Source organism: Saccharopolyspora sp. NPDC000995 (genome assembly GCF_053599315.1).
The window spans coordinates 1-57,287 of sequence record NZ_JBSFLZ010000010.1 but is presented as its reverse complement, the minus strand read 5'-3'; the positions used below and the strand labels follow the sequence as shown (position 1 = coordinate 57,287).

Annotated in this window: 51 protein-coding genes, 1 tRNA gene and 2 pseudogenes (1 of these 54 running past the window's edge); 17 read left to right on the top strand and 37 right to left on the bottom strand. The window is 67.2% G+C overall.

What is annotated here, in order from left to right; genetic code table 11:
• The 4 genes from ACWDKQ_RS05945 to ACWDKQ_RS05930 form a co-directional block, all read right to left on the bottom strand.
• Positions 1–540 carry the 5' portion of a Rossmann-like and DUF2520 domain-containing protein gene (locus ACWDKQ_RS05945; RefSeq protein WP_450137622.1) on the bottom strand. Its footprint begins 360 nt before the window's first position, so only the first 540 of its 900 coding nucleotides appear in the window; it begins with the start codon at positions 538–540; its stop codon lies beyond the left edge, outside the window.
• Between the two features lie 191 nt (positions 541–731).
• The gene (locus ACWDKQ_RS05940; protein ID WP_450137621.1) at positions 732–2,009 is read right to left on the bottom strand and encodes a PrsW family intramembrane metalloprotease; all 1,278 of its coding nucleotides are present in this window, start codon (positions 2,007–2,009) and stop codon (positions 732–734) included.
• A 50-nt stretch (positions 2,010–2,059) separates the two neighbouring features.
• The gene (locus tag ACWDKQ_RS05935; protein ID WP_450137620.1) at positions 2,060–2,938 is read right to left on the bottom strand and encodes a DUF6779 domain-containing protein; all 879 of its coding nucleotides are present in this window, start codon (positions 2,936–2,938) and stop codon (positions 2,060–2,062) included.
• A 113-nt stretch (positions 2,939–3,051) separates the two neighbouring features.
• Positions 3,052–3,540 (bottom strand): DUF3180 domain-containing protein, encoded by a 489-nt coding sequence (locus ACWDKQ_RS05930; protein ID WP_450137619.1) that lies wholly within the window; start codon positions 3,538–3,540, stop codon positions 3,052–3,054.
• Between the two features lie 91 nt (positions 3,541–3,631).
• Between ACWDKQ_RS05930 and ACWDKQ_RS05925 the strand changes: the two genes are divergently transcribed.
• A complete protein-coding gene (locus tag ACWDKQ_RS05925; protein ID WP_450137618.1) occupies positions 3,632–4,564 on the top strand; it encodes a MerR family transcriptional regulator in 933 nt (310 codons plus the stop codon).
• Positions 4,565–4,723: 159 nt separating this feature from the next.
• On the opposite strand, the gene folK is transcribed toward ACWDKQ_RS05925, so the two are convergent.
• The 10 genes and pseudogenes from folK to dacB all read right to left on the bottom strand — a co-directional run bounded on the left by folK (position 4,724) and on the right by dacB (position 18,106).
• Entirely contained in the window at positions 4,724–5,218 is a 495-nt protein-coding gene (folK, locus tag ACWDKQ_RS05920) for a 2-amino-4-hydroxy-6-hydroxymethyldihydropteridine diphosphokinase (protein WP_450137617.1), read from the bottom strand.
• A 105-nt stretch (positions 5,219–5,323) separates the two neighbouring features.
• A complete protein-coding gene (gene folB / locus ACWDKQ_RS05915; protein ID WP_450137616.1) occupies positions 5,324–5,713 on the bottom strand; it encodes a dihydroneopterin aldolase in 390 nt (129 codons plus the stop codon).
• Positions 5,706–6,557 (bottom strand): dihydropteroate synthase, encoded by an 852-nt coding sequence (folP, locus tag ACWDKQ_RS05910; RefSeq protein ID WP_450137615.1) that lies wholly within the window; start codon positions 6,555–6,557, stop codon positions 5,706–5,708. The genes folB and folP overlap by 8 nt, the downstream gene beginning before the upstream one ends.
• A complete protein-coding gene (folE, locus tag ACWDKQ_RS05905) occupies positions 6,554–7,111 on the bottom strand; it encodes a GTP cyclohydrolase I FolE (protein ID WP_450137663.1) in 558 nt (185 codons plus the stop codon). Before folE ends, folP begins: the two co-directional genes overlap by 4 nt.
• 753 nt (positions 7,112–7,864) lie before the next feature.
• Positions 7,865–8,140 (bottom strand): annotated as a pseudogene (locus ACWDKQ_RS05900) (GTP cyclohydrolase I); the annotation flags it as partial.
• Positions 8,141–8,219: 79 nt separating this feature from the next.
• Entirely contained in the window at positions 8,220–10,574 is a 2,355-nt protein-coding gene (gene ftsH, locus ACWDKQ_RS05895) for an ATP-dependent zinc metalloprotease FtsH (RefSeq protein ID WP_450137614.1), read from the bottom strand.
• 226 nt (positions 10,575–10,800) lie between these two features.
• Complete coding sequence (hpt, locus tag ACWDKQ_RS05890; protein ID WP_450137613.1) at positions 10,801–11,355, bottom strand: hypoxanthine phosphoribosyltransferase; 555 nt, start codon at positions 11,353–11,355, stop codon at positions 10,801–10,803.
• A gap of 102 nt (positions 11,356–11,457) precedes the next feature.
• Positions 11,458–12,447, bottom strand: coding sequence for a tRNA lysidine(34) synthetase TilS (gene tilS / locus ACWDKQ_RS05885; protein ID WP_450137612.1), 990 nt, complete (start codon positions 12,445–12,447; stop codon positions 11,458–11,460).
• An 83-nt stretch (positions 12,448–12,530) separates the two neighbouring features.
• Positions 12,531–13,634 carry a zinc-dependent metalloprotease gene (locus ACWDKQ_RS05880; RefSeq protein WP_450137662.1) on the bottom strand — a complete coding sequence of 368 codons (1,104 nt, stop codon included), beginning with the start codon at positions 13,632–13,634 and terminating at the stop codon, positions 12,531–12,533.
• Between the two features lie 242 nt (positions 13,635–13,876).
• On the bottom strand, positions 13,877–18,106 hold the full coding sequence (dacB, locus tag ACWDKQ_RS05875; protein WP_450137611.1) for a D-alanyl-D-alanine carboxypeptidase/D-alanyl-D-alanine endopeptidase: 4,230 nt from the start codon (positions 18,104–18,106) through the stop codon (positions 13,877–13,879).
• Between the two features lie 146 nt (positions 18,107–18,252).
• Between dacB and ACWDKQ_RS05870 the strand changes: the two genes are divergently transcribed.
• The gene (locus ACWDKQ_RS05870) at positions 18,253–18,741 is read left to right on the top strand and encodes an inorganic diphosphatase (protein ID WP_168586214.1); all 489 of its coding nucleotides are present in this window, start codon (positions 18,253–18,255) and stop codon (positions 18,739–18,741) included.
• 788 nt (positions 18,742–19,529) lie between these two features.
• Here the strand turns inward: ACWDKQ_RS05870 and ACWDKQ_RS05865 are convergent.
• The 4 genes from ACWDKQ_RS05865 to ku all read right to left on the bottom strand — a co-directional run bounded on the left by ACWDKQ_RS05865 (position 19,530) and on the right by ku (position 23,667).
• Positions 19,530–20,270 carry a hypothetical protein gene (locus ACWDKQ_RS05865; RefSeq protein ID WP_450137610.1) on the bottom strand — a complete coding sequence of 247 codons (741 nt, stop codon included), beginning with the start codon at positions 20,268–20,270 and terminating at the stop codon, positions 19,530–19,532.
• A 164-nt stretch (positions 20,271–20,434) separates the two neighbouring features.
• A complete protein-coding gene (locus tag ACWDKQ_RS05860) occupies positions 20,435–21,247 on the bottom strand; it encodes an SLATT domain-containing protein (RefSeq protein ID WP_450137609.1) in 813 nt (270 codons plus the stop codon).
• 301 nt (positions 21,248–21,548) lie between these two features.
• Positions 21,549–22,136 carry a M23 family metallopeptidase gene (locus ACWDKQ_RS05855; protein ID WP_450137608.1) on the bottom strand — a complete coding sequence of 196 codons (588 nt, stop codon included), beginning with the start codon at positions 22,134–22,136 and terminating at the stop codon, positions 21,549–21,551.
• 727 nt (positions 22,137–22,863) lie between these two features.
• Complete coding sequence (gene ku / locus ACWDKQ_RS05850) at positions 22,864–23,667, bottom strand: non-homologous end joining protein Ku (RefSeq protein WP_450137607.1); 804 nt, start codon at positions 23,665–23,667, stop codon at positions 22,864–22,866.
• A gap of 732 nt (positions 23,668–24,399) precedes the next feature.
• Here ku and ACWDKQ_RS05845 point away from each other — a divergent pair.
• From ACWDKQ_RS05845 to ACWDKQ_RS05835, 3 genes are all read left to right on the top strand, one after another.
• Positions 24,400–24,699: a hypothetical protein gene (locus ACWDKQ_RS05845; RefSeq protein ID WP_450137606.1), complete on the top strand. Its 300-nt coding sequence runs from the start codon at positions 24,400–24,402 to the stop codon at positions 24,697–24,699.
• 1,050 nt (positions 24,700–25,749) lie between these two features.
• Positions 25,750–26,307: a hypothetical protein gene (locus ACWDKQ_RS05840; protein WP_450137605.1), complete on the top strand. Its 558-nt coding sequence runs from the start codon at positions 25,750–25,752 to the stop codon at positions 26,305–26,307.
• A 618-nt stretch (positions 26,308–26,925) separates the two neighbouring features.
• Positions 26,926–27,291 carry a GNAT family N-acetyltransferase gene (locus tag ACWDKQ_RS05835; RefSeq protein ID WP_450137604.1) on the top strand — a complete coding sequence of 122 codons (366 nt, stop codon included), beginning with the start codon at positions 26,926–26,928 and terminating at the stop codon, positions 27,289–27,291.
• Between the two features lie 154 nt (positions 27,292–27,445).
• Here ACWDKQ_RS05835 and ACWDKQ_RS05830 read toward each other — a convergent pair.
• The 7 genes from ACWDKQ_RS05830 to ACWDKQ_RS05800 all read right to left on the bottom strand — a co-directional run bounded on the left by ACWDKQ_RS05830 (position 27,446) and on the right by ACWDKQ_RS05800 (position 36,896).
• Positions 27,446–27,522 (bottom strand) — tRNA-Thr (locus tag ACWDKQ_RS05830).
• Between the two features lie 541 nt (positions 27,523–28,063).
• Positions 28,064–28,273 carry a hypothetical protein gene (locus tag ACWDKQ_RS05825; RefSeq protein WP_450137603.1) on the bottom strand — a complete coding sequence of 70 codons (210 nt, stop codon included), beginning with the start codon at positions 28,271–28,273 and terminating at the stop codon, positions 28,064–28,066.
• A 303-nt stretch (positions 28,274–28,576) separates the two neighbouring features.
• Positions 28,577–29,800, bottom strand: a complete 1,224-nt coding sequence (locus ACWDKQ_RS05820) for a DNA polymerase III subunit delta' (RefSeq protein ID WP_450137602.1) — start codon at positions 29,798–29,800, stop codon at positions 28,577–28,579.
• Positions 29,801–29,951: 151 nt separating this feature from the next.
• On the bottom strand, positions 29,952–32,762 hold the full coding sequence (gene topA, locus ACWDKQ_RS05815; protein WP_450137601.1) for a type I DNA topoisomerase: 2,811 nt from the start codon (positions 32,760–32,762) through the stop codon (positions 29,952–29,954).
• A 212-nt stretch (positions 32,763–32,974) separates the two neighbouring features.
• A complete protein-coding gene (locus ACWDKQ_RS05810; protein WP_450137600.1) occupies positions 32,975–33,559 on the bottom strand; it encodes a hypothetical protein in 585 nt (194 codons plus the stop codon).
• A gap of 246 nt (positions 33,560–33,805) precedes the next feature.
• Complete coding sequence (locus ACWDKQ_RS05805) at positions 33,806–34,408, bottom strand: hypothetical protein (protein WP_450137599.1); 603 nt, start codon at positions 34,406–34,408, stop codon at positions 33,806–33,808.
• A gap of 181 nt (positions 34,409–34,589) precedes the next feature.
• A complete protein-coding gene (locus ACWDKQ_RS05800) occupies positions 34,590–36,896 on the bottom strand; it encodes a sodium-translocating pyrophosphatase (RefSeq protein WP_450137661.1) in 2,307 nt (768 codons plus the stop codon).
• A gap of 511 nt (positions 36,897–37,407) precedes the next feature.
• Between ACWDKQ_RS05800 and ACWDKQ_RS05795 the strand changes: the two genes are divergently transcribed.
• The gene (locus ACWDKQ_RS05795; protein ID WP_450137598.1) at positions 37,408–39,789 is read left to right on the top strand and encodes a DEAD/DEAH box helicase; all 2,382 of its coding nucleotides are present in this window, start codon (positions 37,408–37,410) and stop codon (positions 39,787–39,789) included.
• A 108-nt stretch (positions 39,790–39,897) separates the two neighbouring features.
• On the opposite strand, the gene ACWDKQ_RS05790 is transcribed toward ACWDKQ_RS05795, so the two are convergent.
• From ACWDKQ_RS05790 to ACWDKQ_RS05760, 7 genes and pseudogenes are all read right to left on the bottom strand, one after another.
• The gene (locus ACWDKQ_RS05790) at positions 39,898–40,692 is read right to left on the bottom strand and encodes a bifunctional DNA primase/polymerase (RefSeq protein WP_450137597.1); all 795 of its coding nucleotides are present in this window, start codon (positions 40,690–40,692) and stop codon (positions 39,898–39,900) included.
• 194 nt (positions 40,693–40,886) lie between these two features.
• Positions 40,887–41,234 carry an Rv3654c family TadE-like protein gene (locus ACWDKQ_RS05785; RefSeq protein ID WP_450137596.1) on the bottom strand — a complete coding sequence of 116 codons (348 nt, stop codon included), beginning with the start codon at positions 41,232–41,234 and terminating at the stop codon, positions 40,887–40,889.
• Complete coding sequence (locus ACWDKQ_RS05780) at positions 41,231–41,632, bottom strand: TadE family type IV pilus minor pilin (protein ID WP_450137595.1); 402 nt, start codon at positions 41,630–41,632, stop codon at positions 41,231–41,233. The genes ACWDKQ_RS05785 and ACWDKQ_RS05780 overlap by 4 nt, the downstream gene beginning before the upstream one ends.
• Entirely contained in the window at positions 41,632–41,841 is a 210-nt protein-coding gene (locus ACWDKQ_RS05775) for a DUF4244 domain-containing protein (RefSeq protein WP_450137594.1), read from the bottom strand. Before ACWDKQ_RS05775 ends, ACWDKQ_RS05780 begins: the two co-directional genes overlap by 1 nt.
• 36 nt (positions 41,842–41,877) lie before the next feature.
• Positions 41,878–42,579 (bottom strand): type II secretion system F family protein, encoded by a 702-nt coding sequence (locus ACWDKQ_RS05770; protein ID WP_450137593.1) that lies wholly within the window; start codon positions 42,577–42,579, stop codon positions 41,878–41,880.
• A complete protein-coding gene (locus ACWDKQ_RS05765; RefSeq protein ID WP_450137592.1) occupies positions 42,576–43,175 on the bottom strand; it encodes a type II secretion system F family protein in 600 nt (199 codons plus the stop codon). Before ACWDKQ_RS05765 ends, ACWDKQ_RS05770 begins: the two co-directional genes overlap by 4 nt.
• Before the next feature lie 194 nt (positions 43,176–43,369).
• Positions 43,370–43,909: pseudogene (locus tag ACWDKQ_RS05760) on the bottom strand (ATPase, T2SS/T4P/T4SS family); the annotation flags it as partial.
• A 41-nt stretch (positions 43,910–43,950) separates the two neighbouring features.
• Between ACWDKQ_RS05760 and ACWDKQ_RS05755 the strand changes: the two are divergent.
• On the top strand, positions 43,951–44,175 hold the full coding sequence (locus tag ACWDKQ_RS05755) for a hypothetical protein (RefSeq protein ID WP_450137591.1): 225 nt from the start codon (positions 43,951–43,953) through the stop codon (positions 44,173–44,175).
• A complete protein-coding gene (locus ACWDKQ_RS05750; RefSeq protein ID WP_450137590.1) occupies positions 44,172–45,767 on the top strand; it encodes a recombinase family protein in 1,596 nt (531 codons plus the stop codon). Before ACWDKQ_RS05755 ends, ACWDKQ_RS05750 begins: the two co-directional genes overlap by 4 nt.
• Before the next feature lie 101 nt (positions 45,768–45,868).
• Here the strand turns inward: ACWDKQ_RS05750 and ACWDKQ_RS05745 are convergent, their stop codons facing one another.
• Positions 45,869–46,369: a hypothetical protein gene (locus tag ACWDKQ_RS05745; RefSeq protein WP_450137589.1), complete on the bottom strand. Its 501-nt coding sequence runs from the start codon at positions 46,367–46,369 to the stop codon at positions 45,869–45,871.
• A 413-nt stretch (positions 46,370–46,782) separates the two neighbouring features.
• On the opposite strand from ACWDKQ_RS05745, the gene ACWDKQ_RS05740 reads away from it, so the two are divergent.
• From ACWDKQ_RS05740 to ACWDKQ_RS05725, 4 genes are all read left to right on the top strand, one after another.
• Positions 46,783–47,019, top strand: coding sequence for a hypothetical protein (locus tag ACWDKQ_RS05740; protein WP_450137588.1), 237 nt, complete (start codon positions 46,783–46,785; stop codon positions 47,017–47,019).
• 73 nt (positions 47,020–47,092) lie between these two features.
• Complete coding sequence (locus tag ACWDKQ_RS05735; RefSeq protein ID WP_450137587.1) at positions 47,093–47,431, top strand: hypothetical protein; 339 nt, start codon at positions 47,093–47,095, stop codon at positions 47,429–47,431.
• Between the two features lie 101 nt (positions 47,432–47,532).
• Positions 47,533–47,901 (top strand): hypothetical protein, encoded by a 369-nt coding sequence (locus tag ACWDKQ_RS05730; RefSeq protein WP_450137586.1) that lies wholly within the window; start codon positions 47,533–47,535, stop codon positions 47,899–47,901.
• Between the two features lie 1,191 nt (positions 47,902–49,092).
• Positions 49,093–49,314, top strand: a complete 222-nt coding sequence (locus tag ACWDKQ_RS05725; RefSeq protein ID WP_450137585.1) for a helix-turn-helix domain-containing protein — start codon at positions 49,093–49,095, stop codon at positions 49,312–49,314.
• Between the two features lie 110 nt (positions 49,315–49,424).
• Here the strand turns inward: ACWDKQ_RS05725 and ACWDKQ_RS05720 are convergent, their stop codons facing one another.
• Positions 49,425–49,826, bottom strand: a complete 402-nt coding sequence (locus ACWDKQ_RS05720) for a BRO-N domain-containing protein (RefSeq protein WP_450137584.1) — start codon at positions 49,824–49,826, stop codon at positions 49,425–49,427.
• 83 nt (positions 49,827–49,909) lie between these two features.
• On the opposite strand from ACWDKQ_RS05720, the gene ACWDKQ_RS05715 reads away from it, so the two are divergent.
• The gene (locus tag ACWDKQ_RS05715) at positions 49,910–50,350 is read left to right on the top strand and encodes a hypothetical protein (RefSeq protein ID WP_450137583.1); all 441 of its coding nucleotides are present in this window, start codon (positions 49,910–49,912) and stop codon (positions 50,348–50,350) included.
• Entirely contained in the window at positions 50,347–50,958 is a 612-nt protein-coding gene (locus tag ACWDKQ_RS05710) for an HK97 family phage prohead protease (RefSeq protein WP_450137582.1), read from the top strand. The genes ACWDKQ_RS05715 and ACWDKQ_RS05710 overlap by 4 nt, the downstream gene beginning before the upstream one ends.
• 713 nt (positions 50,959–51,671) lie before the next feature.
• Here the strand turns inward: ACWDKQ_RS05710 and ACWDKQ_RS05705 are convergent.
• Complete coding sequence (locus ACWDKQ_RS05705; protein WP_450137581.1) at positions 51,672–51,881, bottom strand: hypothetical protein; 210 nt, start codon at positions 51,879–51,881, stop codon at positions 51,672–51,674.
• A gap of 237 nt (positions 51,882–52,118) precedes the next feature.
• Between ACWDKQ_RS05705 and ACWDKQ_RS05700 the strand changes: the two genes are divergently transcribed.
• Together ACWDKQ_RS05700 and ACWDKQ_RS05695 are read left to right on the top strand one after the other, a co-directional pair.
• Positions 52,119–52,964, top strand: a complete 846-nt coding sequence (locus ACWDKQ_RS05700) for a helix-turn-helix domain-containing protein (RefSeq protein WP_450137580.1) — start codon at positions 52,119–52,121, stop codon at positions 52,962–52,964.
• Positions 52,965–52,987: 23 nt separating this feature from the next.
• Positions 52,988–53,191, top strand: coding sequence for a DUF397 domain-containing protein (locus tag ACWDKQ_RS05695; RefSeq protein WP_450137579.1), 204 nt, complete (start codon positions 52,988–52,990; stop codon positions 53,189–53,191).
• Positions 53,192–53,347: 156 nt separating this feature from the next.
• Here ACWDKQ_RS05695 and ACWDKQ_RS05690 read toward each other — a convergent pair whose 3' ends face one another.
• Together ACWDKQ_RS05690 and ssd are read right to left on the bottom strand one after the other, a co-directional pair.
• Positions 53,348–54,106 (bottom strand): ATPase, T2SS/T4P/T4SS family, encoded by a 759-nt coding sequence (locus ACWDKQ_RS05690; protein ID WP_450137578.1) that lies wholly within the window; start codon positions 54,104–54,106, stop codon positions 53,348–53,350.
• Between the two features lie 187 nt (positions 54,107–54,293).
• Positions 54,294–55,370: a septum site-determining protein Ssd gene (gene ssd / locus ACWDKQ_RS05685; protein ID WP_450137577.1), complete on the bottom strand. Its 1,077-nt coding sequence runs from the start codon at positions 55,368–55,370 to the stop codon at positions 54,294–54,296.
• A 689-nt stretch (positions 55,371–56,059) separates the two neighbouring features.
• On the opposite strand from ssd, the gene ACWDKQ_RS05680 reads away from it, so the two are divergent.
• Positions 56,060–56,899: an HAD family hydrolase gene (locus ACWDKQ_RS05680; protein WP_450137660.1), complete on the top strand. Its 840-nt coding sequence runs from the start codon at positions 56,060–56,062 to the stop codon at positions 56,897–56,899.
• Positions 56,900–57,287: the final 388 nt, after the last annotated feature.

Genomic DNA, 57,287 nt, shown 5'->3' with positions numbered 1-57,287 from the left:
GCGGCGGGACTCCTCCGGCACCCGCACTGGCTCCATCCCGAGCTCAAGCGTCAGCGCCTCCGCGACGTGCCAACCCGCGTCGTCCGCACCGGACGCCGTGACGGCCATGCAGGCGTTGGCGAGGCGTTCGACGTCTTCCGAGCGGCCGGTGAAGGTCATGGCCGGGTGCAGCGCCAAGGTCAGCACGCCTACGTCGGCGGCCGGGGCGAGGGCGTCAACGCCGTGCGCGCCGCAGGTGTGCACGAGGATCTGACCGGCGCGCAGGGAGCCGGTGGCGACCAGACCGCGGGCCAGCCCAGCGATCACGTCGTCCGGCACCGCCAGTAGCACCAGGTCGGCCTGCAGGGCCACCTCGTCGGGCGGCAGCACCGCGACCCCGGGGAGCAGTTCCTCGGCCCGGCGCCGCGACGCCTCCGAGACCGCGGAGACCGCGACGACCTGGTGACCCGCGCGTTGCAGCGCCGCACCCAGCACAGCACCGACCCGGCCGGCCGAGATGACTCCGACCCGCAGCCGAGGGCCCGTGCGATCAGCAGCCATTGCCACGTCGTCCTCCCCTACCGTTCCAGTCCCAACCACCGGGTACCAGACAGCAGCGCGAGACTAGCCCGCCGAACCCTCCGCCGTGCCCCCCAGGTGGCGAGAACCACGCAATCCCGTCCTGACGCACACCCCTGGGTTCGCGATTTCAATGGAAATCGAAGGTCCGATCTCCATTCATTGAAATGCGGTCAGTCCCGGGAGCGTTGGATCGGAGGCCTCGGCTTCCTGGGGCCTGGCGGGCGCCGGAGGTTGTGCTGGGTCAGCTCCGTGAGCTTGATTCGGGCCGTCTGGATTGCCTGCTGGGTACCCGCCGCCGACCGCCGCGCCTGCTTCAGGTCCTCGATCAGCTTCTCGCGACGAGCCCGGCGCGCCGCGCTGGTGGTCTGCCCCTGCGCGGCCCGGTGCTGCAGGAACGCCAGCTCGGTGACCGCGATCTGGTAGTCCCGCACCGCCTTCGCCGCCTCGTTCCCGGCGCTGCGCCGCACCTTGCGCAGCCAGCCGCGCCGACCCGCGAGCGTCGCGAGCATCTCCATTTCGCTGCGCACGATCAGCCCGGCCCGCTCCAGCACCGGCAGCTGCTGGATGACGATCCGCTGCTCACGCTTGCGCTGCCACACCACCAGCCAGAAAGTACCCAGGAAGATCGGCACCATGATCAGGAAGTAGACGTTCAGGAACTCCGCGCCGCCGAGCAGCGTCGACGTGTTCCACACCGCGTGCAGCAGCACCGCGCCGACGAACCCGGCCAGCAGGTAAAGCAGCCGCAGCCGCTTGCCGTCGGTCCGCGAGGCCAATCCGACGCCGATGCCGAACATCGAGCTGAACAGCGGGTGCGAGAACGGCGCGAGCACCCCGCGCAAGATGAACACCGCCACGACACCGCCGCCGACGCTGCCCAGCCCACCGGCAGCGAAAGCCTTGCCGAAGTACAGGATGTTCTCGGTAAAGGCGAAGCCCGCCGCGGTCAGCGACGCATAAACGATGCCGTCGACCAGCCCGTTGAACTCCGACCGGCGGCGGAACCACAGCGCCACGACGAACAGCGCCTTCGCCGCCTCTTCCACCAGCGGGCCCGCGACCGCCGTGAGGAAGAACCGGTTGTCCGGGCCGAACAGGACGTTGCCGAGGTCGGTGATGGCGTCGTTGAGCAGCAGCGAACACGCGGTCGCCCCGCCGGCGCCCCACAGGAACGCGCCGAGCAGCAGCATCGGCGGTTCCGGCTCCCAGCGGTCGATCCAGATGATCGCGGCGAACACCACGCCCACCGGCAGCAGGGCGGCCACCGCCCCGACCAGCGCGGGCGCCACCCCGACCTTCGAGGTGGTGACGCCGACCATCACCAACCCGCAGATTCCGAGCACGATCAGGCCGCCGACGGGCCATCCGACGGCGTGGTGCTTGCGGCTCTGGAGCCTGCGCGCGCCGGACAGATCGGCGGGCTGTCTCTGAAGATCAGGACTCGACACGGACAAAACCCTAGATAACGGCTCGCAGCGATGCCCGGACAGTCACCTTCTCAGGCGCGTCGGCGACGTCGGCGTTGCGCATCGGAGGTACCCCCGTACGCGGCTAGCAAGTCGTTGACCGAGGTCCCCTCGGCGTGCGCGCCCGCCGGATCCAGCTCCGGCTGCGAGGCGACCTGTTCGGGCTTGGCCTTCGACGGTGCCGGCGGCTCGCCGCGACGCGGCTCCTCCGAAGCCTCGTAGTGCGCCTTGTCCGGGCGCTTGGCCCCGGCAGGGCGGGACGGGTGCGCCTGGGCCGGCTGCGGCTTGGGCCGCTGCCGCTGCTTGGGCCGCCGCTCCGACTGCTCCCCGGGCAACCTGCTGATCAGCTCGGTTCTGGGCTGGGCGCCGTTGGAAGGCGTTGGTGCGGCGGGAAGTTCGCGCCCCGGCGGCGGGACGAGCTGGCCCTCCACCTTGCCGCGCTCGGGCAGCGAGCGGACGCGGGTGGATTCGGCGCGCAGCGCGACCCGCTCGAACAGCACGTCGCCGCCGAGGACCTTCTCCAGGCTCTCGCGCAGTCGGCGCAGCTCCGCCTGCAGCGCCTGCATCTCGCTCTCGGACTCCTCGGCGGCCTTGCGCCGCGCCTCGGCCTCGGCCTCCAGCTCGAACTCCCTGCGGGCCGCGATCTCCCGCTCCAGTTCGAGCTCGTAGATGCGCTGGCGGTCCGCCGCATGCTGCTCGCCCTCGACCACGCGGTTGCGCAACTTGGCGACCGCGAAGGCACCGATCAGCGCCGCCCACAGCGCGGCGACGAGCCCGAGGCGTAGCAGGCGGGCATCGTTGGTGAGCACGAGGACCGCCGTTGCGGCCGCGGCGAGCACTAGCACGAGCATCCACAAGGCGGTCGATCGTCCCCTGCGGGATCCGGATTCGGTGCTACCGCGTTCGGACATGCCCACCACGGTACCGGGCGGTTATCAGTTCGAGACCTCAAGGGAACAGACCGGTCTCCACTTTGGTCGGTGTGGCGCAGCGCACCGACGCCCGAACGGCCGAACGGCTCGGCTCATTCCTCGTCGTCGCAGGGCTCTTCCGGCTCGTCCGGATTGCGCAGGCAGTTCTCCAACCAGAGCCCGGCCGCGATCAACACGCCCGCGCTGATCGCCCCGATCACCGCGGCGAAGGCGTCCGCCCGGGCGACCTCGACGGTGCCCAGCCGCGGCAGCAGGAAAGCGATCAGGCCCACCCACGCCCCAGCCATGATCGCGCCGGCCAGCGACGACGCCTTGGCCAACGCGACCGCGCGCGCAGCGGTCAGCCCGTCGACCGGTTCGGTGCCCGGCTTGCGCTTGACCCGCGGCCGCATGTTCAACGCCAGGAACAGGTCGATGAGCGCGATCACCAGCAGCGTCGCCCCGGCCAGCAGCGGCAGCGGCGGCAGCTCGCCGTACATGAGCCTGGCGAGCAGGTAGACCACGACGGCCCCGGCCAAGCCGCCCACGATGAGCTGCCGGGGCTTGGTGAAGGTCAGGTGCTCTGCGTGTCGCGGTGCCACGGTCCCAGCATGGCACCTCGCACCACCCAGACCATCCGCGGGCGAGAATGCCCTTGAGTCTCCACCGACTGGAGGGTCGAAGGTGAATCCCGTGGACGACACCGTGCTCTACACGATCGGCGAGCTGGCCCGGCGAACCGGGCTGAGCGTTAGGACGATCCGGTTCTACTCCGACAGCGGCGTGGTGCCGCCCACCGACCGAACCGCAGCCGGCTACCGGCGCTACGACGTGACGGCCATCAGCCTGCTGGAACTGGTGCGCACCCTGCGCGAGCTGGGCGCCGGGCTGGAGGAGGTGCAGCGGTTGCTCGCCAGCGAGACCACGCTCTCGAACCTGGCCAAGACGCACCTGGAGCTGCTGGAGGAACAGATGCGCGTGCTGCAGACCCGGCGGGCGGTGCTGCGGGCGGTCGTGAAGCTCGACCGATCAACTGAGGAGGTACGACTCATGCACAAGCTGGCGCAGATGTCCGACGAGCAACGCAACCGGCTGATCGACGAGTTCTGGGACGAGGTCAGCGCGGACCTCAACATCACCCCGGGATTCACCGAATGGCTGCGCCAGGCCAAACCGAACCTGCCCGCCGACCCAACGGCCCAGCAGCTGGAGGCCTGGATCGAGCTGGCCGAACTGGTGCGGGAAGCCGACTTCCGGCGCGCCGTCCGGGCGCTGTACCAGGAGCACTCCGATCGCCGCGACGCCGGCGAAACGCTCGTGGCGGACCAGCAAGAAGCGCAGAAGTGGTGGGCGGTCACCGACGAGGCGCGGGTGCTCGTCGAGTCGGGGACGTCACCGGAGGGCTCCCAGGCGCAGGCCCTGGCCAAGCGGATGATGGTGCTGTGGGGCCGGGACGACACCGCGGAGTCCCGCCGCGAGCTTGCGGAGGACTACGAGAACCGCACCGACGAGCGGATGTCGCGCTACTGGGAACTGCTGGCGACCATCAACAACTGGCCGAAGCACCCGGTCACGACGGCCACCACGCGGTGGCTGGCCGCCGCCCTCCGCGCGTCGAACGAGTAGCTGCGCATCACCCGGGCCAGGCGCGACCTCGCGAACAGCCGCATCCGGGCAGTGGCCGATTTCGCGCGAAATCGGCCACTGCCCGGCGGAAACTGAGATCACCCGGGACGCGCGGCTTCTCGCGAAACTGCGCCGCGCCCAGGATTGCTCAGTGGACGATCAGCGCAGCGCCAGGTCCGCGCGGAGGTGAACGTCGTCAATCTCGTTGCGAGGTAAGGCCTCCAGGAGGTCCGCGACGCGGCCGTGGCCGGGCAGTTCGGCGTTCGGGTCGATCGCCAGCCACGGGATCAGTACGGTGGCGCGGCTTGGCGTGCCGGGGTGCGGCAGCAGCAGCTCGGGGTCCTCGCTGCGGACACCGTTCACAGTGACCACATCGACGTCCAAAGTCCTAGGGCCCCAACGCTGTTCGCGGCGGCGTTCCGCCTGCTGCTCCAGCGCCTGGCCCCGGCGCAACCAGCCCCACTCGTCGAGTTCCGGCGATTCCACGATGAGCACCGCGTTGAGGAAGTCCGGCTGGTCTGTGACGCCCCAAGGCGCCGTCTCGTACACCGGAGACGCCGCGACCAGCACGTCCGAGAGGCCTTCGACGGCGAGCCGGAGGTATGCCTGCCGGTCCCCGAGGTTCGACCCGAGCGAAAGCACCGCCCTGCTCATCGCAGCCTCCCGATATCGCACGGCCCGCGAAGGGCACCGTGTTGCTGAACACCCTTGAGCGCTTTTCGCGCCTTAGCACCCGAAGCACTCGCGGAACCCGACCGCTCACGCTGGGACGACGTTGCCGCGACCGCCGCGGCGGGAGCGGCGGATGGTCACCGCCACGTCCGCGAAGGTCAGCGGGATCGGCGCGCTCGGCTTGTGGATGGTGACCTCTGCGGCGTGCACTCGCTCGTCGGACATGATGTCGTCCGCGATCTCGCCGGCCACCGCCTCGATCAGGTCCTTCGGCGGCCCGGCGACGATCGCCTCGGCCCGCTCAGCCAGCTCGCCGTAGTGCAGCGTCTTCGCCAGGTCGTCGCTCTTTGCGGCGTCCCCGAGGTCGATCCAAACCGTGATGTCGACGAAGAAGTCCTGCCCGTCGCGCTTCTCGTGATCGAAGACACCGTGGTTGCCGCGCACCTTCAGGCCGGTCAACGTGATCCGGTCAGCCACCGAATTCTCCTCCGTTGCGCCACGCGGCGGTCACCGCGACCGCGTCCATGGATTGCCGGACGTCGTGCACTCGCACGCCCCAGGCCCCGCGATCCGCCGCCAGCGCCGACACCACGGCGGTCGCCGTCTCCCGCCCGGCGGGCGGTCGCGGCTTGCCGTCGGCGTCGGCCAGCAGCCGCCCGAGGAACCGCTTGCGCGAGGCTCCGACCAGCACCGGGAAACCCAGGTCCACGAAGACGTCGAGCCGCTGCAGCAGCTGCCAATCGTGCGCTCCGCTCTTGGCGAACCCGAGCCCCGGGTCCAGCACGATCGCGTCCTCGGCCACTCCGGCGGTCAACGCCGCGTCTACCTGCTGCAGCAGCTCATCGCGCACCTCCGCGACGACGTCCTGGTACACCGCGAGGCTGTTCATGTCCTTGCTGTGGCCGCGCCAGTGCATCAGCACCCACGGCAGCCCGGTGTCCGCCGCGACGTGCATCATCTCCGGGTCGGCCAGGCCGCCCGAGACGTCGTTGATCACCGCCGCACCGGCTTCGGCGGTCGCCGCCACGACCTTGGCGCGGGTGGTGTCCACGCTCACCGAAACACCGGCCGCGACCAGCTCGCGCACGACCGGCAGCACGCGCTCGATCTCGGTGGCGGCGTCGACGCGCTCCGAGCCGGGACGGGTCGACTCACCGCCCACGTCGATGATGTCCGCGCCCAGCCGGTGCATCTCGATGCCGTGCGCGACGGCCGCCGCCCGGTCCAGGTAGCGTCCGCCGTCGGAGAACGAATCTGGGGTCACGTTGAGCACACCCATCACCGCGCAGCGCGGCGGGTGCGGCAACAGCGAATGCATCATCGACCCCTGATCAACGACAACGCTTCGGCACGCGAGGAGGCCGAGCTGCGGAACTGACCGCGCACCGCGGAGGTCGTGGTCGTCGAGCCGGCCTTGCGAACCCCACGCATGCCCATGCACAGGTGCTCGGCGTCGATCACCACGATCACCCCGCGAGGATCCAACCTGCGCACCAGCGCATCGGCAACCTGCGAGGTCAACCGCTCCTGCACCTGCGGGCGCTTGGCGTAGAGGTCCACCAGCCTGGCCAGCTTGGACAACCCGGTCACCCGACCCCTTTCATTAGGAATGTATCCAATGTGAGCAACTCCATGAAATGGCAAAAGGTGATGCTCACAGTTGTGGGTCAGATGTCCATTAATTAGAAAGGTCGGATGCGGATCGCATTTATAGCTGTAAACCGTGTACGGCCTTGCTCCAGGCGCTTCCAGCGAACGAACCGATTCGACTTTAACCCACTGCGACTCGATAAGATCGGTACGGTGCGATTCCTGGGCGAACCCGTGGCGGAGAATCCAGTCGTCCGAAACGTACAATTTCGAAGTCTGCGCCAGACTTGGAGTGAACCTCGCGGAGATCACCCGCGCGATGTCATCGAGGAACGGCACGTTGCGTCCCGTGATCGCCGGGAAGCGGCGACTACTCGCTCGGCATCCGTCGCCGTCCACACAGCCGTCTAGGAAGCCCCTGAACGTGGTCTCGGTCGACATCACGACTCGCGGGAACCCCTGCCACTGGTGGTGCGCGTCCCCTCCGACGTACTGACGCACCAGGTCCGCCAGGTAAGAGGAAACGACTCGCACGCGGAAGCCCTCGACCTGGCGTTGCAGGTAACCGGACGGCCGCTCGATCTCCTCGATCGCGGCATCTATGCCGAAGGCCTGGTCGAGTGCGTAGGCGAAGTTCTTCGCGAAGTCGCGATCGTTGACCACCAACGACACGTACCGGTCGCCGACCGTGCCGTCTGAGCACAACGCTCCCAGCACGTAACCGAATTCATAACCGATCTTCGGCTGCCAGCGCTGGCGGCACAGCTTCTTCGGCGGCGTCCACTCGATGTAGGTACCCGCCACATCCTTGGCTTCCTGCCACCCCTGCGGCGTTGCCAGCGGATGGTCTCCAGTGACCTGGAATCGGCCCTTTTCCGTGACGACCTCGACGAGTTGTCGCTTCTGGTGCGAACTGACCTCGACGACCTCGGTCTGCTCAACCTTGCCGTCGACGAGAGTCCAGAAACGATCGCCGATCCGGACATCCCGAGCGGGCTTCGCGCCACCGACCAGGTTGACGGTCTGCTCGCTCGGCACGCACTGGGAGTACACCGGGATGTCGCGGACCAGGACGAGTTCCTCGTGGGCCTCGTCGAAGGTCTTGTCCAGGACCTCATCGGGGTCCGTGTACAGCCCCGCGAACAGCTCGCGGTAGGAGCGGGCGACGCGGGCCGGGGTGTCCCGCAGGCCCTCCCGATCAGGGTCCTCGCCGGCCGCGAGCAGCAGCTCCCGGACGGCCGCCTCGGCGCGGGCCTGGTCGAACTGGGGAATGTGGAAAGAGCCGTCGGGACGGGAGTCGCCCCCCGCCCCGATCGGCTCGTCGACCGTACTGGCCAATTTGTCTTTCCTCCACCGGCCGAGGCGCCCGGAGACACCGAGTGCACCGGAGTGATCAGCGGCTGGAGTTGCCGCTGCCGTTGTCCTGAGCCGAGTCCTGGCTCGTCTCGGCGTTGGGCCGCGGGGCTTCATCCGCATCCGGCTCGCCCTGCTGCGGTGCCGGGCGATCGGCCGGAGTCTGCTGCCCGCGCTCCCAGGACGGGGTCCAGTTGTACTGGCCTCCGCCCCCACCGGGGTTGGTCGCCGGGGTCCACCCGGGCGGCGCGCCATAGTTCGGCGGAACCGCCTGCGGCACCTGGCCGTGCTGGCCCGACTGCTGCTGCCCCTGCCCCGGGTTCTGGAACTGCACCGTGCCGTGGTGCGCACCCGCACCGGCACCGGCCGGGGTCGGCTGCTCGTGGTGCGGCGGAGCACCGTTCTGGTTGCCACCTGCACCCGCCGGGGACGGCGTCGGAGTCGGCTCCTCCTTGACCGGGGGCCACGGCTCGCCGCGCTCCTTGGCCAGCTCGCCGGGGGTCTTGATCGGCGGCTTGTCCGACGGAGTGCGACCAGCGAAGTCGTTGAACGCGGTGATCCGGGGGCGCTTCTGCACTCGGGCGAAGATCCGCTCCAGGTCCTTGCGGTTCAGCGTCTCCTTGTCGATGAGCTCCAGCACGAGGTCGTCGAGCACGTCGCGGTAGGTGTTGAGCACCTCCCACGCCTCGGTGTGCGCGGCCTCGATCAACCGGCGCACCTCCTCGTCGATCTCGTGCGCGACCTCCAGCGAGTAGTTCGGCTGCTGACCGGCAGTGCGGCCGAGGAAGGGGTCGCCCTCTTCCTTGCCGTACTTGACCGCGCCCAGCCGGGCGGTCATGCCGTACTCGGTGACCATCGCGCGGGCGATCTTGGTGGCCTGCTCGATGTCGCTGGACGCGCCCGTGGTCGGCTCGTGGAAGACCAACTCTTCGGCGGAGCGGCCACCGAGCGCGAACACCAGGCGGGCGATCATCTCCGAGCGGGTCATCATGTCCTTGTCGTCTTCGGGGACGACGAGGGCGTGCCCGCCGGTGCGACCACGCGGCAGGATCGTCAGCTTGTAAACCGGTTCGAGGTCGGGCATCGCCCAGGCGGCCAGCGCGTGCCCGCCCTCGTGGTAGGCGGTGATCTTCTTGTCCCGCTCCGAAATGATCTTGCTCTTCCGGCGCGGGCCGCCGATCACGCGGTCGACCGCTTCCTCCAACGCGGCGGCCGTGATCAGCTGGCCGTTCTCCCTCGCGGTGAGCAGGGCGGCCTCGTTGACCACGTTCTCCAGATCGGCGCCGGAGAACCCGACGGTGCGCTTTGCCAGGCTGTCCAGGTCGGCGTCCTGCGCCAACGGCTTGCCCTTGGAGTGCACGTTCAGGATCGCGCGGCGACCGCGCAGGTCCGGCGCGGACACCGGGATCTGCCGGTCGAAGCGGCCCGGGCGCAGCAGCGCCGGGTCCAGGATGTCCGGCCGGTTCGTCGCGGCGATCAGGATGATGCCGCCGCGCGAGTCGAAGCCGTCCATCTCGACCAGCAGCTGGTTGAGGGTCTGCTCCCGCTCGTCGTGCCCACCGCCGAGGCCGGCGCCGCGCTGGCGGCCGACCGCGTCGATCTCGTCGACGAAGATGATGCACGGCGCGTTCTGCTTGGCCTGCTCGAACAGGTCGCGGACGCGGGAAGCACCGACACCGACGAACATCTCGACGAAGTCGGAACCGGAGATCGAGTAGAACGGCACGCCAGCCTCACCGGCGACGGCTCGGGCGAGCAGCGTCTTTCCGGTGCCGGGCGGGCCATAGAGCAGGACGCCCTTCGGAATCTTGGCACCGAGGGCCTGATAGCGGCCGGGGTTCTGCAGGAAATCCTTGATCTCGTGCAGTTCCTCGACGGCCTCGTCGGCACCCGCGACGTCCGAGAACATCGTCTTGGGCATGTCCTTGGTGAGCTGCTTGGCCTTGGACTTGCCGAAGTTCAGGACGCGGTTGCCGCCGCCCTGGACGTTGTTCATCATCCACATCAGCAGCAGCACGAGCAGGCCGATCGGGACGAGATAGAACAGCATCTGCACCCAGAACGAGTCCTGGGTGACCTTGGTGTTCCACGTCGGCACGTGCGCATTACGGATCTCGGCGACCACCTGGTCGGTGGCACCGGCCGGGTACTGCGCGATCAGCTGTTCGCTGCCTTGGAAGCCTTGGCCGGGGTTGAGGGTCAGCCGAACCCGCTGCTCCTTGTCCTCGATGGTCGCTTCCTTGACCTTGCCCTGGGCAATCTGTTCCAGGGCCTGCGAGGTGGAGACCTCGCGGTAGGAGCGAGTCTCGTCAAAGAGCACGCTGAACGCGTAGATCAGCAGAAACGCTGTCAGGATCCACAGCAGCGGGTTGCGGAGCAGGCGCTTTCGGTCCATTCACTTGCGGCCGTCGGGCGGCCTCGACCCTCCCTGACTGTCACTTCGGGCAACGGCTGTTGGTAGACACATTTCGTCATCGCCGTCAACCCCTTCAGACCAGCGTACCGGCCGATGCGAGGGCACGACCATGCCGAGCTGACGCAGGATGCCCAGCGTACTCGGCCACCGGGGCGCAATGGGGCGGGAGGGCCGAACCGGACACGCCTGCCCGGCCGCTCCCGGCTCACACGCCGGACGTGTAGACCTTCGGATCGAGCGTGCCGATGTAAGGGAGATCACGGTAGCGCTCGGCGTAGTCCAGCCCGTACCCGACCACGAACTCGTTCGGGATGTCGAAGCCCACGTACTTCACCGGGACGTCCACCTGCACCGCGTCGGGCTTGCGCAGCAGGGTGCACACCTCCAGCGAGGCGGGGTTTCGCGAGCTCAGGTTCTTCAACAGCCAGGACAGCGTCAGCCCGGAGTCGATGATGTCCTCGACGATCAGCACGTGCCGGTTGGCGATGTCCCGGTCGAGGTCCTTGAGGATGCGCACCACGCCGGACGACGAGGTGGACGAGCCGTAGGAGCTGACTGCCATGAACTCCAGCTGGGCCGGCTGGGGCAACGCCCGCGCGAAGTCGGTCATGAACATGACCGCGCCCTTGAGCACGCCGACCAGCAGCAGATCACCACCTGCGTCCCCGTAGTCTTCGTCGACCTGCTTTGCCAGCTCGGTGACCTTGTCGTTGATCTGCTGCTCGGTGATGAGCACAGAAGCGATGTCGCCGTCGTACACGGCCCGGCTTCCCCTCTTGTCGAATCGACTTGTCGAATCGACGGAACACCGGTTCCCGGCGCTGGCAACCCAGCCGCCCGAACCGAACGCCTCGGCGTCCCGTCAACCATTCGGCGGCTTGCGGCCCGCCGCTTCCACCAAAAGCGTGCCATGCGCCCGGCGCAGCACAAAGTCGCCTGGCAAGGCCGGTCCGCCTTGACCGCGCCAGTGGGACACCAACGCGTCCGCCGCACGCAGGTGCTCGTCGGTGATCTCCGGGACCCCGCGCTCCAGCAACCACACCCGCAGCACCCGACGCCGCAGCGCGCCCGGAACTTCCTGCAATGCCATGGCATCGAGTACCTCGCCAGCCACGACGCGACCGCGCACCTCGGCGGCCAGTGAGTCCAGCGCGTCGGCGTCCTCGCGCAGCTGCCGAGCGGTGCGCGCGAGGGCCTCCCGCACCCCGCCCTGCAATGCATCTTCAAGCAGCGGAAGGACTTCTGTGCGCAACCGCACACGCGTGAAACGCGCATCGGAGTTGTGCGGATCCAGCCACGGCTCCAGGCCGAGCGCCGCGCAGGCGGCCTCGGTCGTGGCCCGGCGGACGCCCAGGAACGGGCGCGCCCACGGCGGATCCAACGGCCGCATCCCGGCGATCGACCGAGCCCCCGAACCCCGCCCGAGCCCGAGCAGCACGGTTTCGGCCTGGTCATCGAGGGTGTGTCCCAGCAACACCAACGAACCCGGCGGGCGCTCCGCGCGCAGCGCCGCATAGCGCGCGCGGCGAGCAGCAGCCTCCAGCCCACCGCCGCACCCGACCTCGACCTCGATCACCCGGGACGAGCACCCCAGCCCGCGGAGCTGGTCGGCGGCGCGGGCGGCAACGTCGGCGGAGCCGACCTGGAGCCCGTGGTCCACGACCAGACCATGCACCGCGACGCCCTCTCGGCGAGCGACGTGCGAGGCGGCAGCGGCCAGCGCCAGCGAGTCCGCGCCACCGGAGCACGCGACCGCCAGCGCAGCGCCGCGGAACGGCGCCGCCTCGGCGGAGCCGAGCAGGCGCCGGAGGGCGCCGCGAACGGCGCTGACGGCGGGATCGGGCGGCGGCACGCCGCCATTCTCCCGCGTGCGATTTCAATGGAAATCGCACCTGGCGATTCCGTTGAAATCGAAGTCGCGCCGGCGGACCCGGGTCAGCCGTGGACCCGGCGGATCCAGGCTGCCGGGTCGCTGATCTCGGCGCGGGTCGGCAGGTGGTCCGGGGATGCCCAGATCGCGTTGAAGTCGGCCATCCCGATGGCGTCCACGACGTGCCGGGTGAACGCCGCGCCCTGCGCGTACTGGCGGATCTTCGCATCCACCCCAAGCAGGCTGCGCAGCACTCGGTCGAGGAGGCCACCACCCTTTCGGCGCTCCGTGAAACGCTGGCGGATGATAGCCACGCTGGGCACCACCCGCGGACCCACCGCGTCCATCACGTGGTCGGCGTGACCTTCCAGCAGCGTGGAAATGGCGATGATGCGGTCCAGCGCGGCCCGCTGGCTCGGCGTCTGCAGCAGCTCGATCACCCCGAGCATGCCCGGGCTGGAGTCGCTGCTGGAACGGGTCGAGCGGGCTTCCCGCAGCACCGCGGGCACCCGGGTCAGCAGCTCACCGGTCGTGCCCTCCATCTCCGCCAGCAGCGTGCCCAGGCTCTCCGCGAAGTGGTCGCGCAGCCACGGCACCGCGTTGAACTGCAGCCGGTGCGTCGACTCGTGCAGGCACACCCACATCCGGAAATCGTCGCCGGGCACCCCAAGGGACTTCTGCGCCGCGACGATGTTCGGCGCCACCAGCAGCAGCCGGCCGTGCTGCCCGGCGACGCCGGATTCGCCGTACGGGTCGAACTGGCCGAGCACCTTGCCGCCCAGGTAGGCAAGCACCACCCCGGCCTGCACCCCCGCGCCGCGCGCGCCGATGCCCCCGAAGAGATCGTTGGCCCGCGGCACCCGCGAGTCCGCTGTGGACAGTGCGGCGTCGGTGAGTTCGGCGAGGCCGTCCGCCGCGCCGCGCACCCAGGCGGGCCGGTCGACGACGTCCCCCTCGGCGATCGGCAGGTGCTGGCCCAGGCCGGTTAGCTCGCGGACGTGGGATTCGGCTTCGGCGCTGAACTGCCGCAGCGAGCGCACCGCATGCTCGGCTTCCGGCCGGGGCACCTCCGGCCCCGACTTCATCAGCCGGACCGCGGTGGCGACGGCGACGTTCCAGTCCAGCGCCCGATGCTCTCCGGTGGTGCCCCGGTCCGGGGACGGGGACAGGGTGGAAGGAGGTCGGGCGTTCACACGACCGACCGTACCCCGCCCGCAGCCCCGCAGGTACTTCACTTTCGAGGCCACATCTGCTCCAGCCGCGCACCGTTTCCGCTGGTCAACGACCGCGAGTGGTGGTGGGCGCCATCGCGCCCGAGAGCACTCACCGCATCTGACCTGCGAAGACAGCCGTACGTGGGTCAGCGACAGCCGCAGCCGTACGTGGAGCGGCAGCCGCAGCCGTACGTGGGTCAGCGGCAGCCGCAGCCGCGCAGGGCTTCGGCCACGCCGTCCAGCGCGGGCCGGGCGACCGCCGGGCTCGTGCCATTGGACATGAGCGCGAACACCAGCAGCCTGCCGTCGTTCGTCACCACCGTGCCAGCCAGGCTGTTGACGCCGGTCAGGGTGCCAGTCTTCGCCCGCACCCAGCCCTGGCCGGGGCTCCCGCCGTAGCGGTCGCTCAGGCTGCCACTGCCACCGGCGATCGGCATCCCGGTGAGCAGTCCGCGCAGCTTCGCCGACTGCGGTGCCAGCCCACCCTCCGGGCTGGCCGGGGCGGTCGCCGAGGCCAGCAACGCGGAGAGCAGCTTGGGCGTGGTCCGATCGTCCAGGGACAACCCGCTGCCGTCGGCCATGGTCGTGCCGGTGACGTCGAAGCCATGCTTCGCCAGCACATCGCGCACCGCCTTGGCCGAGCCCGCGAATGACGGGGCGTTGCCGGTGGCGATGGCCACCTCGCGCGCCAGCGCCTCGGCGAGCAAGTTGTCCGAGTGCTGCATCGCGATGTCGACCATCTCCTGCACGGTCGGCGACTGCACCTGGGCGAGAACCTGCGCGTTCGGCGGCGCCACGCCCTTCGACACCTGCGTCGCGCCGAGGCCTGCGGCGAGCCGCTGCGCGGCCTCCATCGCCGGGGTCGAGGTCCGGGGGCTGTAATCCTTGGTCGGGTCGTCCCGGCCCCCGTCCAGCATCACCGGCTCCATCGGCGCCATCATCCCCCCGGCCACGTCCTGCGGCAGCCAGCCCGGCGCGAGGCCGGGGCCGGTGTACCGGCTGGTGTCCACCAGCACAGACGTCACGTTGCCCCCGGCCGCAGCCCGGGCCTGGGCGACCAGGTCGTCGAACCGGGCGGCCCCCGGGTAGACCGACTCCTTGCCCGCGGGCAGCGTGGACAGCGTTAGGTCACCACCGCCGAGGAGCACCACGGTGCCCGGTTGGCTGCCGCGCACCACCTTGGTGGTGAGCCGCTGGTCGTGGTCCAGGACGAGCAGCGCCGCGCTCATGGCCAGCAGCTTCCCGGTGGACGCCGGGACCATCACCTGACCGGCGTTCTGCTCCCGCAGCACCTGTCCTGTCTGGGCGTCCAGCACCACACCGGCGAAGGTGCCTAGACCCGGGTTGCTCAGCGCACGGGCGAGAGCCTCGTCGAGGCCCGCCTTCGTGGGCAGCGGCGCGTTCTGGTCGAGCGGCTTGATCGCCGGGTTGAGCCGGACCGGTGCTGGCGGATCGGCGAGCTGCGCTTTCATCAGGGCGTCGACCAGCGTCGGGCCGAACGCGATGCCAGCCCCGAGCAGCACGACGACGACCACCGCGACCGCGATCAGGCCTTGGCGACGGCGATGCGGCGGCTCGGCCTTCGGCGGTTCCTCGCCCAATGGCGGCACGGGGGCGGCGCTCGGCGGGATGCGCAGCGGCTGCGCCCGCGATCCGGTCAGGCCCGCGAAGTCCGCCGGCGAAGCGGGTTGCGGCGAGATGCGCTGCGGCTGCGCCCGGGGCGGCGTCAGGCCCGAGAAGTCCGCTGGCGAAGCGACGGCGGGCGGGGTGAGACCAACCGAATCCTGCGGCGAACCGCCGGAGGGCTTGGCGTGCGGGGCGGTCAGGCCCGCAAAGTCCGCGGCGGACGCGGGGCGCGGCGGCGGGCCGTCGAAGTCCGGCCGGGCGAACTGCTGTGTCCGCTCGGCGGGAGCGACAGGCGGCACAGGCTTGATCTGCTGCCTCGCAGGCCCCGGGTCCGCGGTGCGCAGCGCTTCGAGGTCTTTGAAGTCGATCCGGGTGGTCTTCTCCGCCTCGGTCTCCGCCGGGACCTTCGCGATCTGCTGCGTCGAGTCGATGGGCCGGGCGGCGACCCGCGGGATCTGCTGCGTCTCATCGATGCGCGGCCGCTCGTCGGGCCCGGCGAGCTCGACCCAGCTGATCTGCTGGGTCTGCTCGACGTTGCTGGGCGGCGGCGTCGCATCGGTAATCGGCGAGAACTGCTGCGTCAGCTCAACGGCGGTGACCGGCGGCTCGATGATGCGCTCCTGGTCGCCGGTCGGCCGATCATCCGCCTCCGGCTCCTCATTCCCGGCAGGCCGATCGTCCGGCTCCGGCGCTACATCGCCAGGCCGATCCTCCGGCTCCTGCGCCTCGTCAGCAGTCGGCCAGTCATCCCGCTCCGGCTCCCCTTCGCAGCGCGCCGTTGCTGGCTTGCGACCGGCGTCGGACCCGGCCGTCGTCCCTGCCGCCGCACCAGCAGGGACTGCGCCTTCTGCCCCGGGCGAAGTCCCAGCAGCGGGTTCCTCGCTCGACGCGGCCCCGGCACTGGCCTCGATACCAGCTTTCGGAACAATGCTCGTTTCAACCCCGGCCTCTGCCGTGGCTTCCCCAGCATGCTCGGCGGGTTTTGCGGACTCGGCACCTGCGGTCTTCGGCTCAACAACGGCTTCAGCGGATTCCGCGGTGGAATCAGGACAACCGTCAGTTCCCGTTCCCGGCTCGGGCGCCTCTTCCGGCTTGGTCCCAGCAGCGGTCGGCGCGGAGTCAGCGGTTTCGGTCCCGGACTCGGCATCGTCGGCCGGCTCGCCGCCAGCATCGGCAGCAGGCCCGGCAGTTGCTTCCGCACCAAATCCAGAGGCGTCTTCCGCGTCCGTCCCGGAATCAGTGCCCTCGTCCCCATCAGCGGAAACTGGTTCAGCCTTCGTCCCAGGGGCGGCTACCGCCCCAGATCCAGCAGCGGTTCCAGATCCAGCAGCGGTTCCAGATCCAGCAGCGGTTCCAGATCCAGCAGCGGTTCCAGATCCAGCAGCGGTTCCAGTTTCGGCAGCCGCGTCGGAGCCGGTATGCGTGTCGGTTTCCGTTCCAGATTCGGCGTCCGCGCCGGAATCCGATCCTGCGTCAGGGCCGGAAGCCGTGGATCCGGCTGCCGTTGCGGACTCCGCGTCAGCGCCGGAATCCGCTTCAGGTTCGACTTCCGCGCCGGTTTCTGCATCTGGTTCGGTGCCCTTGCCGGAATCCGCTTTTGGGGCCCGTTCGGTGTCAGAGCCGGAAGTCCCCGCCGCATCGGAAATTTCGGCGGCAGCGGTCGTCTCTTCGGACTCAGCCGCAGTTTCGGCACCCGCCCCGGTTCCAGTTCCAGATTCCGCGCCGGAAACCGCTGTCGCTTCGGAATCTCCGTCAGCGGCTTCGGACTCGACGGCCGCTGCGTTCTCGGCGCGTTCGGGTGCAGCTGAATCTCCGGCGGCCTCGACCTTCCCGTTGGGCGCGTTACCGGCCTCCGCCCCGGAATTGGAAGCAATGCCCGGGTTTTCGTCAGCCTTCTCGCCGGACTTGCCGCCGGCCACTGCGTCGACCTTGCCGCCGTCGGCCTCCTCGCCAGCGTTGTCGGCTTTGGCTTCGGACTTGTCGCCGGGGTCGACCTCGCCATCGGCCTGCTCGCCGGACTGCGCCTTCGAGGCGGCTTCGTCGACCTCTTCTTCGGAGTCATCGGCGCCGGCCCCTCGTCCGGACCGGTCCTCGGCGGGCAGGCCATCGGCCTCGGCCGCATCGGCTGCGGACGTCGGCTTCGCCGGTTCTCCGCCGAGGCTTCCCGCGGCGGGCTTCGACGCGCTGGCCAAAGCGTTCTTCGCGGACGCAGCGCCGACACCGTCGGCATCAATCGGCCGGGTCGCCTGGACCGCGCCGGCCTTCTCCGCCCCCTTGGCCTCGACGGCGTCGCCGATCTCGGCGTCAACGGTCATCAGCCGGGCGGTCTGCTGCAAGGCAGCCTGCTCGGAGTCGGCACCGGCCTGCGGTGAAGGGGAATCCTCGACGTCCGGCTGATCGGCGCTGTCGCGGGCCCGCTCCCCGCCAGGAGCAGGATCAACGGTCTTCAGCCGCGCAGTCTCACCCGAGTCCGCCTCTGCCTCCGACGGCTCGGCCGCGGCGGCTGTGTCCTTGGTCTCATCGGCATCGGCCCGCGCCGCCGGCTCCCAGGGCGCGCCACTCGCCTCTGCGGCCTCTGATTCCGCGTCGTTCGACGAGGTCACGGCCTCAGTCGGCGGGCTGGTTCCGGGCCGGGGCGGGGTGGTCTCCGACGTCTCCGCGGCTTGGTCTCCGGCAGGCCGGTCCGGCGACGAGCCGTCCGGAGGCGACGCATCGGTTCGGGGCGGATTCTCACTATCCGATGTCGACGCACGGACGTCGGGTTCGGACACCTCACCCCCGCCGTTCTGGGGTTCGGGCACGTGCTCCTCCTCGACGGTTCGCCAGACTGCCAGATTGCGAGCTCCCGCACTGCGGTGGGGCCTGGAGAGCTGCCGTGGTTCACACTAGACGTGGTCGTGCGCGCGAGCGGGCGGCTGCATCCGACGCAAGACGAGTGAGGAACCGCGTGGACTTCGACGTCACGATCGAGATCCCCAAGGGGAACCGGAACAAGTACGAGGTGGACCACGAGACGGGGCGAATCCGTCTCGATCGGACGCTGTTCACCGCCACCCAGTACCCGGCGGACTACGGGTTCATCGAGGACACCCTCGGCGAGGACGGCGACCCGTTGGACGCGCTGGTCCTGGTCCAGGAGCCGACTTTCCCGGGCTGCCTGATCAAGTCGCGAGCCATCGGCATGTTCCGGATGCGCGACGAGAAGGGCGGCGACGACAAGGTCATCTGCGTTCCCTCGGACGACCCGCGGCAGGAGCACCTGCGCGACATCCACCACCTCGCCGAGTTCTACAGGCTGGAGATCCAGCACTTCTTCGAGGTGTACAAGGACCTGGAACCGGGCAAGAGCGTGGAGGGCGCGACGTGGGTCGGCCGCACCGAGGCCGAAGCGGAGATCAAGCGCTCGTACGAGCGGGCCAAGGAGCAGGGGCACTGAACCACCGCCCCGAGAAAGGGCCCTCGCCGCGCTGGATGCGGTGAGGGCTTTTTCATTTGTGGAGCACCGGGGTCCGTGAGCGCTTCTGGACATCCCCACTCACAGGGCCTGAACAGGCACTTCGCGAACTTGTCCACAGGACTGGGGATAACTCATGCGCAACCTCGGCATTCCGACCGACGGACCGCAGCCGTGCGGGGACCGTCGAACTGGACCGGTGAGCCGGGCGCTCACCCGGCTCGGGCACGCCAACAGCAAGGGCGCAACCAGCTCCTGGACGCGGGCTGGGTGACGTTTTCGCGCGAAATCGCCACCCAGCCATCCCCTGGAGCGGCTCCTCCCCTCCCTCGCAACCCGTTCCCGCTGGTCAACGCCCGTGAGCGCGGTTGGGGCCGTAGAGGGCGTTTTGGAAGTGATCGTCCAAGGTGCGGTAGGACGTGCTCTTGTCTTTGAAGCCCCGAAGCCGCGTATCTGGTCATGCGTGAATCGGGGCTCCCGCAGTCCAGGCGGCGTTTGAGGTTCCGCCACCCGCAGCGCCAGCAGAACGAGTGTGGAAGCAGTCGCTACAGCACCGAAAGCACTCACGGCGGCTGATCAGCTGCAACCGCGGGCCGAGGTGGTGATGGCCCCCACCCGTTCCGGTGAGGGCCATCGAGTCCGTTCGGGGCGCCGTCGGCGGAGGAAGCCCGCCGCTCCAGCGGGGTGAGCTGCGCCGGGGACGACCGTGTTGCCGGGCCGTCGCTTCCGGCGACTTTCGTTCTGTTCGACGTGGAGGGCCGCCTGGGCGATCAGCCGTCGAGCTGGTTGACGCCGCCGAGCGGGCCGTGGCTGGCCACGTCGTTGACCTTGTCCAGCGTCGTGTCCGGGGCGACCTTGCCGACGGGGAGGGTGTCGGTCACGCCGTCCAGCGGGCTCGCCGGACCGGTGATGCCACCGAGCGCGCTGCCGCTCCTCGCCGCCGGCAGCGTCGAAGCGACCGGGGAGCCGGCCACCAGGCCGTGCACCGTCTCGCCGACCAGGTTGACTTCCTGCGGCGTCGGCGGCAGCTGCGCGGGCTTGGTCTGCGGAACGTCCGCCTGGGTGCTGTCCAGCGCCGAGCCCAGGCCGGTCGGCAGATCGTAGACCGGGCCGCCGTCCCTGGCGATCGGGCTGACCGCCATGGCGGGTACGACGTCGCCCACCGGCAGCGCGGCGGTGTCGAGGCTCTTGCCGCCGGTCACACCGCCGAGCAGGCCCGTGACCGGGTTGCTGTCGCCGAGCACGCCGACGCCGCCAAGCATGCCGTCGAGCGGGCCACCGGCGTTGCTGCGCGCGGTGAGCTGCTTCTCGACCGGGACGACGTCGCCCACGGTCTGCTGCGCGGAGGCCAGCGTGCCCGCGACGTGGTATGTGGTCTGCGCGAGGTTGTTGTCGGTGGGCAGCTCAGCGGGCAGCTGCGGGGTCTCGGCCGCGTTCGCGGTAGCGGCGAAGCCGACCGCGCCGACGCCGCTGACCAACACAGCGGCCGCTGCGGTAAGGGTGCGCTTCATCGCGTTGCTCCTCTCTGCACAGGCCGATTCCTGTGCGCCGCGCCGGAGATTACGGAAGGATCACTCACCACCATTCAGCGATCACATAAGTGGGAAATGTAGACAGCCAGTGATCGCTATCCGCCCATTTCTCCAAACTTTCGTGGAGCGCGACACGGGAGCGATTACTGACCGATCCCCTCCGCAGCGGTTGAGGGCAACCGGCGCACCTGTTCGGCTCGCAGCGCCTCGACCGCGTCGGCGAATTCCGCATAGGCCTCGTGCTCGCTGTCGAACCGGCGGTACCGACCGGCCCTCAGCTCCACCGACTCGTACTCGCGGTCCAACGCGTCGGCTGTCTGCTGGCACGCGACCGCCCGGTCCCGGTACTTGGCGTGCCCGGCGAACGCCGCGGCCACCGCGACGAACAGGCACAACGCCACCGCGACCCACCGAGCGTCCACAACGGACACAGATACTGCCGTCACCGTCGCGGCGATGATCGAGCCGCCGATGACAACCGCCTGCAGGACGTTGTCCTTCGAGCGGTCCCGTCGGGCCTCACCCCGGTAGCGCTCGACGAGACCCGGCAGCTGCGCCCGGTAACGCTTGTGCGTACCCAGCAAATCCCCGGACCCCAGTTCATCCAGCATGTTCTCGCGGTACGCGAATTCGAGCGCACGCAGTTCTGACTCCACCGCGCGAACCTTAAAGTGCTGCTGGTAGAGGAACCTCGCCGACGCCGCAATCGAGGCCACGGCCAGCGCGAAAACCACCCCCGCCGGTATTGCGGACACCCATAACGACAGCGCCATCGCGGCGGTGCCGATCAGCAACAGATTGCCCGGCACCGCCCAGGCCAGCAGGAGCCGCTGCACCATCCGGGCGCGGTAATGCTGCTCGGACCGCTCGGCGATCCGGCGTTCCCAGTCCGGCGGCTGGCGATCCCCGGCGAGCACTCCACCGCCGACGATTCCGGCCGCATCCACTCGCTCCATCACATCAAATCCTTCCGGCGCGTTAATGCGATCGAAGTAGCTCCCGGAGCACCACGACAATCGGCCGTGAGGGTGATGATTGGCTCGGCCGATCGGTCCACCGCCGGATGCGCCGGGTGATCGCTGCTGGGTTAGCACGCCGCTCGCAGTTCAATAACGGGCAGTGATAACAGCCAGTGGTGCAAGCCGGACATCGTTTGGGGGGTTTCCGGGGTCTGCCACTCTGGCAGCGCCGCACGCGGACGGGTCAACCGGGTCCACCAATCGGGCGTCGACACGCCGTCGAGAACGCGCGAAAGGACTACCGATCCGTCAACTCGGCGTCCGCGTCGCGGTAGAACTCCTCCGGATCCACTGGCCGCCCGGCCACCTCGATCTGGAAGTGCAGGTGCGGCCCGGTCGATTCGCCGCGATCGCCCATCGTCGCGATCAACTCACCGGCCCGAACCCGTTGTCCGACCGAGACGAAGTCCTCGTCGATGTGTCCGTAAATCGAAACGACGTCGTCGCGGTGCGCAATTCTGATCCACATGCCATAACCGCTCGCCGGACCGGAATCGATGACGATACCCGCCGACGCCGCGCGGATCGGGGTGCCGATGTCGTTGGCGATGTCGACACCTTTGTGCATCTCGCCCCATCGCACACCGAAGCCACTGCTGATCTCGCCGTCCGCCGGGGACACCCAATCCACTACCGGAGCCGCAGGTGGATCGGGCTCGGTGGGCAGCTTCGCGGCGAGACCGGCGGCGAATCCCCGGCCGATAGCCAGAGGTTTTGGCTGGTCATCCTGCACAGCCGGGGTCGCCAGGGCACCAGCGGCGCCGAGCACGCTGCCCACGACCAGTCCGACCAGGCCGACGATCACCGTATTCTGTCGCATTGACATCGCGTTTCCACTCCTCCCGCCATCCACGGTTATTCGCGCGACGGCCGGGCCGAATTCCGCGTGCGGGCGCCGGGCATTCCGAAACCGACGTCCGGGCGGTTCGGCAATATTGCAGCCGAACCGCACCGGAAACGCATTTCGGAATTGGCTCAATGGAATGACGTGCCGGCAATTCGCCGTGTCCCGCGCACAGGTGTTGGGAGGTCCACCACAAGAAAACATCGCGGACACGCACGGTCCACAGTGGTCACGATTCCTAGTGAACCGCGCGGGAGCCGAACCCGAAGCCCCTCCCAGCCATCACGGAGGGTGTCGGACGCGGCCGGGCCGCCGACGTCACCCCCCTGATCCGCACACCACTCGACCGGTAGTCACCCGATCAGACCAAGAGCAGGGGTCCGTGCCCTCTTTCTAAGTCACGGTTGACCCTCACCAGCCATCGATCGAGTGATTCAAGTCGGCGGAAGGGTTCTTGGGATGACGGCGAGGCTGCGCGGCGCGCTCGCCGGATCGAGCGCCCGCAAAGCATCTGGTAGGTCCGTGGCTCGGATCGAGGCAGTGGCGGTGCACCCTGGCGAGCGGCGGACGAGGACCAAGGGTCCGTGGTGTACCCGATCTACCAGGAGACCGGCAGTTCTCCGCGCTCCCCAGCTGCGGTCCCGCCCGGCCATCGGCCAGCGGCGGTGCACGGCGCGGGCAGGCCATTAGGCCAAGTCCCGTACTCGAGTCAGGAGGCGGTTCCGCGGTTGGTGCCTTCGCGATCCTGGGCGGCGCGGCCACGCACGGCGTCGATCGATGCCCGCAGCGCTGCTTCGAGGTCTGATATCGGCTCTGGGGCCTTTCCGAGCTCGGAAGGGTGCCCGGCCAACTTGTCTTCGACCCTCGCTTCGATCGCTTCTCGGTAGTGGTCTTGCCAACCCTCGGGGTGGAAGTCGCCCGACAACGCCTCGACCAGGGTTCGGGCCATCTGCCGTTCGATGGGGTGCGGCCCGGCTCCTGCTGGCGGTACGTGGTCTGTGGCGGGGTTGATCTCGTCGGGCCAGTACAGAAGGTGCGCCACCAGCAACCCGCCTTCCGCCCGCAGCAGCGCCAGGCGCTCACGTCCTCGGAGCGCGAGGGTTCCCAGGGCGGCCCGGTCGGTTTCGGCGAGCACGTCGCGCAGGAGCACGTAGGCGCGTTCGGCGATCTGTTCAGGTTGGATGTAGTAGGCGCGTCCTATGGCCACGGGGTCGATCTGCTTGGTTGGCACGAACTGCCGGACCTCTAGCCGTCGGGCGCTGGTGAGCGGGAGTTTGTCGAGGTCGGTGTCGGTCAGCTGGACCAGGCGGCCGGCGTAGTCGTAGGCGCTGGCGATCTCCGACAGCGGAACCTCACGGTTCTCGGCCTCGCAGAACTTCCGGTAGCGGATACGCGCGCCACAACCGGCGTGGATCTGGTGGAAGCTCACCGAGCGATCGCGGGTCGCCCGGTGCAAGGTGCAGCCGATGGTGACCAGCCCGAAGGTGATCGCTCCCGTCCAGACCGCAACCATGCGCACCTGCCGACGTTTCGCTGCCCACCGCACCGAGGGCTTGCCCGGGGCGGGTCATCGTCGATGGCAGTGGACTGATGGGCCCTGCCTCTCGCGGTTGAGCCGGGACCCTTCCGCCCCCGAACAAGCCTCGCGCCGGTCTCCCGGCACGCCCGATCCTTCAACGCATCGGAAGCACGCGGCAGAGCACAACGTCCCCGCGCCTAAAAACGCCCCCGCACCCGACCGGCGAACCGGAAGAATACGGGGGCGATCGTGTTTTGGTTCCCGGCCGCGGCCAAGGGAAATGGTGTGGCGGCCGGGCACCAGGGAGGCTACCCGACTGCCGAGCGCGAGTCCATGTAGCTCGGGGGCGTAGCGGAGCCCAGCAGCCGGGCCAGCCAGGCGGGCAACCGCGGCTACGCGCCGCCTGGATTTGACGCAATTGCTGACACTCATCCTTTCCGGGTAAGCATCTGTGGCTCTGGGTAGTCGTCGTGGCTGCGGCTGGTGCGGTCGATGCGGCTTGCCAACGCGAACTCCTCGCTCGCCAACGCAGCCGCACACCCTGCACCCCCACGCCGCCCTCGCGGCTTGCTTGCGCTGACTCGCGCTGAAAGCCGCACGGGCAGTGCTGAGGGGAGGCCAGCGGGGCAACCCGCTGGCCTTACCCGATAGATCGAAACCGCCTACCTGGAACTGAAATCCAGCATCCTGGGCGGACGTGTCCTGCGTGCCCGCACCCCGACCGGCGTGGTCCAGGAGATCTACGCCTTGCTGGTGGTCTACCAACTCCTGCACACCGCCATGACCGATGCCGCCAACACCCAACCGGCCACCGATCCGGACCGGGCCAGCTTCTCCATCGCTTGGCAGACCGCCCGCGACCAGATCATCCAGGCCGCCGGTGTCATCGCCGGCACCGTCATCGACCTGGCCGGCACGATCGGCCGGCATGTCCTGGACAACCTGCTACCCGATCGGCGACTGCGGGTGTCCCCGCATCGTCAAGCGCGCCATCTCCAAATACCAGGCACGAGGCCCTCGCGTTGACCGGACCAGCTACAAAGCCACCCTCGGTGTCGACATTCTAATGTCGTGTTCAGGCTCCCAGCCGCCCTCGATGTAAAGCCCCACCAAAGCGTCGGCATCTGCGTCGGTTGCCCAACGGACTTTGGACACACTTCTACCCGCTGAAAGGCGGCATAAGCACAATCAGGCGGCCGGACGCGACTCGGCTCGCCGGTTTCGCTTGGGGATCGCGGCCAGGATCACGCCGGACTGTCGGGCGTCGTAGAGCGGGCGGATGCCGTCGCAGTCGACGACCGGGCAATGTTCGCGGATGGTGCGGCGCTGCGGCCGGACAGCCGTGCCAAGGTCGCCCGGTCGACCAGGGCGCGGCCGTCGCGGTAGCGGACGATCGGAGATCCCTTCGGTTACTCGACTGAAGCACTAATGTGGAGAATCTAAGAAAATGAGAAGAAGATCACGATAATGGTTTGCGTTGCGCTTTTCGAATGATTGAAGCGGATTTTGCAGGTGTACGGTGCTCATCTGGTTAGCGTGGACCGTATGAAATCACTACAACGTGCTAGCGCTGTTGCCTGCGTAGCCGCTGGTTTCCTGCTGGGGTCGGTTCCGGCGTCGGCTACCGCCGCTACTCGTTACGCTGCGGTGCAGAATGCGGCCGACTCCGATATAAAGGCTGTGCGCGCCTGGGCGTGCTTTGATGGATCTGCCCTCCCGAGTTCCATCGTCGCCGAGTACGGGTCCCCTTCGGGGCAATCCCTGAAGATGCGGTGCGGTGACCCCACCAAGGGTGTGGTCCATGTGGACCTTGACCACGAAATTACAGAACAGACCGCCGATGCTTTCCAGAACTGTCTGTCGGACACTATTCAATTTGGCGGGTACAACCGTCCCGGCTCGAACCCTAGTCTTTCAGTCTGGCGCTGGCAGTTCGGTCCTGGCCGGGGCGACGCCGCAGAGTTCGTGTATGAAAGCGCCAACGGCGAAGGGATCACTTTCTACACCACTGGCGTAGCGCCGGGGAACGAGTGGCAACGTTGCGCTGGCGCTCGATGAGCGAGATTGTTACAGGCCATGAGTGAAGATCAGCAGCGCGCGGTGTCGGAGACGTTCGAGGTTCGCCTGTCAGGCGAGCACGGCGGCGTCATGCTTGCAGAGACGGATGCTGGGGAGTTCACCTTCAGTACCTCAGCTACGCGGAGTTCTCTGAACAATCTTGCGGAGGTGATGCTTGCACTCGCGCACGGGGCTGATGTCGGCTGCGTGTTGTGGGCCACTGAAGGCCCAAGCGATAGAAGTGTGTTTCTGGACTTCGCGCTGGATTGGCAGGGAACGCTCGCGGTAGCCGTGCATCGCCTTGCCAGCTGGGAATGGCTCCAGCCAACGACCATGTGGACACCGCGCCGAGCGGACTGTGTCGTCGAGGCAAGAGTTCCGTTCTCTCAGTTCGTCGTCAACGTTACGCGAGAGCTTCAGCTCCTCCGGAAGGAAGAAACCGACACTGCCGGGTACATGGCCAATTGGGGTCATTACTTCCCGATGTCGCTGTTTGAGCAGCTCGAACGAGTCAGTGCGAGGCATGGCTACATGGCGAGCGCTGACCCACGTCAATTCAGGGGGAATGAAAATTGAGAAGAACACTGGTAGGTGCGACCGCGGTTGCGATGATGTTGTTGGGGGTTCCTGGGGCAGCGACCGCAGAAGGCGACGACGTTGATGTCGCTTCGCCACCCGCTCCTAGCTGTGTGACGTGGCGCATGGTCAAAGGGGTTCCGCCTCTCTACACGACCTTCCGCATCCAGAACGACTGTGTGGTGCCGTACACCGTGCGCCTAGACATTTCCTATGCGCCGGATACGGCTTGTGCGCGCGTGGATCCCTTCAGGTTCGTTGATCAGGATAATGACTGGAACTACGGCGAGCCGTCGATTCGAGGCGTAGTTCTCTGTGAATGATCGCTGGTCTGATGAGTGATCGCGGGTGTGGTGGTGTCCCGCCAGACGGGACGCCATCACACCCGTTTAGCCTGGTGCTTCTGGAAACTGACCATCAATGCTATGCCGTCCTCTGCAACGCAAGTGCGGCTCCGAGACGCAGTAGGTCGAAGCCACAGAGCGTGGCCCGGCAGGCCGCCGCAGTCCGGGCACGGGGGGACGGGCCGCGGGGGTGTTTCTCCGGCGAGCTGTCGGGCTTGGGCGTGCAGCTCGCGCAGGTCCTCGGCGAGATCATCGGCCCAGGGCAAACCTCAACATGCTTATCGCGCACTGGGGCATCGTCCGACATCTCCAAATCCACCCCGCCCACCGCGACCGCGGACTCGGATCCACTCTGATGCAAGGACTTCGGCAGTTCGCACGCGCGGAAATGCGCTTTGAACAACTCCACCTCGCAGTCCGAGGCGGCATGGGACTCGAAGACTTCTACAAACGGCTTGGCTGGCGCGGAATCGGCCGCTGGCCCAACGCCCTCTGCCCCGCCACCGACGACACTCGAGACGAGGCCCTCATGATCCTCGCACCTCTGACCAACGAAGGCATTCAGACACTTCTGATATCTAGCGTCGCCAGAGCACCTGGCCGACTCCCAGTGGGAAGCGGTGCGCGCTGCCCTTGGTGAGCCGCGGAACTTAGCGCCAGCATCGGTCGATCAGGCTGCCTAGGAGCAGCTGGCCGTGAACGCTGCACCCCGTTTGTACCCCGAAAACGACTCTGCGGCGGGAGCCGAGATCATCGATCTCTTCTCCCGCCGCAGGTCAGCGGGTTGACCGCTGTGGAGCCGCCTAAGGGAATCGAACCCTTGACCTACGCATTACGAGTGCGTCGCTCTAGCCGACTGAGCTAAGGCGGCGTTGCACGGCCAAGTGTAGCGGGCGGAACCTCGCCGTCGTTCATGGCCCCTGCTGCCCGGCGTTCGCCGAATCGACGCAGGTCAGCGGCCTCACTTGCCACCGCCGATACTTGTCTTCGCTGGTGGCCGGGTTGAATCCGGGAAGCCCCACCTTCGGCCGGCGCCCTGCGAAAACTTCCTTCATCACCTCGTCGCCTTCGCCGCCGCTTCAGCGCGTGCACCGCCATCAATTGACCTTTGCCGGGTTGTCGCAGCTCGCCGCTTTCGCCCAGAGCACGCCGACGACGACGCCCATCCCCACACCCCAGCGGCCCGGGCAGCCGCCCGCCTCCGAGCGTGAAGCTCAGCGGGATGCAGGGCAGCGCGCACGCCCGCTGGGCCGAGCAGGTCGGGCCGTGCGTGTCGCCGCTGGACGATGCACGGATGTCGATGAGTGGCGCTTCCGCCGTCAACGCCCTACCAGGCGGACCGTCGCTGGACGGGTTGCTGAGCGGACCCGCTGCGGAGGGCACGAGCTCGCTGCTGCGCGTGCCGGACGCCATCAACGCGCATTCCAACGTGACAGCGCCATCCGGGTCTTGCCCAGATCAGATTTCAGTTTCTTGTTCTCCCGGCGCAGTTTCTCCAACTCGAGCTGCTCCGTGGTCTTCTTCGCCCGCTTCGGCGTCGCCAGGCCGGCCTCTCCGGAGCGGGCCGTCAGGACACCGGCGTCGCGGGCGCGCGTCCACTCGATGACGTGGGAGGAGTACAAGCCCTCCCGGCGGAGGATCGCGCCTTTCTCGCCGTTCGGGGCGTTCTCATACTCGGCGACGATCGCCAGCTGTACTCCGGGCTGAACACCCGCCGCGATGGCCGTGCGGCAGGATCAGGCTGCGCAGCCGGCTGGCCGGGCCTGTCGGATGAAGGGGACACGTCTACCAGGATCTCCGATCCCGCCCTCGCGTGGCACCCGGCACTCACACCAGGTGTCTCATCTCATCCTGACAAAGAGGGGAGCGCCCAAAAGACTCGAGGGCCCGCACCGGGCGGAACACATCAGCGTCCACTGTGGAGGTCATCCGGTGTAGAGGACGGCTAGCATTGCTTCCACCGCGATGATGGGCTTTACGTTCTGCGTCAGGGCTTCGCGGCACTCCAGGACCGCGTCGAGGCGGCGCAGCGCCGACTCCGACGTCCACTCCGCCGCCGCCTTCGCCACTGAACGCTCGAAGTCCGGGTGGTTCAGCGGGGCAGTCGAGCCCGCGCGGGTCACCAGCACGTCCCGGTAGAAACCCGCCAGGTCGACCAGCGCCAGGTCCAGCGCGTCTCGCTGGGAGCGCGTGGCGCGCGACTTCTGGCGCTTCTCCAGCTCCTTCAGCGCCGCATTCGCGCCGCGGGTGGCCGCCGCCGTGCCCTTGCCCGTGCCGCCCGCGCCCATCGCGGTCTTCAGCTCTTCCTTCTCGGCCTCGTTGCGGTCCTCGTTCGCGGTGACCGCTTCCGTCTCGGCCAGCTTCACCAGCCCGGTCGCCGCCGTGAACACGTCCGAGAACCGGCGCAGCCCCAGCGGAATGCGCAACACCGACTCACGCCGCTCCCGCACCTCCTCGTCGGTCGCCAACCGCCGCGCCCGCCCGATGTGGCCGCCGCACACCGAAGCCGCCCACAGCGCGAGCTCCGCGTTCACGCCATCGCGCTCGTGCAGCACCTCGGCGATCGCCCCGGACAATGGCGTGCGCAACTGCACGACGCGGCACCGGGAGCGGATCGTGATGGACACGTCCTCCGGGTGGTCCGACGGCGCGCACAGCAGGAACACGGTCCTCGGCGGCGGCTCCTCGACGGCCTTGAGCAGCGCATTCGCCGCTCCTTCCGTAAGCCGGTCGGAGTCTTCGATCAACACGATGCGCCACTGGCCGGTGGTCGGCCGCCGCGCCGCGGCCTGCACGAGCGACCGCATCTCCGCGACCGAAATCGACAGGCCTTCCGGCGCCACCAGCCGCACGTCCGCGTGGGTGCCGTGCAGCACCGTCCGGCACGCCGAGCAGTGCCCGCAGCCCGGCTGCTCGGGGTGCGAGCACTGCAGAGCCGCAGCGAAGGCCCGGGCTGCGGTCGAGCGGCCTGATCCGGGCGGCCCGGTGAACAGCCACGCATGCGTCATCGACCCCGGCGGGACCGGCTCGCCCCGCGCCTGGAGGTGGGCGGCGCACGCTGCGGCGAACAGCGTCCGCACCGTGTCGGGCTGTCCGACGACCTCCGCCCACACGCCGGTCTTCGGCTGCTCCGGAGCGTCGGTCTGCATCACGTCGCCTCCAGTACTTCACGGACACCCAGACTGTACTGGGCGACACCGACCAGCCTCGCCGCCAGTTTGCCAACGGGGCCGTGAGTCCTTTGGGCTGCGACGGCAAACCAAAAGGGCTCACGGCCCCGAAATCAGCTCAACGGCGGGATCACACCGACTTCGAAGAGGAACTCGACCGCTTCTTGGCCGCCGTGGTCTTCGTCGCCGTGGTCTTGGCCGCCGTGCTCTTCGTCGCCGTGCTCTTCTTGGCCGGCGCCTTCTTCTTCGCCGGGGCCTTGGCGCGCCGCTCCGCGAGCAGCTCCACCGCGCGCTCCATCGTCAACGACTCGACGTCATCACCCTTGCGCAGCGACGCGTTGGTCTCGCCATCCGTGACGTACGGGCCGAACCGGCCGTCCTTGATCACCAGCGGCTTGCCTGTGTCCGGCGCCTCGCCGAGCTCCCGCAACGGCGCCGCGGCCGCCCGCCGCCCCCGCTGCTTCGGCTGCTCGTAGATCTTGAGCGCCTCCTCCAGCGTGATCGAGAAGAGCTGGTCCTCGGTCTCCAGCGAGCGCGAGTCCGTTCCCTTCTTCAGGTACGGACCGTAGCGGCCGTTCTGCGCCGTGATCTCGTTGCCGGACTCCGGGTCCTTGCCCACCACGCGCGGCAACGACAGCAACTTCAGCGCTTCGTCGAGCGTCACGGCGCCCAGTGACATGTGCTTGAACAGGCTGCCGGTGCGCGGCTTGCCCTTGCTGCCCTCGGGCAGGATCTCGGTGACGTACGGCCCGAACCGGCCTTCCTTCGCGACAACCTCGTTCCCCGACTCCGGGTCGGTGCCGAGGCTGCGGCCCTCCATCGGGGTAGCGAACAGCTTCTCCGCGATCTCCACGGTGAGCTCGTCCGGCGGCAGGTCGTCCGGCAGGTTCGCGCGCTGCGACGAGCCGTCGCCCAACATCCGCTCCAGGTAGGGGCCGTAGCGGCCGACTCGCACGTAGACGGTGCGGTCCTCGTCGTCGTTGAACATCGGGATGGAGTTGATCTCCCGCGGATCGATCTCCTCGACCCCGGAACCGACCAGCTTCTTCAGCCCGCCGGCCCGGCCGATCGAGTCCTCCGGGCCGATGTCGCCGCCGAAGTAGAACCCGGACAGCCACCGGGTGCGCTGCTGGCGCCCCTCGGCGATGCGGTCCAGTTCGTCCTCCAGCGCGGCCGTGAAGTCATAGTCCACCAGCCGGCCGAAGTGCTTCTCCAGCAGGCCGACCACGGCGAAGGCGATCCACGACGGAACCAGGGCGGAGCCCTTCTTCCACACGTAGCCGCGCTCCTGCACGGTGCTGATGATCGACGCGTAGGTCGACGGGCGGCCGATGCCCAGTTCTTCCAGCGTCTTGACCAGGCTGGCTTCGGTAAAGCGCGGCGGTGGGTTGGTGGTGTGGCCGTCCGGCGACAGCTCCGGCGCGCTGATCGACTGGTCTTGCACCAGCTGCGGCAGCCTCGACTCGGCATCGTCGGCGACCCCACCGGCCTCCGAGTCGACCGCCTCGACGTAGGCCTTCAGGAATCCGGCGAAGGTGATCGTGCGGCCGGACGCGGCGAAGGTGCACTCCTCGCCGCTGGAGGCGGTGCCGGTGATACGCACCGACAGCGTGGTGCCCTTCGCGTCGGCCATCTGGGAAGCGATGGTCCGCTGCCAGATCAGCTCGTAGAGCTTGTAGCCGTCGACGTCGTTGCGGAGCTCGGCCGCCACCTCGCCCGGGGTGCGGAAGCTCTCGCCCGCCGGGCGGATCGCCTCGTGCGCTTCCTGGGCGTTTTTGACCTTGCGGTTGTACTGCCGCGGCTGCGGCGACAGGTACCGCTGGCCGTACAGGTCGCGAGCCTGGTTGCGCGCCGCCGTGATCGCCGTCTCGGACAGCGTCGTCGAGTCGGTGCGCATGTACGTGATGTAACCGTTCTCGTACAACCGCTGTGCCGTGCGCATCGTCCGGTCGGCCGAGAAACGCAGCTTGCGGCTGGCTTCCTGCTGCAGCGTGGAGGTCATAAACGGCGCGTACGGCTTCCGCGTGTACGGCTTCTCCTCGACGCTGGACACGTGCAGCTGCGCGCCGGTGAGCGCGGCGGCGAGGCTGCGGGCCTCCTGCTCGGTCAGCACCCGCGTGTCGGCGTTCTTGAGTCGCCCGTCCGGGCCGAAGTCGCGGCCGGTGGCCAACTTCGCGCCGTCCACGTTCACCAGGCGCGCGCCGAAGCGGCGCGGCGAGGCGTCCGGACCGGCATCCATCGTCGCGGAGATGTCCCAGTACGCGGCCGGGACGAACCTGATCCGCTCGCGCTCCCGCTCGACCACGATCCGGGTCGCCACCGACTGCACGCGGCCCGCCGACAGCTTCGGCATGACCTTCTTCCACAGCACCGGGCTGACCTCGTAGCCGTACAGCCGGTCCAGGATGCGGCGGGTCTCCTGCGCGTCCACCAGGTCGTGGTCCAGGTCGCGCGGGTTGGCGGCGGCCGCCTGGATCGCCGACTCGGTGATCTCGTGGAACACCATCCGGCGAACCGGCACCTTGGGCTTCAGCGTCTCCAGCAGGTGCCAGGCGATCGCCTCGCCCTCGCGGTCACCGTCCGTCGCGAGGTAAAGCTCGTCGACCTGTTTGAGCGCGTCCTTCAGCTCGGTGACCGTTGACTTCTTGTCCGAGCTCACCAGGTACAGCGGTTCGAAGTCGTTGTCGACGTCGACGCCCAGCCGGGCCCACGCCTGCCCCTTGTATTTCTCGGGCACGTCCTTGGCGTTCTTCGGCAGGTCCCGGATGTGCCCGCGAGAAGACTCGACGATGAAGTTCGAGCCCAGGTAGGAGGCGATCTTCTTGGCCTTCGCAGGTGACTCGACGATCACCAAGCGCCGACTCGCGGAGCCAGCCCCGTTAGGGGACCCCGAAGCCCGGCCGGCCCCGCCGGCCTTCTTCGTCCGTGTCGACCCAGCCACGCTTACCTGCTCTCTTCTTCCGGAGGCTTCCGTTGCATCCGGTGCTACCCGACAAGTTCCTCAGTGTGCCCGTTGTGCGCTAGTTCGCAGCGCGCCGGGAAGGCACAGGGTTGCACATAACACGCTGAGGCCCGTCAACGTCCTCTCGTACGAACGTATCGGGTGACTGCGATGTTCCATTGCGTGACCTGGCGTGATGTGCGTCAACCTGGTCAGGACACCAGGGGCCACGTTCGCTCGATCGCACCATCGGGCATTGGGCCGACGAGCTCGGCGAGGCGGGCTAACCGGCGGCGACCGGCGACGCGCAGCGCCGGGCCACCGGCACGCGGGCCGACCGGCTTGGCCGGGAGGCCGCAGCCGAGCAGCGCCGCGGCCAGCGGCGCGTGCGTGTCAGGTGCGTGCGGATCGAGCCCGAGGCAATAGCCGGTGGGCTCGGAGTAGCCCGCGGTCAGCGCCCAGATCCGGAGGGCGGCGCCGTCGAGAACGAAGTCCGGCGGGACGGATTTCACGGCGCCGCGCAGCCAGTGCGCGGCGAGGCCGGTGAGGTCCGAGCGGAATGCGGTGCGGATCAGCGGTCGGGCTTCGTCGGAACGGCCGAGCTCGGCTTCCACGCCGCGTTCGGCGCATGCGGCGACCAGGGAGTGGGCGCGCCATTCGGCGTCGACCACCACGGACAGCCGGGCCGCGGTGCCGCGGCCGAAGCCGACCGCCTGCCCGGGACCGCACAGCATGCCCGCGAGGTCGGCGACGTCTGGCTGTCGCGCCTCGGCCGAGTAGAAGGACAGCTGGTCCACGGCCGCATGCTAGAACAGAGGTTCGACCTTGGCCAGCACATCCACCCATTTGCTCAAGGGTCCACCGCAGTTTCACTTGAAACTGCGCCCCCACGAGCACCGGGCCGACAGTTTCTTTGAAACTGTCGGCAGGCTTGGGCACCGCCGGAGTGACTCGCGGATTGCGGGTTGGAGCGAACGGCCTGTTCGTCTCGCAGTTTGAGGTGAACAGGCCGTTCACGCCACCAACCAGTCCAGTGGCCGTGCTCAGTGCGGGGGCTGCTGCTGGGGCCGGGCGAAGAACTGTTTGCAATCCGGCGCCTGCTCGGCGGCGGCCTTGAGCTCCTCGTTGTGGTCCAGCTCCTCCAGCTTGTCCTGGAGGTTCAGCTGCTGGCCCTTCTGCAGCTCCTGCTGCAAGCCAGTCATGCCCTCCTGGAACCGCTGTTCGTTGGTCGGGTCGATCTGCTTCGCCTTGTCGCCCGCCCCCTGCAGTAGATCGCGGACCTGCGTGAATCCCTGCTGGAAACCCTCGTTGACCTGGTCCGCGCCCGCGATCGGCGACGGGCCCAGGCTCTTCAGACCTCGGATGGTGCCATCGGCGGAACCCACCGCCGAGTCGATTCGTTCGATCACCGTTTTCTTGAGCGTGGCCGTGTTCGTCTTGTCCACGGGCGGAAGCTGCTTCTGGGAAGCGGAGAAGCCGCCCACCAGACCGCACATCCGACCCACCCACGCAACCCCCTCAGGACTCGGGGCGGCGGCGTTCGGGGGCGGCGCCGGGGCCGGCACCGGGGCGGGTCCTGCCGTGCACCCGGCGAGCGCCAGCGGGACGGCCGCCAGCACCGCGATGGACGTCGAACGGATCTTCATGCGCACTCCTCGCGATGTTCGGAGTTGCCTTCGGCGTACCGCCCGACTCTGCCCCACCAACCGCCGCACGCCGGAAGCCGGGGTCGGCTACCCGCCGAAACCCCAGCACACGAAAAAGGGCGCCGCCCCCGGCGTGAACTGCTCCCCGGCGAGGACAGCGCCCTTCTCGATCGGCGCGGCGTCAGGGCGCGCCGTTGACCGCCTTGTCGTCGGACGGGGATGACTCCGCGATCGCCGTGGAGCGGCGCTTGGAGATCACGACCGCGGTGATGATCACCGCGACCGCGACGACCGCGATGACGTGCCCGACCACCGGGTTCGCGTCCGTGCCCACGGTGAAGGTCACCACCGCCGGCGCGATCAGCACCGACACCAGGTTCATCACCTTCAGCAGGGGGTTGATCGCCGGGCCGGCGGTGTCCTTGAACGGGTCGCCGACGGTGTCGCCGATAACCGTCGCGGAGTGGGCCTCGGAGCCCTTGCCGCCGTGGTAGCCGTCCTCGACCAGCTTCTTCGAGTTGTCCCAGGCACCACCGGAGTTGGCCAGGAAGATGGCCATCAGGGTGCCGGTGGCGATGGCACCGGCGAGGTAGCCCGCCAGCGGGCCGACACCCAGGCCGAAGCCGACCGCGATCGGCGCCAGCACCGCGAGCAGACCTGGGGTGGCCAGCTCGCGCAGTGAGTCGCGGGTGCAGATGTCGACGACCCTGCCGTACTCGGGGCGTTCCGAGCCGTCCATGATCCCGGGCTTGTCCCGGAACTGCCGCCGCACCTCGTAGACCACGGCCCCGGCCGCGCGGGACACCGCGTTGATCGCCAGGCCCGAGAACAGGAACACCACGGACGCCCCGATGATCACGCCCACCAGCACGTCCGGCGCGTAGACGAAGAACTTGGAGGCGTCGAGGTGGCCGGCTACCTCGGCCAGCGCAACGCCGATCGCATCCGTGTAGGACCCGAACAGCGCGGTCGCGGCCAGCACCGCCGTCGCGATCGCGATGCCCTTGGTGATCGCCTTGGTGGTGTTGCCGACGGCGTCGAGCTCGGTGAGGATCTTCGCACCCTCGCCTTCGACGTCGCCGGACATCTCAGCGATGCCCTGGGCGTTGTCGCTGACCGGACCGAAGGTGTCCATCGCGACGATCACGCCGACGGTGGTCAGCAGACCACAGCCGGCCAGCGCGACGGCGAACAGCGCCACGGGCAGCGAACCGGACAGCAGGAACGCGCCGAACACCGCCGCACCGATGATCAGCGCGGTGTACACGGCGGACTCGAAACCCACCGACAAGCCGGAGAGGATCACGGTGGCCGCGCCGGTCAGCGACGACTTGCCGACGTCGCGCACCGGCCGGTGCTCGGTGGCGGTGAAGTAGCCGGTGAGCTTGAGGATGACCACCGCGAGCAGGATGCCGATGATCACTGCGACCAGCGCGATCAGCGCTGGGCTTCCGTGGGTGGCACGGATCGTCTCAGAGACGCCGGTGAGCTCGGCGAACGTGCTAGGCAGGTACAGCATCGCGGCGATAGCGCAGAGCACCGCCGAGATGCCGGCCGAGATGTAGAACGACCGGTTGATCGCGGTCAGTGCGCTCTCGCCGGCGCGGGCCTTGGTGATGTAGACGCCGATCACCGCCGTGATCACGCCAAGAGCGGGCACGATCAGCGGGAACAGCAGGCCGTGCAGGCCGAACGCGGCGGTGCCCAGGATCAGCGAGGCGACCAGGGTGACCGCGTAGGACTCGAACAGGTCGGCCGCCATGCCGGCGCAGTCGCCGACGTTGTCGCCGACGTTGTCGGCGATCGTGGCGGCGTTGCGCGGGTCATCTTCCGGGATGTTCTGCTCGACCTTTCCGACCAGGTCGGCACCCACGTCGGCGGCCTTAGTGAAGATGCCGCCGCCGACTCGCATGAACATCGCCAGCAGGGCGGCGCCGAAGCCGAAGCCCTCCAGCACGCGCGGGGCACCGCCGGCGTAGACCAGCACCACCAGCGCGGCGCCGAACAAGCCGAGGCCGACGGTGATCATGCCGACCACGCCTCCGGTGCGGAACGCGACCCGCATCGCCTTCTCGCGCCCCTCACCCGCCTCGCGGGCTGCCGCCGCGACGCGGACGTTCGCGCGGGTGGACAGCCACATGCCGAGGTAGCCGATGGTGGCCGAGAAAGCGGCGCCGAACAGGAAGAAGATCGATCGGCCGATCATCTCGCCGGTGCTCTCCGCGGGCAGCGCGAACAGCACCAGGAACACGATCACCGCGAAGATCGCCAGCGTGCGGAACTGCCGGTTCAGGTAGGCCGACGCGCCTTCCTGCACGCCCTTGGCGATGTCCTGCATCTTGGCCGTGCCTTGGCCGGCGGACAGCACCTCCTTGATCAGGACGTAGCCGAAGGCCAGGGCGGCCAGGGCGATCACCATGACCACGCCGACGACGACGTAGTCGGTGCCGCCGAGCTCGATACCGGTGGCTTGCTGGGCGAGGTCCATCCGGGTATGCGAGCTCGGTGGTGCAGCGCCCTGGGCCCAGCCTTGCTGGACCGGGGTGAGCAGGGACATCCGTCCTCCTGGGTTGTGCTCGGTTCAGCACCGGAGCCCGGAACGCTCGACCGGGCTTCGATGCGCGGTAGGCGGCCCCGCCCGGTACGGCCGGTGATCGGTAGCTGGCCGTCCGTGGCGACGTCGTGGCCCGGGAGTCTATTCAGGCCACGAGTGGCTTACCTCACGGTGTGATACGCAACTCGTCTCGACATGGGGTTCTGTTACGGAATAATCGATTCAGATGAGTACTTGATCACCCAACTGGGCAAAGCTCGGCTTGGCCCGAACGAGTGAGGTGAGGTAAGGGGCACGACTCCGACGGTCCACTGTGTCGCCGCCGGCGCCAGTACTGCGGCCTGGAATCGCACCAAGAACCATCCGATCGAGCGATACCGACACGGATGCGAGAACCGGGAACGCGTGCGCGGGACGTGGTCCGCACTGTGCAAGGCTCGGTTCTGTGCGCGCAGCGGACCAGGACAAGGGGCGACGGTTGCTCGACCGCGCCATAGCCGGCATACCGGCCGACGAAACACCGGTGCGCCACGTCGAGCACCAGACGGCCCGCCCGGCACGGACCGCCGGCTGGCCGAAGTGGGCCCCGCCGCGGCTGGTGGACGCGCTTCGTGACCGCGGTGCGCGGGAGCTGTGGATGCACCAGGTCGAAGGAGCCGAAGCGGTCTGGGCGGGCGAGAATGTGGTGGTCGCGACCGGCACCGCCTCCGGCAAGTCGCTGGTATACCAGCTTCCGGTGCTGTCCAAGTTGCTCGACGACAACCGGGCGACCGCGCTCTACCTCGCCCCCACGAAAGCGCTCGGCGCCGACCAGCTGCGCACGATCGACGAGCTCGGCTTGCGGGAGGTCCGGGCGGCGAGCTACGACGGCGACACCCCACAGGTGGAGCGAGACTGGGTGCGCGCGCACGGTCGGTGGATCTTCACCAACCCGGACATGCTGCATTACGGCGTGCTGCCCGGTCACAGCCGGTGGGCGCGGTTCTTCCGGCGGCTCAGCCACATCGTGGTCGACGAGTGCCACACCTACCGCGGCGTGTTCGGCTCGCACGTCGCGCTGCTGCTGCGCCGCCTGCGCCGAGTCGCGCAGCACTACGGCGCGGATCCGGTCTTCGTGCTCGCCTCGGCGACCGTGTCCGATCCAGCATCGCTGGCCGCGCGCCTGACCGGTGTCTCCTGCCGCGCCGTGACCGATGACGGATCACCGCGCGGGGCCCGGACGATCGCGTTCTGGGAACCGCCGCTGCTCGACGAGATCATCGGCGAGAACGGCGCCCCGGTGCGCCGGGCGGCAGGCACCGAGGCGGCGCGCATCATGACCGAGCTGGTAATCGAGGACGCCCGGACGTTGGCGTTCATCCGGTCCCGGCGCGGGGTGGAGCTGGCTGCGCTGTCCGCGCAGCGTGCACTGTCCGATGTGGACGAATCGTTGGCCCAGAAGGTCGCCGCCTACCGCGGCGGGTACCTGCCCGAGGACCGCCGCGAGCTGGAGCGCTGCCTGCTGTCCGGCGAGCTCCGCGCGGTGGCCACGACCAACGCACTGGAGCTCGGCGTCGACATCTCCGGCCTCGACGCCGTCGTGGTCGCCGGATATCCCGGCACCCTCGCGTCCTTCTGGCAGCAGGCCGGACGAGCCGGGCGGGACGGCGAGGGTGCCTTGGTGGTCTTCGTCGCGCGGGACGATCCGCTGGACACCTACCTGGTTCACCACCCGCCCGCCATGCTCGACCGGCCGGTCGAGGCGACAGTGCTCGACCCGACCAACCCGTACGTGCTCGAACCGCACCTGGCCTGCGCCGCCGCCGAGCTGCCGCTCGACGAGGGCTCCTTCGGCGTCTTCGGCGGCGATCCCGCCCGCCGGGCCGTGGAAGCGCTCACCGCGGGCGGGGTGCTGCGCAAGCGCCCGCACGGCTGGTTCTGGACCTCCCGCGAGCGTCCACATCGGAATGTCGAACTGCGGGGCGCCGGTGGGCACCCGATCGCCGTCGTGGAGGGCGAATCCGGGCGGATGCTCGGCACCGTGGACCCCGACTCGGCCTGCGGGACTGTGCACCCCGGCGCGGTGTACCTGCACCGCGGCGAGTCCTTCGTGGTGGATGAGCTGGACATGGAGACCGGAATCGCCCTGGTGCACCAGGAGAGCCCGGATTGGACGACCTCACCGCGCAACGTTGTGGATATCTCGGTGCTGCGGACGATCGAGCGGCACGACACCGGACGCGGCGTCGCGGTCTGCCTCGGCGAGGTGGAAGTCACCTCTCAGGTCGTCGGCTACCTGCGGAAACGGCCCTCCGGCGAGGTACTGGACCAGGTTCCGCTAGACCTTCCCGCACAGACCCTGCTGACCCGGGCGGTCTGGTACACGGTCGGCGACGAGCTGTTGATGGGCAGCGCGCCGGGGGGCGCCGGGCTGGATCCGGCGCTCGTCCCCGGCGCGCTGCATGCCGCCGAGCACGCGGCGATCGGTCTGCTACCGCTGTTCGCGACCTGCGATCGATGGGACATCGGCGGGGTTTCCACCGCGTTGCATGCCGACACCGGGGAGGCAACGGTGTTCGTGCACGACGGTCATCCGGGAGGGGCCGGATTCGCCGATCGCGGTTATGCCGCATTGGTCCCATGGTTGGCCGCGACGCGGGAAGCGATCGCTTCCTGCGACTGCCCGGCTGGGTGCCCGTCCTGCGTCCAGTCGCCGAAGTGCGGGAATGGCAACGAACCGCTGGACAAGGCGGGGGCGGTGGCTGTTCTCGACGCGGTGTCGACCGCGCTCGGGAGAAGCGCCGCTGGATCGGCTGGGCTCCCCGGCGACCGTCCACAGGAGAGCTGAGCACGAAGGGCTGGTGCGTGCTCGAAGGAGGCGTGTCCGGTCGTACCGGGGAGCCCTGGGCGCGGATGCCGATCCGTTCGACGCCTGCGCGGTCGGCAGGTGGTCAGGTCACCTGCCCGCTGCGAGGAGTTCCGCCACGTTCTCCGGATTGCTGTTGTCAAGGAGTTCAAGACCCGTGCAGAACACGTCCTGCACGAAGTCGGAGCCGGGCAGCTGCCAGGCGCACACCTCGGGCTTGACCCGCCAGTGCACCGCACCGCCCGGGTAGGCCGTCGGGGGCATGGGCACCCAACTTCCGTTGCCGTGCAAGCGGATTTCATCTTGCTCGGCCAGTTCGGGGTAGAGGTCGCCGCCGCTGGCCATCAGGAAGTACCAGCGGCCGTTCGGGGTGGCGACGATCGGCACGGGGAAGCCGAGTGCGCGCAGCACCGAAGCGGCCCGGCGTCCGAGGTCCGCGTCGACCTCGATGGCGTCGACCATGGTGCCGGTGGCGATCAGCAGGCCGTAGGGCCGCTCCGACCACCAGGACGTGACCTCGTCGGGGTTGGTGCCGAGCCGGTCCGGCCAGTCGCGGTAGACCGGCTGCAGGCCGTTCTCCTGCCGTCCGCGACGGCCGATCCAGACATCTTCTTCGGGATAAGTTCCGGGCAGCACCGGCCAACCGCGTGAGGCGAATCCGATTGCCTGCACGCGAAGTTCGATCCGACTGCTGGTCAACCCGGCTGGGTGGGCCGGGATGCCGCGGAAGGCGTTGGGCCACCTGTCCGCCGACCGTTGCATTTGCTCCGCCTCCTCGTTCCACAGTGGGCGCCGGACCTGCGGCTCGGGGTCGCCTCCGGAATCACCTTCGGCAGCCGCCTGGTCCTCGACCTCGTCGTCGTGAACCTTGGGTCTTGCGCTCACACAACTAATCAACGTCATCCGACCCCGCCGAGTACACCCCCAGTCGACGACCGGTAGCTCAGCCGCGACGAACGCTCCCGGCCGAACACGAGCACCGATCGATCATCCTGGTGAGCGACACCGGAACGACTGCTCGCGACGGTGCTTTCGGAGCCGCTCGACCGTTCGTCGACCGCTCATCGCAGCCGGGCCGATCAGTTGTCGTTCGGCCCGGCACGGGCCCGTGCGCTGGCTTTCCGCCCGCCCGGGACGAACGCGGGAAGATTGGCTCGCACTGCCACGAGGGCATCCCATCCGTCCATCGTGCATTCCGATATCTCGACCCGCATCCCGCTCGCGACCTTGTTCGCCCGCTCGCATGCGAGCTGCTGCCCGTGCGGCGCGTACGCCGCCGCGGCCAGAGCCGCGAGGTCCGCCGCCCCTTCGGCCCGGTGACGGGCGATGGTGACCGCGCCCAGCTGCAGGACGAACCACAGCAGGGCGAGCAAGGCCATCGAGAGCACAACCGAAAGCACGGTTGCCGTGCCCCGATCGCCGTTCATCGCGCCACCAGCCCTTCGACCCCCGGTTCCAGCACCGCCACCGCGCGTGCGCGCAGCGACTGGCCGGGCAGGAATCCGCCGGGCAGCGGCGCGCTCACGTCGGTGCTGACCTGATCGCCCTCGACCAGCACCGACAGCGACGCACCCGCCGGGGCGATGCGGCCGACCGCCTCGTCCGCGCGGGGCCGGTCGCCGCGTGCCACCAACCGCGCTGCCTCGACCGCCGCGTCGGTGCATCGGAGATAGCCGATCAGCGCGCCGGCTCCGGTCAAGATCAACACGAACACCGCGATCACCGAGCAGATGCCCAGCGCCGCCTCGACCGTCACCGCCCCGGCATCGCGGCCGGTCGTTCCGGCGCCAGGCGCAGCGACCGGCGCCGGAACCACCTCCCCCATCAGACACCGCCGCCTTCCAGCCCGCGGGCGATCAGCCCAGCCAGTGCGTCCTTGATCGAATCACCGGTCACGACGCTGTAGAGCAGCGACGCGAACGCCACCGCGGCGACAGTCCCCACCGCGTATTCGGCAGTGCTCATGCCTCCGTCGCCGTGCAGCAGCGTTCGGAGCCGGCGCATTGCCGTCCACCGGTTCGTTCGGGTACTCATTTCGACTGACCCCTTCCAATACTTGTCAACAATGGATTACAAGGGCGCCGCGAGGCGGTGCATCATGCCAACCACCACGGGGAGCACCCCGAGGCACAGGAACGCGGGCAGGAAGCACAAGCCCAGCGGTGCCGAGACCCACACCGTTGCTCGCTGGGCGCGCGCTTGGGCCTGCTCGGCAACCGTGGCTCGCGCGCGGCTTGCGATCTCGCCAGCAACGTCCGCCAGCGCGCTGCCGGTCCGGGCGGTTCGCCGGGCCGCACGTGCGAGCTCCGTTGTGTCCGGGTTCCGCAAGGCCGGTTCCCAGCCGGTTGCGGCGTCCGAACCCAGCGCGAGGTGATCGGCGACCTCGCGCAGCGTTCGGCACGCCGAACCGGTGAGCTCGTCGGCCACGGCCCGCACGATCACCGGCACCGGCAGCCCGGCGCGCATACCGGCGGCCAGCAGGTCCCAACCCCCGGCCAACGCCAGCGGGTCCGTTCGGTCGCGTCGCCGGTCAGCCGCCGCGGACCATCGACGCACGGCGAAGGCGGCGGCCAGGCCGATCAAGATCCCGCCGACCGGACCCACCACCTGCACCGCACCGGCCCCGACCGCAAGCGGAAGCATCCAGGCCACAATGGACGGTGCGCTCCGGCTCCGCCCCGGCGATCGCGGGCCAAGCGCCCGCAGCCGCACCCGCGCCGAACTCGCCGGGACGAGCAGCAGTGCCACCGCCGCGAGCAGCAGCTCGATCACGGCTGCACCACCGCCCTAGTCAGGCGCAACGTCCAGCCGACCCCGGCGCACAGCAAGGCCACCCCGACCAGCAGGAGCAGTTGCCCGAGCAATCCGCCGGTTAGCACGGTGATCGGTCCTGCCCCGACCGCCTCGCCGAACAGCAGCCCGAACAGCGGCAGCCCGGCAAGCACAGCAGCCGTCGACCGCGGCCCAGCCATCTTCGCTTCGACATCGCGGCGGAACGCCGCGCGCCGTTCGACATCGCTGCGCACCGCATCGAGCAAGTCGGCCAATGCGACGCCGTGCCGCTCCGCGAGCGCCCAGGCCCTCGCCATCCGACCCAGTGGCTCACGCAGTTCGGCGGCCCCGTCGTGCGCTTCGAGAACCGTCGCGACGTCCCCGCCGAGCCGAACCGTGGCGGCCATGTCCTGGAAGACCTGACCAACCGCCGGGCCCGACTCCGCCGCCGCTCCCTCGGCCGCGGCGGCCGGGTGGGCACCCGCGCGCAGCTGCGCCACCAACAGCCGCAGTCCGGCGGTCAGCTCGTCGGCCTGGGTCAGCCGCTGGCGCCAATCCCGCTGCGATCGCCAGTACTTCACGCCGAGCAACGACAAGGCAATTCCCGCGCACGAACCCACGGGACCAGCGAAACTCCAGCCCGCCACTGCGATTGCCGGAATCGCGAGCAGCCGCGCAGCCCGTCGGAGTGGGAGCTCAGGAACGTGGGCCGGCCTGATTAGGAGCCGTTCGCGGGCCCGGATCTCCGGCCAACACAGGACAGCCGCGGCCAGCACGACCAACGCGTGGATCAGCACGGCAAGGCACCTCCCCTCGCCTCCAGCAGGGCCGCCAACGCATCCCTACCCGGCCCCCAACCGCTTTCGACTTGCCAGGCCGGGATCACCTCGACCAGGTCGCCGTCCCGGCGCAGCACGCCGATACCAGCAAGATGCCTGCCGCATCGGGCGCTGCGCCGAACGTGCAGCACCACCTGCACGGCCGCGGCCAGCTGGCTGTGCAGGGCGGCGCGCGGCAGTCCGCCGAGCGCTGCGAGTGCCTCCATCCGAGCCGGGACCTCTTGCGGCGAGTTGGCGTGCAGCGTGCCACCGCCCCCGTCGTGCCCGGTGTTCAGCGCGGCAAGCAACTCGCGCACCTCGCCGCCGCGCACCTCGCCGACGATGAGCCGGTCCGGCCGCATGCGCAGCGCCTGTCGGACGAGGTCCCGGACCCGGATCTCCCCCGCGCCTTCGACGTTCGCCGGTCGGGTGAGCAACCGGACCACGTGCGGATGTCGCGGGTAGAGCTCGGCGGCCTCCTCAACGGATGCGTTTTTACTCCGGGAGGACAGGCGTGACCAGCAAAGATGTAACTCTTACGAGGACTGAACCGATGCACGCAGGCGGGACCGTTGCGTACGTGGTGGAGGTTGACGGCGTGGCCGTTGGGTGGGTTGGTGATGGCCGCGAGTGGCGCGGCTGGCGGTACGGCGGACGCCGTTGGTGGGCTTGCTACCGGCTGTCCGTGGACACGGCGGCACAGTGGAGCACCGGACTCGACTACGCGGCACGGAAAGCAGCTGTGTCCGCTCTTCTCGAAAAGGTGGCCGGACAATGAGCCGTGTAGTTGGCCGTGTAAGGCTCAGCCGTCTATCCGAGGAAAGCACCTCGGTAGAGCGGCAGCGGGAAGCAATCACCAAGTGGGCCGAGATGCACGACCATGAAATCGTCGGTTGGGCTACCGATGCTCCGCTATCGGGCTCAGTGTCTCCATTTGATGCACCGGAGTTGGCCCCGTGGCTCAATGAACGACTGAACGAGTGGGATATTTTGGTTGCTTATCGCCTAGACCGAATCGCCAGGCGAGTAATCCCACTGAACAAATTGTTTGGATTAGTCCTGGACACAGGTAAAAGCCTGGTGAGTGTGTCCGAGTCGATCGACCTCGGTAACTGGGTTGGTCGCCTAGTCGCTGGTGTCATTGCTGGCGTTGCAGAGGGCGAGCTTGAGGCAATCCAAGAGCGCACCAAGAACGCATTCGAGCACAACATCACGAGCGGCAAATACCGGGGCGGTAATCCGCCGTTCGGCTATCACCCGGTCAAAATCGAGTCCGCTTGCTGGTCATGCGAACAAGAAGAGATCCCGTGCTCTCATATTGGCCAGTGGCGTTACGAGCCTGATCCGGTTATGGCTCCGCTTGCCCGTAAGATCGTTGCTCGTGTTCTCGACGGCGAGCGAGTCTCTACGATTTGCCGGGAGCTGAACGACGCCGGTACACCGACGCCTATCGATCACTTTCTTATCAGCCAGGACAAAGAGCCGAAAGGCTACACATGGAAAACCGGTAATCTCAGCCGTGAGCTACGCCAGGAAACCCTACTTGGCTACGCGATGCGCTCTGAGCCGTTGACCGACGACAACGGCCAGGCAATCAAGAAGAACGGCCGCACTCAGTACGGCCCCAAGCAGGTAATTTACAAAGAGGGTAAGCCCCTGATTCGGGCTGAGCCAATCATCAGCCCCCGGGACTTTCAGCGGCTCCAAAAGGAGCTGGACGCTAGGAAGACCAACGGCTCAAGCCCTGAGCCGTCTAACTCGCTCATGCTCCGGGTGATCTACTGTGGCGTGTGCGGCCTGCCGATGTATCACTTTAAAGGCCGCACGGCGAAGTATTACCGATGCTCTGGTCAGATTTACAAAAAGCCGTGCGGCAACAAGTCCGCACGGGTAGAGACTGCCGATTCCCTGCTCACTGAGAGCCTGCTCTCTCTGGTCGGACACAAAGAGCACAAGATTCCTGTTTACGACCCTGGCGAAGACGCCACGCAGGAACTAGCCGATATCGATGCCAAACTAGGTTCGCTCGCAGCGTCGGTTACTCGGTTCCCTCCCGGCCCTGCGCTAGACGCATTGCTTACCGAGGTTGACGCACTCACGACCCGCAGGAACGAACTAGCGGCTAAGCCCTACCGGCCCGCCGGATACATTCTCCAGCCGACCGGAAAGCTATTCCGGGACCATTGGAAAGAACTCAACCAGAAAGACCGGAACTCCTTCCTTCGGGATTCCAAGGTCCGAGTTACGCTGACCAACACCGATGGTGTTCCAAACTTCGGACTCGACTTCACCCACCTGGACCGGCTGCTTTCGAAGATCGACCCGGGGCTGTCCGTTGAGGAATTCCTACAGGAAACGAGCGCTGAGTAAGCAGCCAACAGAGCCACACTAGGTATCACCCTGGACTAGAACCACCCCGGACACAAGAAAGCCCCTGAGAATCCACCTCAGGGGCTTCTGTGTATCTCGATTCAGCTCTTGCCTAGTAGTGCGGCAGCTTTCTCCGTGAGCTGGCCACCTGCCTTGCCTGGAATCACTGTCAGAAACTCCCGTTTGCGAGCTGCTTTAAGGTGGGCCTTCACCGTGTCCAGCTTCTTTCCGGTCGCGTCGGCAAGCTTGGCAGTGATCCCCTTCTCGCCCGCACGCACCATGCCGACGTACACGCTCGCCAGGTACGCGAGGTACTGATCGGTCACACCTTCAGAAACCAGCTCGCGCAGCCGTTCGCGGAAGTACTCATCTAGCACCGTTCCCGGTGATTCGCGACGCCACTGGTCAATGGCTTCCTGGAAGTTGATCTGCCGCAGGACTGTCGAGGACAGACCCCCCGCGATCTCCCAGGGGTCCGCGTCATCGCCCGGCTCGATCGACAGGTACACGGGTCCACCCTGGTCGGCATCCTCGGACCACTCCATGAACACCTGCCACGGCCCTATGCGCAGATCAGCAGTCTTTTCACGGCTCATGACCACGATGGTACTCGATGCGTCCACCCTGGTGGACGCACCCGGTTTGACAACCGGGGTATGACCGACGTAGTGTCCCTCTCGTCGGCTACGGGTCCGATCCCCCGGCCGGAAGACAAGGCCTAAGCGACCACGCGAGACCAGAGAACCACCGACAACAGTCGGCAGGCTCAGGCGACAGAAGTGGTGAGCAGACGGCTACCGAATAGCAGGGCACGGCGGGAGACGGCATCGCAATTGCCACTGTGCCCAGGGAGCAACGGAATCCCGAACAAGCACATTCCCCTTGCACGTTGGTCAACACCGCAGCCCGTTAACAGCGGCAATAACCGGTGCCCAGCGTTGTACGCCAGGCGAAAGCCCATCACGCCGGAGCAAGGGAAGCCCAATCAATCAGTCAACGAACCGCAGGGGAGAAAATGGAATTCACTGAACTCGAAATGAACGTTATCAGCCTGATTGAGCTTGCTCCGTATGAAGCGTTGCGGTGTATCGACTTCTATGCATGGAGTTTCGGCGGCGATTATTTCGCCGTGTACGACACCACGAGCCGTGATTACTACGTGGAGAGCCGCAGGGGAAATGTCATCACCACGGGAATCCAAAAATTCGGTGATGCTGTCAGCCTCGCTATGGCTATTGCTGCATCTGAGTGAGTCAGGTCGGGCTGGAGAAATCCGGCCTGCGGCTTGCCCACTCAGGGCAACCAAACAACCGAGGAGAGAACAAATGAAGACCATCGAACAGCTTACGGCAGAATATGCCGAAACCGGGATCATTTTATGTGAACCAAAGCCTTACTTTGTTGAGTGCCAGATCGTCACGGGGGAACCAGAAGGTTGGATCTTCGAAGCCAACGTTAGCGTGCTGATCAAAGAGAGTACGGAACAGTACCGGAGCTATGTTGCTCCATATCTGGACCTGTTTTGCACCACGGTTATCGACTCTGAGACGCGGAAAGACAAAACGATGGCGTTCGGTAGGGCAACGCTGACGCGATACCGGATGCACGAGGAATGCCCCGGGGAACGGGTTGAACACCGCTGTATCAGCAAAATCACTGAGTAAGTCATTCCTGATCAAGTCAAGGCAGCGAACGACAAAGAGAGCGGACCCGGTAGAGAGTAGCTACCGGGTCCGCCCGTTTATTCTAACAGAGAGGACGAGAATTGAGCACCGATATTGATCCGTTCGAGGATCCATATGCCCCACCAGAAATAGTCGTAGGCAAGCCGATCACTGGCAACGGGATAGCTGCCATTCGGCAGTGGGTGACCAAGGTTGAACGCCACTTTGGCGGGCAGGGATTAGCCACGTGTCACTACGCGGCATTGCTGGGCTACTGGGCCAACCTGGGAACATTCCGGGTAGAGATCACTGACCGGAAGCTAGCCGATGCGGCAGACATTCACCGGGACAGGCTCACCGGCCACGCACAACGGCTTGTAGCTGCCGGGTTTCTGGTGAAGTGGCCGAAGAGGGCACGTGAGAAAGGCACACAGTACGTGTTGTCTCTGCCGCAGACAGTGACGCTGTAGATGTCGAAAATGGCAGGGATTTACTGTCCACCCCTCGCAGAATATCCAGGCCATTTTAAACACAAGGTGGCCTGCATATCCCGGCCACCTTTACACTCAAGTGGCCTGTAAATCCCGGCCAATCCCTTATTGTAGCCCTATCGGAGCGGCCAAGGTAGCCATCGGAGATGATAGGTCGGCCCGTGTAGCGGCCGACCGTTGGTTACAGGCCGGTAGTCCCGGCCCTAACTAGTTAATAATCAGAGGCGGGCATTCCCCTTTACCCCTGCCCGCCGATCAGAGTTAAGTAAATGAAGACCAGGCCAGACTTCGGGCTGGCCTGGTTTCTCTATGTCTGAATAGGCCGGGACAATCCGGCCTTGTTAGGAAAATATTATGATTGATAACTTTGAGGTATTCAGCCGGTGGTCTCGTGAGACCCCGGCATGGAATGGTTATGTAGTCGGCACCTGTCCTAGGTGCCTTAGAGCCCACCGGTTTGATAACCCGGTGTCCGGTGGGCCTAACTACCCGGTTCGGGGTTGCGCGGACGCCCGAACCGAAGGTTGTTACCTGGTAGCTCGAAGCGAGCCTATGAGTGAGCTTCGCAGGCCGCTACGGTCGGCCGATGATCCAGCGGACCCTCATACGCCTTGGGTCCGTGTCTCACCTGTGCGAGATCACCCGCCGTTCTGAGGCTCTGGCCCCCGCCCGGGGGGGTGCCCTATCGTCCCTAAAGGCTGTCTACGGCCGTTTCAGGGGCATTTAGAGGGTACTCATCTTGTCGTGTTCTCGACGGCTAGCACGGTTCCTGACCACACTTAAGCCTTGGGGTCAAAGTTACTCCATCCGAGTGAACTATGACACACCTGCGGCCCGTGGCGCAGGTTTGAGCATCAATCGACACCCATATATATATAGGGAGCAGGAAAGAGGAGCGAAGCTCCGATCGACTGCGACCGACACAGACTAGATAAGACCGGCCCGAAGGCCGGTCCTAGTCAGAATATTAAGGTTCAGAGCAGCCGTTAACGGCTGCGATCAGATCAAGGACTGAACTCTGGTAGAGCCCCTGTCGGGGCTTCCGAACGACTTAATTAGGTAGCCCTTCGGGCTGCATAGGATTTACATCTAGCCTCCGGCTCTTTTGGGCCGGGGTTTTTTCATGCCTTCTTATTCCACGTAATCCACTCGGTTAAGGAGTTGAATAGCATGCCGCGCCCGGATGGACCCGGCGACTCTGAGAAGATCCGGAAGGAAATCGCCATGTCTGGTCTCACTGACCGGGACATAGCTCAGCGAATGGGCTGTGTCTCAATCCAGTCGGTTAACGCTTATCGGCACGGACAGCGCAAGCCCGCTGCGGGCCGTCTAGTACGCCTCGCCCGCGCTCTACGTATCGACGTTCACGAACTTATGCGAGAGGGTGACTAACCTGTGGTAAACAATATCCTAGAAGGCATTGGGTACGCGCTTGTTATCGCGTTCCTGTACCTCGTGTGGACGCCACTAGCCCTTTTGGGCGCTGGTGTCCTACTAGTTATTTACGCCAACGTCCGACCTGAAGGCGGTAAAGCATCCGCCGCTATTGGTGCGGCCTTGTCTGCCGCTCGTAGAGCGTGGGAAGAGGAAAAGCGCAGGGTCATTAGATGACGCTCGGTGCGGATGGTCGGTAGGACCTCCGCAGTCACCCAGTCCTGGAACCTCTCGGCTCCCTCAACCTTGCTACGCATGATCAGTCGGTATAGGCCCGGCTCGTTGATGATTGAGACCTCAGCGAAGCCGGACTTGCTCGTAGGGTGTTCCATTTTGAAACCCCCTTTCTGACCAGGCAAAACATAGTCTCGCACTGCCTTGCGGCCGTCTGTGTACCCGAGCACCTGGCAGACGTCTTTAGCCGCGAACCACGGCTCACCCTCGATCGCGAGGACCCGAACCTCTGCCATGCCACGAACACCAACGGAACCACGAACACCAATGCTTGATCGGCTAACGATCACAGCACCAGCGAAATCACTAGGAGCGTAAAATGTGCAAGGTCACGATAAATGAAATCGCCGCGCAGCTTAACACCTCTGCCGGTCCGGAAGACATTATCCGCCAGGTGAAGCACCACACAGATGTAGAGATCGCGGTAACTACCGATTGGGCTGGCCGACCGGCTTTCGATGAGGAGACAGCCACGTTCGTCTACGCCACGCTAACCAAGGCGTCAGACAATCATAGTGCCCGCTGGGATGCCTACCAGAAGTATCTCCAGGAACGAAAGGTTGCTGCCCTCGCAGAGGCGCAGGAAGCTGCCCGCGAGGCTCACGAAGAAATGATGGAGGATGCGCGCCGTCGGCAGGAATCCATTGAGCGGGTTCGCGCAGAAGAGAACGCCCAGAAGGCAGCCGAGGAAGCCGCTGAACGTGCCCGCCGCGCTGGATCTCCACTCGATTTCTACGCCTTCGACCAGGACAACCGATGAACGTTATTAGCGGTATCGCGATCGTCTACAATTCGCCTACCAGGATCGCGACACCTCACGGCGAGTTCGACGAAATGATTTCGCCTGGTGCGGCCAAAGACGTGCTCGCCTCCACGGCCGCTCGTGATATCGCCGCTCTGCAAGATCATAATCCTACTCGTCTGCTTGGCCGTGTCCGCGCTGGCACGCTCAGCCTTGAGGATGGACCCCGTGGACTCCGCGCCCGGATTACCCTTCCCGACGGCCCGACGGGCAAGGACGTATTCGAGGCTGTTCAGCGTGGCGACCTGCGAGGCATGTCGTTCATGTTCACGGTCGGCAAGGATGAATGGCGCGACGGACACGGCGGTAGCCGTACGCCGTTGCGGATCATCACCAAGATTGGCCGATTGTTAGAGGTTTCAGCGGTCACGTTCCCGGCGTACCCGGACACTACGCTCTATGCCGAACGTAGTGAGCGTGATCGTATTCGTCAGCGAATGGACGATATAGAGATGGGTTTCGCGGCTCGATTGATCCGCCCGAGGTTCGGTAAGCGGATCGCACCCCCGGTTAACCTTGGTGGGTATGCGCGTTCCCAGCGCTCAACCATCAGAACTGGGTCATGATCAAGCCCTGACCTACCCCGGCTCATTCACGAGCCGGGGCAAAGGGGAGGGGGGCTTTCAATCTTCAGCCCTTTAGCCTGGTGACCCCGGCCTTTACCCACCCATATATCCCCCCGAGAATCGCACAGGTAGGGGCGTAACGCTGGAAACGTTACGGAAACGGTCTCATCTGCGATTACTCGTGCGTTGAGTCATGTAACGGCCGTAACGCCGTAACGATTTTGCCCCTGGGTTGACTGGTGTAATTGCCGGTCGGCTCAGGGGCCTTTTTGCGTTTCAGGGCCGTGTATCCCAGTCCTGTCCGGGCGACTCTTCGGATTCAAGAGAAAGCCCCTTCCTTTTCGGGAGGGGCTTTCCCGCGTACCGGGTACGCCACGTTTACTACTGGTAGAGATCAGATTTTAAGGTATGTCCCACATCCTTTCTAACGACTAGTCGGCTACGAGACGGCCGGAGGGGCGTCGGGGGGCTAGCGCCCCTACGACCGGATCAGGGGTGCCGAAGGCACTTAGGGCACTCGGTAATCCATTGGCTCGCAGGCCCTTTCAAGATGGGCGAGCCGCATAACGCGAAGAAGAAGACTCGACCGGCTAATTCAACTTTGTAAGGGTCGGGTCCTAGCCGGTGCCTCAGCGGCTGGAAAACACCCGGATACCACGGGCCGACGTGCAAGTCACCGGACACGGAAGAGAACCACATGTTCGCAACTGTGCTCATGAGGGCACTTCCGTTTTCCGAAGTTCCTCGACCAGCCTGACAAGATTGTCAGCAAGCTTGTCCAACTCGTCACGGGATATCTTGCCCTCCGGCAGGAGGAAGGCTACGTGGTCGAGATCCCAAACAGCTTGCCGGAGAACAACCGCGAGGTTAGCTGTCGGGCTCATGGGCTTTCCGATGAACTGAATATTCGAAGCGTCCGTCATAGGTACACCCGCTTACGGAGTTTCCGCATGCGCGCCCATTCCCGGTTCTTCCGGCGCTGGTCTCGCCAACGTCTCAGGAATCGCATGTTGTTCCACCCTTCCGCTCCGGGCTGTCGGCCCGGCTGCGTGCGGTTGAGACTACAACTGAGACTCAAGTTTCGACACTGTTTGAGTTGTGCTGCGTTCGGGTGAAAGTTTGAAGCTCAAACAGTGACTCTGTGTGAAACAATGCCCCTCGTGCAAACTGACGCCATGCACGAAGAAGACCCCGGACCGGTCGTTCAGCGGCTCATACTCGGCGAGCGACTACGAGCGTTGAGGCAGGCTGCCGGTATCAACCTGGACGACGCGAACGCCAAGCTCCGTTGGTATCGCGGCAAGCTGGGAAAGATCGAAAACGGCACGCTCGGAGTCAACGAGCGGGAGTTGTCAACCCTCCTTGCGCACTACGGCGTGTGCGGACCGGAGGCAGCGAAGGTGATGCGTCTCGGTGCAGAGGCACGGAGGCGGGCTGCGCCCGAGCGTGTCAACGATTGGGCAAAGCAGTACATCCCACTTGAACGGGCCGCAACAGAGATCCGCATGGTTTACGCCGAGATTCCGGTTCTGCTACAGACTCGGGAGGTCGCCAAGGCGCAACTATCACGGTCTCCTGTCGTGTTGGCCGCTGATATCGAAGACATGGCGGCGGCTCGTGAGGAACGAGGCAACCGGTTGTACCAAGACGGCGCGCCAGACGTGTGGGTCGTACTTGGTGAAGAGGCGTTACTCCGGCAACTCGGTAGCCGTGACGTGATGGCCGTGCAGCTCGCACGGCTTCGTGAGATGGCCGATCTGCCGACCGTCTCGCTTCGCGTCGTCCCGCTGGACCAGGGTGCTTACGCGGGGTTGAGCTGCCCGTTCACGTTGCTGTGGATCGAGCGGGCAAAGGCCACCATCGCCTACCTGGAAACCTTGACCGGAGCGGACTATTTGAAGACGACCGGCGCGTATAGCCTCGCCTTTGATCAGGCTCAGGGCGGCGCGCTGTCGGAGGCAGACACGCTCGCCCTACTGGATCGCTACATCGCCAACCTGCACTAACGGCGGGATACAGGAGAGAAAGCATGACCAATAACAGCCGCCTCCGGTGGCGCAAATCGAGCTACAGCGGAGGTGCCCAACAGTGCGTTGAGGTGGCACGCGTCGATCACTCGCACGGCGCGTTAAGGGACTCCAAGCTCGGGGACCGCTCGCCGATCCTAGTTGTCGGCATGAACGCCTTCTCCAGCTTCATCAGCAGTATCAAGTCCGGCCGTCTCGACGGCTGAACCCCCTACAACGAAGGCCCCTCGCCAACCCAGCGAGGGGCCTTCCGCTGCGGCAGGTCACAACGGCCCATCGGGTACTTGTGGGATAGAAAACCCTTGTAGGGTAAGGAAATCCTTCCCGACTCGTGACGCGGGTACGCCTGCGTCCGGATGGTGTTAAACTCTGGCTGTCGCATCTTCGACGCACACGATGCGCTCGGACTCGGCGACCTCACCCAGCATCGCCGCCAGCAGCGTCGTCTTGCCGGTGGCGGTACCGCCTACCACCAGGAACGCCAGCCTGGCAGCCACGATCTCGCGCAGCACCGCTGCGGTCGGCCCGTCGAAGGCCCCGGAACTCCGCAGCGCATCGAGGTCGTGCGCGGCAGGGCGCAGCACGCGCAGCGAGATGCAGGTGCCCTCGCCCGCGACCGGCGGCAGCACGGCGTGCAACCGCACCAGCCCGGACGCGCTCTCCTGCGGCAACCAGGCGTCGACCCACGGCTGGGCGTCGTCCAGCCGACGGCCGCTGGCAACGGCGAGCCGCTGTGCGAGGCGGCGCACCGCATCCTCGTCGGCGAAGCGCACCGCCGCCCGCGCAAGCCCGTCGCCCCGGTCCACCCAGACCTTGCTTGGCGCGGTGACGAGCACGTCGGAAACCGCGGGATCGCGCAGCAGCGGCTCCAGCACTCCGGCCCCGCGGAATTCCTGCTGCACCAGGCGAAGCGCGGCTAGGACGTCGGCGTCGGCGACCAGCCCGCCGGACTCCTCCCGCACCGCGGACGCGACGGCTGCCGAGGTCAGCGTGGCACCGCTGCCGACCAGCCGGTTGCGCACCCGCTCCAGCAATTCGCCGTCGATCGTGCCGGCCACAGTGGACTCCGCTGGCGCTGCGCCGGCGATCTGATCGACTTCCAGGACACGGCTCATGGACATGACTGACCCACTTCCGTTCTGGTGGAGCACCGAATAGAGCTGCTTCCCGCACCGGCCGACCGGCTGGTGCGAACGTTCCAAGCCCGCGCTCGAGCTCGGTGCGGTCGCGACGAGACCGTCGCCGCGCCAGCACCGAGGCCGCGGACAACTCCGGAGGCCCGCCGACACCCAGGCCTCGATCAAGAACTCACCAAGCCACAGTGGACATTTCCGCGCCGCTGAGCGCGGCCAGGACTTCCTGCGCGGCTCGCGCAACCGGCCCCCGGCGGATCGCGGCGAAGCCGCCGCGGTCCAGGGTGGCGGGCAGGCTTGCCTGCGGCCGCATGACCGACAGGACGTCCGCGCCCACCGCTCGCGCCACGTCGGCCGTGCGTAATCCGCCCGGTGCCGGACCTCGCACCACCAGCCGGACCGGGCTGGCCGCGTGTTCACGGATGCTCGCCACCGCACGGGCCGCCGCCGCGCAGGCGCGCACTTCGGCAGGGACGACGACCACCGCCAGGTCCGCCTGGCGCAGCCCGGCCACGGCCGCTGCCGGGAGGCTGCGCGGCAGGTCGCATACGACCGTGTCGCCCGCCCGACGGCCTGCGCTTAGCACCGCTCGCACCGCCTCCGGGGTCAACCCGCTCGACGGCCCGTCACGATCGCAGGACAGCACTGTGATCGCACCGGCTCCGATGCGGCGCTTCGGCAACGCCTCGTGCAACGCGCTCGCCGCGAGCCGACCGGCGTTGACGGCCAACCCCGACCAGCGCAGGCCGTCGGCGGCTTCGGCTCCGACGGCGAGGTCCACGCCGCCACCGAGCGGATCGCAGTCGACCAGCAACGATCGTTCGCCGCCGCGCGCCGCGATCATCGCCACCGCGGTGGCCAGCACCGAGGCACCGGCACCTCCGCACCCGCCCAACACCGTGAGCACCCGGCCGCCCTGCGTCGGCACGTCGCCCGCATCGGAGAGCAGCTCGATGAGGGTCGCCTCGTCGGCAGGTAGTTGCAGGACGTGCTCGGCACCGATCTCGAACGCGGCGCGCCAAAGCTCAGAGGTCGGGTCCCGGCACAGCACGGCGACACCCCGTCTTCGCGGTAGACCGTTGGCCGCACCGATCGCGGCCGGGTCGAGCAGCACCAGGGGCGCGGTCCGCCAGCCAGCAGCCGCCGGATCCGGGGCGTGCTCCAGTTCGCCGCCGGTGGCAGCGGCCAGTCGCGAGACCTCTTCTGCCAACGCGGAATCTCGCGTGACGAGCAGCGGACGTGTAGTAGTCATGGCGATGCCTCCGGCAGTCGAATTGTGCGAGTGAGATGAGCGCGGAATTGGTGCGTCGATAACCAAGGTGGCCGGATCTTCGACGACTGCCAACCGGGTTTTCCAAATCTGTGGACAAATCCAGCGCCTGTGGACAACTCGCATCCCCCGGAAGCGCGATACCCACGAAAAATGGAAAGGATTCACATTCGCTTCGGCTGGATTCGCCCGCACGGGCTCCGCCGGAAATGGGACGACCCCCGCCAGGGGGGAGGCGCGGGGGTCGTCAACCAGTTCAGCTCCGGGGGGTCGAGCTGAACCTGTCCGGATAACACCGGACTACCCTCACTCTAGCCCGTAGATCCCCCGCAACACCCCGCGTCCATTAGAGGGAACGTTCTTGCTCTCGGTGTGCACTGAACCGAACTGTAGGCGACATTCGAGTCAAGAATTAGCTCCCATTAGACGAGAGCGACACGCAGCATCACACGCACCGTGAGTTCTTGGCGCACATCCGCGCACCGGCGCGCGGCCGCGGGATTCCCGCCGATGATTCCGGAAATCCCGGTACCGGGACCACGCAACAACTCCCGCAAGGGGACAACTGCGGAACCACTCGGGCAAAGCGCGGACAACGGAGATCGAAGGCCAAAGCAGGAATGGAAAAAGCTCCGGCAATGCGCGCCCGCAGCCCGCTCCTCCCGGCTCGTATGCTGTGCGGCGTGACAGAGCCCGCGAACCAATCGGCCCCCACTGGACGGCGGGTGGCCGCGTTCTTCGACCTGGACAAGACCGTCATCGCCAAGTCGAGCACGCTCGCCTTCAGCCGGCCCTTCTTCCAAGAGGGGCTGATCAACCGGCGGGCCGTGCTGAAGAGCGCCTACGCCCAGTTCGTGTTCATGCTGGCCGGCGCCGACGCCGACCAGATGGACCGGATGCGCGCGCACATCACCTCGCTGTGCACCGGCTGGGACGTCGAGCAGGTCAACGCGATCGTCGAGGAAACCCTGCACGACATCGTCGACCCGCTGGTCTACAAGGAAGCCACCCAGCTCATCGCCGAACACCAGGAGCAGGGACACGACATCGTCGTGCTGTCAGCCTCGGGTGAGGAGGTCGTCGCCCCCATCGCCAAGCTGCTCGGTGCCACGCACTGGTCCGGCACCCGGATGGTCGTGGTTGACGGCCGCTACACCGGCGAAGTCGAGTTCTACTGCTCCGCGGAGAACAAGGCGACCGCCGCCAGGGAACTCGCCGACAAGTACGGCTACGACCTGCCCGAATCCCACGCCTACTCGGACTCGATCACCGACTTGCCGCTGCTGGAGAGCGTCGGGCACCCCACCGTCGTCAACCCCGACCGCGGGCTGCGCAAGGAGGCCGTCCAGCGCGGCTGGCCGTCGTTGTCCTTCGAGCACCCGGTGTCGCTGCGCGCCCGGATCCCAACGCCGTCCCGCGCCGCGGTGACCGCAGCCGGCGTCGGCATGGGCGCGGTGGCAGCGGCCGGAGCCGCATGGTGGGGCTTGCGGGCCTGGCGCCGCCGCCGCTGACGGCGCACCCGGCCGCACGTTTTCGGCTCCACACCGCGGAACCCCGGTGATCACCACCGGCGCGCGACCCCGATGATCACCATCGGCGGGAACCAATACCTACGGCTCACACCCGAACCCTTGCAGTGACGCGCGTCACCGACTACAAAGAGAAGTGCGGACCCTGGTTGGCCAGGGATGTTACGGAGGAGAAGTAGCATCCACCCCGATCAGACTCCGTGCACGAGTCTCGGAGCACCCACGCGTTGCCGCACACAAGGCTGGTCGTTCCACGGGGTTGCGTACCGGGACGCCGGACGCCTAGCCCGAAAGTTACGACACAAGTGCACGCTTGGTAACCCGAGCACTCGCGCGGAAGGCGGCGGCCCGTCGATCTGATCGACGGGCC

What these genes read in the sequence shown, in the direction of transcription:
- ACWDKQ_RS05855 (WP_450137608.1), bottom strand. Translation starts at nt 22,136, where the DNA reads ATGTCAATGCGACAGAATACGGTGATCGTCGGCCTGGTCGGACTGGTC.
- ACWDKQ_RS05715 (WP_450137583.1), top strand. Translation starts at nt 49,910, where the DNA reads ATGTGCAAGGTCACGATAAATGAAATCGCCGCGCAGCTTAACACCTCT.
- folP (WP_450137615.1), bottom strand. Translation starts at nt 6,557, where the DNA reads ATGATGCATTCGCTGTTGCCGCACCCGCCGCGCTGCGCGGTGATGGGT.
- ACWDKQ_RS05690 (WP_450137578.1), bottom strand. Translation starts at nt 54,106, where the DNA reads ATGTCCATGAGCCGTGTCCTGGAAGTCGATCAGATCGCCGGCGCAGCG.
- ACWDKQ_RS05785 (WP_450137596.1), bottom strand. Translation starts at nt 41,234, where the DNA reads ATGAACGGCGATCGGGGCACGGCAACCGTGCTTTCGGTTGTGCTCTCG.
- ACWDKQ_RS05680 (WP_450137660.1), top strand. Translation starts at nt 56,060, where the DNA reads ATGCTGTGCGGCGTGACAGAGCCCGCGAACCAATCGGCCCCCACTGGA.
- ssd (WP_450137577.1), bottom strand. Translation starts at nt 55,370, where the DNA reads ATGACTACTACACGTCCGCTGCTCGTCACGCGAGATTCCGCGTTGGCA.
- ACWDKQ_RS05750 (WP_450137590.1), top strand. Translation starts at nt 44,172, where the DNA reads ATGAGCCGTGTAGTTGGCCGTGTAAGGCTCAGCCGTCTATCCGAGGAA.
- ACWDKQ_RS05820 (WP_450137602.1), bottom strand. Translation starts at nt 29,800, where the DNA reads ATGCAGACCGACGCTCCGGAGCAGCCGAAGACCGGCGTGTGGGCGGAG.
- ACWDKQ_RS05755 (WP_450137591.1), top strand. Translation starts at nt 43,951, where the DNA reads ATGCACGCAGGCGGGACCGTTGCGTACGTGGTGGAGGTTGACGGCGTG.
- ACWDKQ_RS05775 (WP_450137594.1), bottom strand. Translation starts at nt 41,841, where the DNA reads ATGAGTACCCGAACGAACCGGTGGACGGCAATGCGCCGGCTCCGAACG.
- ku (WP_450137607.1), bottom strand. Translation starts at nt 23,667, where the DNA reads ATGGTTGCGGTCTGGACGGGAGCGATCACCTTCGGGCTGGTCACCATC.
- ACWDKQ_RS05710 (WP_450137582.1), top strand. Translation starts at nt 50,347, where the DNA reads ATGAACGTTATTAGCGGTATCGCGATCGTCTACAATTCGCCTACCAGG.
- ACWDKQ_RS05800 (WP_450137661.1), bottom strand. Translation starts at nt 36,896, where the DNA reads ATGGACCTCGCCCAGCAAGCCACCGGTATCGAGCTCGGCGGCACCGAC.
- ACWDKQ_RS05695 (WP_450137579.1), top strand. Translation starts at nt 52,988, where the DNA reads ATGACCAATAACAGCCGCCTCCGGTGGCGCAAATCGAGCTACAGCGGA.
- ACWDKQ_RS05840 (WP_450137605.1), top strand. Translation starts at nt 25,750, where the DNA reads ATGAGTGAAGATCAGCAGCGCGCGGTGTCGGAGACGTTCGAGGTTCGC.
- ACWDKQ_RS05735 (WP_450137587.1), top strand. Translation starts at nt 47,093, where the DNA reads ATGAAGACCATCGAACAGCTTACGGCAGAATATGCCGAAACCGGGATC.
- ACWDKQ_RS05705 (WP_450137581.1), bottom strand. Translation starts at nt 51,881, where the DNA reads ATGACGGACGCTTCGAATATTCAGTTCATCGGAAAGCCCATGAGCCCG.
- ACWDKQ_RS05835 (WP_450137604.1), top strand. Translation starts at nt 26,926, where the DNA reads ATGCTTATCGCGCACTGGGGCATCGTCCGACATCTCCAAATCCACCCC.
- ftsH (WP_450137614.1), bottom strand. Translation starts at nt 10,574, where the DNA reads ATGGACCGAAAGCGCCTGCTCCGCAACCCGCTGCTGTGGATCCTGACA.
- ACWDKQ_RS05725 (WP_450137585.1), top strand. Translation starts at nt 49,093, where the DNA reads ATGCCGCGCCCGGATGGACCCGGCGACTCTGAGAAGATCCGGAAGGAA.
- ACWDKQ_RS05935 (WP_450137620.1), bottom strand. Translation starts at nt 2,938, where the DNA reads ATGTCCGAACGCGGTAGCACCGAATCCGGATCCCGCAGGGGACGATCG.
- folK (WP_450137617.1), bottom strand. Translation starts at nt 5,218, where the DNA reads ATGAGCAGGGCGGTGCTTTCGCTCGGGTCGAACCTCGGGGACCGGCAG.
- ACWDKQ_RS05740 (WP_450137588.1), top strand. Translation starts at nt 46,783, where the DNA reads ATGGAATTCACTGAACTCGAAATGAACGTTATCAGCCTGATTGAGCTT.
- ACWDKQ_RS05805 (WP_450137599.1), bottom strand. Translation starts at nt 34,408, where the DNA reads ATGAAGATCCGTTCGACGTCCATCGCGGTGCTGGCGGCCGTCCCGCTG.
- ACWDKQ_RS05780 (WP_450137595.1), bottom strand. Translation starts at nt 41,632, where the DNA reads ATGGGGGAGGTGGTTCCGGCGCCGGTCGCTGCGCCTGGCGCCGGAACG.
- ACWDKQ_RS05865 (WP_450137610.1), bottom strand. Translation starts at nt 20,270, where the DNA reads ATGAAGCGCACCCTTACCGCAGCGGCCGCTGTGTTGGTCAGCGGCGTC.
- ACWDKQ_RS05860 (WP_450137609.1), bottom strand. Translation starts at nt 21,247, where the DNA reads ATGGAGCGAGTGGATGCGGCCGGAATCGTCGGCGGTGGAGTGCTCGCC.
- ACWDKQ_RS05720 (WP_450137584.1), bottom strand. Translation starts at nt 49,826, where the DNA reads ATGGCAGAGGTTCGGGTCCTCGCGATCGAGGGTGAGCCGTGGTTCGCG.